The 56,452-nt window shown below is 70.7% G+C and carries 51 protein-coding genes (1 of these 51 cut by a window edge); 25 read left to right on the top strand and 26 right to left on the bottom strand.

What is annotated here, in order from left to right; all coding sequences use genetic code 11:
* From BUB97_RS19835 to BUB97_RS19790, 10 genes are all read left to right on the top strand, one after another.
* On the top strand, positions 1-346 hold the final stretch of the coding sequence (locus tag BUB97_RS19835) for a rhamnan synthesis F family protein (protein ID WP_073137982.1). 4,034 nt of this gene lie to the left of the window's left edge; only the last 346 of its 4,380 coding nucleotides appear in the window; the start codon falls outside the window, past its left edge; it ends in the stop codon at positions 344-346.
* Positions 347-348: 2 nt separating this feature from the next.
* The gene (locus tag BUB97_RS19830) at positions 349-1,308 is read left to right on the top strand and encodes a glycosyltransferase family 2 protein (RefSeq protein WP_073137980.1); all 960 of its coding nucleotides are present in this window, start codon (positions 349-351) and stop codon (positions 1,306-1,308) included.
* Positions 1,308-2,576 (top strand): glycosyltransferase family 4 protein, encoded by a 1,269-nt coding sequence (locus tag BUB97_RS19825; RefSeq protein WP_073137978.1) that lies wholly within the window; start codon positions 1,308-1,310, stop codon positions 2,574-2,576. The genes BUB97_RS19830 and BUB97_RS19825 overlap by 1 nt, the downstream gene beginning before the upstream one ends.
* A gap of 2 nt (positions 2,577-2,578) precedes the next feature.
* Positions 2,579-3,583 carry an NAD-dependent epimerase/dehydratase family protein gene (locus BUB97_RS19820; RefSeq protein ID WP_073137976.1) on the top strand — a complete coding sequence of 335 codons (1,005 nt, stop codon included), beginning with the start codon at positions 2,579-2,581 and terminating at the stop codon, positions 3,581-3,583.
* Positions 3,580-5,625, top strand: coding sequence for a glycosyltransferase (locus BUB97_RS19815; protein ID WP_073137974.1), 2,046 nt, complete (start codon positions 3,580-3,582; stop codon positions 5,623-5,625). Before BUB97_RS19820 ends, BUB97_RS19815 begins: the two co-directional genes overlap by 4 nt.
* Positions 5,626-5,753: 128 nt before the next feature.
* A complete protein-coding gene (locus BUB97_RS19810; protein WP_086062377.1) occupies positions 5,754-6,806 on the top strand; it encodes a Bug family tripartite tricarboxylate transporter substrate binding protein in 1,053 nt (350 codons plus the stop codon).
* Between the two features lie 110 nt (positions 6,807-6,916).
* On the top strand, positions 6,917-7,834 hold the full coding sequence (locus BUB97_RS19805; protein ID WP_073137972.1) for an NAD(P)-dependent oxidoreductase: 918 nt from the start codon (positions 6,917-6,919) through the stop codon (positions 7,832-7,834).
* Positions 7,835-7,839: 5 nt separating this feature from the next.
* Positions 7,840-9,105 (top strand): NAD(P)/FAD-dependent oxidoreductase, encoded by a 1,266-nt coding sequence (locus BUB97_RS19800; protein WP_073137969.1) that lies wholly within the window; start codon positions 7,840-7,842, stop codon positions 9,103-9,105.
* Between the two features lie 7 nt (positions 9,106-9,112).
* A complete protein-coding gene (locus BUB97_RS19795; protein WP_073137967.1) occupies positions 9,113-9,868 on the top strand; it encodes an aspartate/glutamate racemase family protein in 756 nt (251 codons plus the stop codon).
* 122 nt (positions 9,869-9,990) lie between these two features.
* A complete protein-coding gene (locus BUB97_RS19790; protein ID WP_073137965.1) occupies positions 9,991-10,962 on the top strand; it encodes a tripartite tricarboxylate transporter substrate binding protein in 972 nt (323 codons plus the stop codon).
* A 5-nt stretch (positions 10,963-10,967) separates the two neighbouring features.
* Here the strand turns inward: BUB97_RS19790 and BUB97_RS19785 are convergent, their stop codons facing one another.
* The 3 genes from BUB97_RS19785 to BUB97_RS19775 form a co-directional block, all read right to left on the bottom strand.
* On the bottom strand, positions 10,968-11,768 hold the full coding sequence (locus BUB97_RS19785) for an alpha/beta fold hydrolase (RefSeq protein WP_073137963.1): 801 nt from the start codon (positions 11,766-11,768) through the stop codon (positions 10,968-10,970).
* Between the two features lie 11 nt (positions 11,769-11,779).
* A complete protein-coding gene (locus BUB97_RS19780) occupies positions 11,780-12,568 on the bottom strand; it encodes an SDR family oxidoreductase (RefSeq protein WP_073137961.1) in 789 nt (262 codons plus the stop codon).
* An 80-nt stretch (positions 12,569-12,648) separates the two neighbouring features.
* Positions 12,649-13,080 carry a PAS domain S-box protein gene (locus BUB97_RS19775; protein ID WP_073137959.1) on the bottom strand — a complete coding sequence of 144 codons (432 nt, stop codon included), beginning with the start codon at positions 13,078-13,080 and terminating at the stop codon, positions 12,649-12,651.
* A 161-nt stretch (positions 13,081-13,241) separates the two neighbouring features.
* Here BUB97_RS19775 and BUB97_RS19770 point away from each other — a divergent pair, with 161 nt between their 5' ends.
* Entirely contained in the window at positions 13,242-14,198 is a 957-nt protein-coding gene (locus BUB97_RS19770; RefSeq protein ID WP_073137957.1) for an SDR family oxidoreductase, read from the top strand.
* Between the two features lie 13 nt (positions 14,199-14,211).
* Positions 14,212-14,595: an oxalurate catabolism protein HpxZ gene (hpxZ, locus tag BUB97_RS19765; protein ID WP_073137955.1), complete on the top strand. Its 384-nt coding sequence runs from the start codon at positions 14,212-14,214 to the stop codon at positions 14,593-14,595.
* Positions 14,596-14,921: 326 nt separating this feature from the next.
* On the opposite strand, the gene BUB97_RS19760 is transcribed toward hpxZ, so the two are convergent.
* The 4 genes from BUB97_RS19760 to BUB97_RS19745 all read right to left on the bottom strand — a co-directional run bounded on the left by BUB97_RS19760 (position 14,922) and on the right by BUB97_RS19745 (position 20,241).
* The gene (locus tag BUB97_RS19760) at positions 14,922-15,764 is read right to left on the bottom strand and encodes a fumarylacetoacetate hydrolase family protein (RefSeq protein ID WP_073137953.1); all 843 of its coding nucleotides are present in this window, start codon (positions 15,762-15,764) and stop codon (positions 14,922-14,924) included.
* A gap of 42 nt (positions 15,765-15,806) precedes the next feature.
* Complete coding sequence (locus BUB97_RS19755) at positions 15,807-16,859, bottom strand: alpha/beta hydrolase (protein WP_245818380.1); 1,053 nt, start codon at positions 16,857-16,859, stop codon at positions 15,807-15,809.
* A 110-nt stretch (positions 16,860-16,969) separates the two neighbouring features.
* Positions 16,970-18,256 carry an MFS transporter gene (locus BUB97_RS19750; protein ID WP_245818379.1) on the bottom strand — a complete coding sequence of 429 codons (1,287 nt, stop codon included), beginning with the start codon at positions 18,254-18,256 and terminating at the stop codon, positions 16,970-16,972.
* Complete coding sequence (locus tag BUB97_RS19745) at positions 18,253-20,241, bottom strand: BCCT family transporter (RefSeq protein WP_073137951.1); 1,989 nt, start codon at positions 20,239-20,241, stop codon at positions 18,253-18,255. The genes BUB97_RS19750 and BUB97_RS19745 overlap by 4 nt, the downstream gene beginning before the upstream one ends.
* A gap of 287 nt (positions 20,242-20,528) precedes the next feature.
* Between BUB97_RS19745 and BUB97_RS19740 the strand changes: the two genes are divergently transcribed.
* The 5 genes from BUB97_RS19740 (at position 20,529) to BUB97_RS19720 (ending at position 24,745) form a co-directional block, all read left to right on the top strand.
* Entirely contained in the window at positions 20,529-21,887 is a 1,359-nt protein-coding gene (locus BUB97_RS19740) for an MATE family efflux transporter (RefSeq protein WP_086062376.1), read from the top strand.
* Positions 21,884-22,336 carry a PaaI family thioesterase gene (locus BUB97_RS19735; protein ID WP_073137947.1) on the top strand — a complete coding sequence of 151 codons (453 nt, stop codon included), beginning with the start codon at positions 21,884-21,886 and terminating at the stop codon, positions 22,334-22,336. Before BUB97_RS19740 ends, BUB97_RS19735 begins: the two co-directional genes overlap by 4 nt.
* A 95-nt stretch (positions 22,337-22,431) precedes the next feature.
* A complete protein-coding gene (locus BUB97_RS27290) occupies positions 22,432-22,902 on the top strand; it encodes a hypothetical protein (RefSeq protein ID WP_073137945.1) in 471 nt (156 codons plus the stop codon).
* A 172-nt stretch (positions 22,903-23,074) separates the two neighbouring features.
* Positions 23,075-24,286, top strand: coding sequence for a porin (locus tag BUB97_RS19725; RefSeq protein ID WP_086062375.1), 1,212 nt, complete (start codon positions 23,075-23,077; stop codon positions 24,284-24,286).
* A 252-nt stretch (positions 24,287-24,538) separates the two neighbouring features.
* On the top strand, positions 24,539-24,745 hold the full coding sequence (locus tag BUB97_RS19720; RefSeq protein ID WP_073137941.1) for a cold-shock protein: 207 nt from the start codon (positions 24,539-24,541) through the stop codon (positions 24,743-24,745).
* Positions 24,746-24,905: 160 nt separating this feature from the next.
* Here BUB97_RS19720 and BUB97_RS19715 read toward each other — a convergent pair whose 3' ends face one another.
* The 3 genes from BUB97_RS19715 to BUB97_RS19705 all read right to left on the bottom strand — a co-directional run bounded on the left by BUB97_RS19715 (position 24,906) and on the right by BUB97_RS19705 (position 28,389).
* Positions 24,906-25,781 (bottom strand): EipB family protein, encoded by an 876-nt coding sequence (locus BUB97_RS19715; RefSeq protein WP_073137939.1) that lies wholly within the window; start codon positions 25,779-25,781, stop codon positions 24,906-24,908.
* 29 nt (positions 25,782-25,810) lie between these two features.
* Positions 25,811-27,622, bottom strand: coding sequence for an aspartate--tRNA ligase (gene aspS / locus BUB97_RS19710; protein WP_073137937.1), 1,812 nt, complete (start codon positions 27,620-27,622; stop codon positions 25,811-25,813).
* A gap of 83 nt (positions 27,623-27,705) precedes the next feature.
* Positions 27,706-28,389: a YqgE/AlgH family protein gene (locus BUB97_RS19705; RefSeq protein WP_277614043.1), complete on the bottom strand. Its 684-nt coding sequence runs from the start codon at positions 28,387-28,389 to the stop codon at positions 27,706-27,708.
* Between the two features lie 121 nt (positions 28,390-28,510).
* Here BUB97_RS19705 and BUB97_RS19700 point away from each other — a divergent pair, with 121 nt between their 5' ends.
* The 3 genes from BUB97_RS19700 to BUB97_RS19690 all read left to right on the top strand — a co-directional run bounded on the left by BUB97_RS19700 (position 28,511) and on the right by BUB97_RS19690 (position 30,362).
* The gene (locus BUB97_RS19700; protein WP_073137935.1) at positions 28,511-28,993 is read left to right on the top strand and encodes a peroxiredoxin; all 483 of its coding nucleotides are present in this window, start codon (positions 28,511-28,513) and stop codon (positions 28,991-28,993) included.
* Positions 28,990-29,262: a hypothetical protein gene (locus tag BUB97_RS19695; protein WP_073137933.1), complete on the top strand. Its 273-nt coding sequence runs from the start codon at positions 28,990-28,992 to the stop codon at positions 29,260-29,262. Before BUB97_RS19700 ends, BUB97_RS19695 begins: the two co-directional genes overlap by 4 nt.
* A gap of 332 nt (positions 29,263-29,594) precedes the next feature.
* Complete coding sequence (locus tag BUB97_RS19690; protein WP_073137931.1) at positions 29,595-30,362, top strand: SDR family NAD(P)-dependent oxidoreductase; 768 nt, start codon at positions 29,595-29,597, stop codon at positions 30,360-30,362.
* Positions 30,363-30,388: 26 nt separating this feature from the next.
* Here the strand turns inward: BUB97_RS19690 and BUB97_RS19685 are convergent, their stop codons facing one another.
* From BUB97_RS19685 to BUB97_RS19650, 8 genes are all read right to left on the bottom strand, one after another.
* Complete coding sequence (locus BUB97_RS19685; protein WP_073137929.1) at positions 30,389-30,814, bottom strand: PaaI family thioesterase; 426 nt, start codon at positions 30,812-30,814, stop codon at positions 30,389-30,391.
* 20 nt (positions 30,815-30,834) lie between these two features.
* Entirely contained in the window at positions 30,835-31,701 is an 867-nt protein-coding gene (motA, locus tag BUB97_RS19680; RefSeq protein ID WP_073137925.1) for a flagellar motor stator protein MotA, read from the bottom strand.
* Entirely contained in the window at positions 31,698-32,723 is a 1,026-nt protein-coding gene (locus tag BUB97_RS19675; protein ID WP_073138012.1) for a flagellar motor protein MotB, read from the bottom strand. Before BUB97_RS19675 ends, motA begins: the two co-directional genes overlap by 4 nt.
* Before the next feature lie 76 nt (positions 32,724-32,799).
* The gene (gene rdgB / locus BUB97_RS19670; protein ID WP_073137922.1) at positions 32,800-33,414 is read right to left on the bottom strand and encodes an RdgB/HAM1 family non-canonical purine NTP pyrophosphatase; all 615 of its coding nucleotides are present in this window, start codon (positions 33,412-33,414) and stop codon (positions 32,800-32,802) included.
* The gene (gene rph, locus BUB97_RS19665; protein WP_175562688.1) at positions 33,411-34,148 is read right to left on the bottom strand and encodes a ribonuclease PH; all 738 of its coding nucleotides are present in this window, start codon (positions 34,146-34,148) and stop codon (positions 33,411-33,413) included. Before rph ends, rdgB begins: the two co-directional genes overlap by 4 nt.
* A gap of 317 nt (positions 34,149-34,465) precedes the next feature.
* Positions 34,466-35,761 (bottom strand): arsenic transporter, encoded by a 1,296-nt coding sequence (locus tag BUB97_RS19660; protein WP_073137919.1) that lies wholly within the window; start codon positions 35,759-35,761, stop codon positions 34,466-34,468.
* Positions 35,762-35,764: 3 nt separating this feature from the next.
* Positions 35,765-36,187: an arsenate reductase (glutaredoxin) gene (arsC, locus tag BUB97_RS19655; protein WP_073137917.1), complete on the bottom strand. Its 423-nt coding sequence runs from the start codon at positions 36,185-36,187 to the stop codon at positions 35,765-35,767.
* Between the two features lie 14 nt (positions 36,188-36,201).
* Positions 36,202-36,534 carry an ArsR/SmtB family transcription factor gene (locus tag BUB97_RS19650; protein ID WP_073137915.1) on the bottom strand — a complete coding sequence of 111 codons (333 nt, stop codon included), beginning with the start codon at positions 36,532-36,534 and terminating at the stop codon, positions 36,202-36,204.
* Between the two features lie 126 nt (positions 36,535-36,660).
* On the opposite strand from BUB97_RS19650, the gene hrcA reads away from it, so the two are divergent.
* Positions 36,661-37,755: a heat-inducible transcriptional repressor HrcA gene (hrcA, locus tag BUB97_RS19645; protein ID WP_086062373.1), complete on the top strand. Its 1,095-nt coding sequence runs from the start codon at positions 36,661-36,663 to the stop codon at positions 37,753-37,755.
* 311 nt (positions 37,756-38,066) lie between these two features.
* On the opposite strand, the gene BUB97_RS19640 is transcribed toward hrcA, so the two are convergent.
* The 3 genes from BUB97_RS19640 to mutS all read right to left on the bottom strand — a co-directional run bounded on the left by BUB97_RS19640 (position 38,067) and on the right by mutS (position 43,894).
* The gene (locus BUB97_RS19640) at positions 38,067-38,381 is read right to left on the bottom strand and encodes a hypothetical protein (RefSeq protein WP_073137913.1); all 315 of its coding nucleotides are present in this window, start codon (positions 38,379-38,381) and stop codon (positions 38,067-38,069) included.
* 69 nt (positions 38,382-38,450) lie between these two features.
* The gene (locus tag BUB97_RS19635) at positions 38,451-41,180 is read right to left on the bottom strand and encodes a [protein-PII] uridylyltransferase (protein WP_073137911.1); all 2,730 of its coding nucleotides are present in this window, start codon (positions 41,178-41,180) and stop codon (positions 38,451-38,453) included.
* Positions 41,177-43,894: a DNA mismatch repair protein MutS gene (gene mutS / locus BUB97_RS19630; protein WP_073137910.1), complete on the bottom strand. Its 2,718-nt coding sequence runs from the start codon at positions 43,892-43,894 to the stop codon at positions 41,177-41,179. Before mutS ends, BUB97_RS19635 begins: the two co-directional genes overlap by 4 nt.
* Positions 43,895-44,007: 113 nt before the next feature.
* Here mutS and BUB97_RS19625 point away from each other — a divergent pair, with 113 nt between their 5' ends.
* Positions 44,008-45,600 (top strand): ABC transporter substrate-binding protein, encoded by a 1,593-nt coding sequence (locus tag BUB97_RS19625; RefSeq protein WP_073137908.1) that lies wholly within the window; start codon positions 44,008-44,010, stop codon positions 45,598-45,600.
* Positions 45,601-45,751: 151 nt separating this feature from the next.
* On the top strand, positions 45,752-48,070 hold the full coding sequence (locus BUB97_RS19620; protein ID WP_073137906.1) for an NADP-dependent malic enzyme: 2,319 nt from the start codon (positions 45,752-45,754) through the stop codon (positions 48,068-48,070).
* An 83-nt stretch (positions 48,071-48,153) separates the two neighbouring features.
* On the opposite strand, the gene BUB97_RS19615 is transcribed toward BUB97_RS19620, so the two are convergent.
* From BUB97_RS19615 to BUB97_RS19600, 4 genes are all read right to left on the bottom strand, one after another.
* On the bottom strand, positions 48,154-49,194 hold the full coding sequence (locus BUB97_RS19615; protein ID WP_245818378.1) for a class I SAM-dependent methyltransferase: 1,041 nt from the start codon (positions 49,192-49,194) through the stop codon (positions 48,154-48,156).
* 154 nt (positions 49,195-49,348) lie between these two features.
* A complete protein-coding gene (locus BUB97_RS19610; RefSeq protein ID WP_073137904.1) occupies positions 49,349-50,344 on the bottom strand; it encodes a Bug family tripartite tricarboxylate transporter substrate binding protein in 996 nt (331 codons plus the stop codon).
* A 112-nt stretch (positions 50,345-50,456) separates the two neighbouring features.
* A complete protein-coding gene (locus BUB97_RS19605; RefSeq protein WP_073137902.1) occupies positions 50,457-51,386 on the bottom strand; it encodes an AEC family transporter in 930 nt (309 codons plus the stop codon).
* 5 nt (positions 51,387-51,391) lie between these two features.
* Entirely contained in the window at positions 51,392-52,090 is a 699-nt protein-coding gene (locus tag BUB97_RS19600) for a glutathione S-transferase family protein (RefSeq protein WP_073137900.1), read from the bottom strand.
* Here BUB97_RS19600 and glpK point away from each other — a divergent pair.
* The gene (glpK, locus tag BUB97_RS19595) at positions 52,089-53,618 is read left to right on the top strand and encodes a glycerol kinase GlpK (protein ID WP_245818377.1); all 1,530 of its coding nucleotides are present in this window, start codon (positions 52,089-52,091) and stop codon (positions 53,616-53,618) included. The genes BUB97_RS19600 and glpK overlap by 2 nt on opposite strands.
* A gap of 112 nt (positions 53,619-53,730) precedes the next feature.
* Here the strand turns inward: glpK and BUB97_RS19590 are convergent, their stop codons facing one another.
* Entirely contained in the window at positions 53,731-54,702 is a 972-nt protein-coding gene (locus BUB97_RS19590) for an SMP-30/gluconolactonase/LRE family protein (protein ID WP_073137898.1), read from the bottom strand.
* A gap of 325 nt (positions 54,703-55,027) precedes the next feature.
* Here BUB97_RS19590 and BUB97_RS19585 point away from each other — a divergent pair, with 325 nt between their 5' ends.
* Positions 55,028-56,449 (top strand): mannose-1-phosphate guanylyltransferase/mannose-6-phosphate isomerase, encoded by a 1,422-nt coding sequence (locus BUB97_RS19585; RefSeq protein ID WP_073135783.1) that lies wholly within the window; start codon positions 55,028-55,030, stop codon positions 56,447-56,449.
* Positions 56,450-56,452 lie beyond the last annotated feature (3 nt).

The following is a 56,452-nucleotide window of genomic DNA, read 5'->3' as shown; positions in this document are numbered from 1 at the left end:
GCCGGCGGCGCTGAAGCCGCTGCTGGACCTGAACCTCTCCTTCGAGGACTTTCCGGAGGAGGGCGCGCAACTCGACCATACGCCCGCCCATGCCATTGAGCGGCTCTATTTCCTCGCCTGCGAGCGCAGCGGCCATTCCTGGCTGAAGGTGGCGCAGCCCGCCCTCTACGCGGAGACCAGCACCATCGTCACGGCCCGCAGCCCCGCCGATCTCGGCCGCTTCCTCGGCGAGCACGGCGTGGCGCTGAGCGGCCCGGTGATGCTGCCGGTGCGGAAGGAGCCCGCGCCCCTGGTGACGCGCGTCCCGCCGGGCCTGGCGCAGCGCCTCAAGCAGCGTGGCTTCTGACCTTGCTGGGGCTGTTCCGCAGGGCGCGCGCTGAAGCCAACAGGAGTGCGGGGGAGGGGCGGGTCTCGGTCGTCATCCCGCTGTACAACCATGCCGCCTATATCGGCCCCGCCATCGAAAGCGTCCTGTCTCAGGGCGCCGTGCTGCGGGAGGTCATCGTCATCGACGACGGCTCTCGCGATGATTCCGCTGCGGTGATGATGCGTCTGGCGCAGCGTGATTCGCGCATCCGCTTCCGCTCGCAGGAGAACCAGGGCGCGCATGCAACGATCAACGCCGGCATGGCTGAGTGTTCCGGCGAGTTCGTCGCCATCCTGAATTCCGACGACATCTATCTGCCGGGCCGGCTGGATGCGCTGGCGCTGCGCCTGGATGCCGAACCGGAGGCCGCGCTGGCCGCATCCGGTATGGCGTTCATGGACGGCCAGGGGCGGGAGATCAGCAACGACTGGTATGCCGAGGTGCTGGCCTTCCACCGTGCCACGCCGGACATGGCCACGGCGCTGGTGAACGGCAACTTCCTCATGACCACCTCGAACTTCCTGTTCCGGCGCGACCTCGTCTCGCGGATCGGCGGCTTCGCGGCGCTGCGCTACACGCATGACCTCGACTTCGCCCTTCGCGCCCTCGCGCTAGGGCACCGCATCGCGCTGCTGGACGCGCCGCTGCTGCGCTACCGTATCCATGGCAGCAACACGATTTCTGAGGATCATCGCAAGGTGCGGGCCGAATGGGCGGCCTCCGCCGCTGCCTATCTCACCCTCCTTTGGGACCGTCCCGATGCGCCGGAGCCGGATTGGAGCCGAGTAGGTCCCATGAGCGAGGTGCTGGGGCGCCATGACCTCGCGCGCGCCGTGCTGCCTTGCATGGCCTATCTGCGCCGCCACGGAACTGGCCGCCTCGATCTCGCCCCACTCTTGTCGGACGAAGCCTTCAGGGCGCAGCTGCTGGGGTGGGTGTGATGCGGATCCTCGTCCTGAGCAATCTCTACCCGCCCAATGTCGTCGGCGGCTATGAACGCCTCTGCCACGAGGTGTCCAGCGAGCTGGTGGCGCGTGGCCATGAGGTGACGGTCCTCACCAGCACCTTTGGTGCGGAGCGGGCCGATTACCCCGGTCAGCGCGTCATCCGGGAGCTGGAGCTCCTCACGGGTTCGGACATCTACACCCCCTTCTCCGGCGGAGAGGAAGAGCGTGCGGCGATCAACGCGCGCAATCTGGCCGCGCTGCGCCGGGTGCTGGACGAGGTCCGGCCGGACATCGTCTTCGCCTGGAACCTCTTCTTCCTCGATTCCTCAATCCTGGCGGAGCTGGAGGCCAGCCCTTACCGGACCGTCGTGATGTTGACGGACAACTGGCTGCTCGTCATGCGCAATCCGGCCTTCGTCAGCGGCTTCTTCCGCGACATGGTCCATGGAGCGGGAAGCTTCGTGCCACCCGCTCAGCCCGCTTCCTGGCGTGTGGCGGCCGGGCGCGCGAAGCGTGCCTTGCAGCGGCTGGCCGGCATCACGCCACCGCGCAAGCTGGAGGCCATCTTCGGCTCCCGCTTCATGCGGGACTTCTACGCGGCCGGCGGGACGGTGTTCCGCACGCATCGCGTGATCCACAACGGGGTGAAGCAGGCGCCGCGCGGGGCGGCGCCCGTGCCGGACCGGACGCGGCTGGTCCAGCCCGGCTCGCTCCGCCTTCTCTTCGCGGGCCGCCTCGTGGACCTGAAGGGCGCGCATACGGCGGTCGAGGCCCTGTCCTTGCTCGATCCCTGGGCACTTGGCGTCGGTCGCATCACCCTGACCGTGATCGGCGACGAGCAGGACAAGGCGTACATGCGGCGCTTTGCGCAGGCTGTTGAGAGCAGTGGACGACCCGCGGATGTCGTGCTCCGCCCGGTGGTGGCGGAAGCCGAACTGCCCGCGCTGTTCGACTCGCATGATGTGTATCTCTTCCCTTCGCTCTATGAGCCCTTCTCTCTCACGCTGATCCACGCCCTGGCCTGCGGGATCCCGACCATCGCCTCCGATGTAGGCGGCAACCCGGAGATCGTGCGGGACGGAGAGTCGGGGCTGCTCTTCCGGCGTGGCGACGCACCGGACCTGGCCCGTGCCATCGCGCGCCTGGCGCAGCACCCCGCACTCCGCGCACGTCTGGCCCATGAGGGCGAGGCCACCGGCCGCCGCTTCACCTTCGAGCGGATGGTGGGCGAGATGGAACGCTTCCTGCAGGACGCCGGTTAGGAATGGAGCGGGATCTTGTCGGGCGCCTCGCCGGCGCCGAATGCCTGGTGCTCGGGGCGGGCGGCTTCATTGGCGCCAATCTTTGCCCGGCCCTCGCCCGGGCCGGTGCGGTGGTGCATGGCTTTGGCCGCGCGCCGGCCCATCCTGAAGCACTTCCCCCGATGCCTTGGACCGATGCCGAGTTCCAGGACCGTGCAGCGCTGGCCGAGGCTCTGGGGGGAAAGGACGTCGTTTTCCATCTGCTCGGCGGCAGCATCCCGGACCTGGCGGAGCGTGACCCGGCCGAGGATCTGCGCGGCAATGCCGCGGCCTCCGTCGAACTCCTGGAGCTGTGCCGGGCCGCCGGGGTGAAGCGCATGGTCTTCATTTCCTCCGGCGGCACTGTCTACGGCATGCCGCGGCGCCTCCCGATTCCGGAGGATCACCCGACCGACCCGATTTCGGCCTATGGCATCCATAAGCTGCTGGTCGAGAAGCATCTGGGGTTGCAGGCGCGTCGGAACGGCCTTCAGGCGGTGGTCCTGCGGGCCGCCAATCCCTACGGACCCTACCAGAATCCGCATCGCGGCCAGGGTGTGATCGCCGCCCTGATGGCACGGCGCCTTTCGGGGCAGCCCGTCGAGATCTGGGGTGACGGGCGTGTCGTGAGGGACTTCCTGCATGTCGACGACATGGTGGACGCGATGCTGCGCGCGGCCGTCTATGCCGGGCCGCACCGGGTGATGAATCTCGGCTCTGGCATCGGCCGATCCATCCTCGAGGTCGTGGCCGCGGTGGATCAGGTCCTGGGTCTGGAGGGCGCCGACCTCGTGTTCCGGCCGGGGCGGGCCGTGGACGTACCGGTGAATGTCCTGGATGTTTCGCTGATCCGCCGTGAACTGGGCTGGACGCCCCGCACCGGCTGGCTGGAAGGCCTGCGGGGCACCGCGGATTGGCTCCGTCAGAGCGGCGTGCTGGGCGCGGGGCGTCAGGATGAGCGGGCACGCGCCCTGCGGGGCTGCGCATGAGCCGCAGGCCAGTCCTCCTCTCCACTGAGCCTGTCCACGCGCAGGCCCGGAACGGCTGGGCGCAGATCACGCTGGATCTGACCGGCGAGGAGTCTTCAGCGATCCTCTTCGTCACGCTCCATGATGGGGCGGGACATTCCCTTTCGGGCAATCTCTACCTGCACGAAGCCGCGAAGAGTGGCGGCGCGGGAGGGATGCGGCAGAAGCTGGTCTGCTTCATCCCGGGCGCTGCGACGGAGCTGCGTCTCCACGCCGTCGGACACGCCGCATCAGCCCTGGGCAAGCCGCGGCTCACCATGCGGCGTCTCACCAGGGCACTCGCTTCCGCCAAGCTGCTGCTCAAGGCCCCTCGCGGCACCCTGTCAGGCCTCCTGCGCCACGCCTCGCTCCGGCCAGGGCTGCTTCGCCGGCAGATCCGGCAGATGCTGGCCACGACCGCCTATGAAGCTCGCATCCCCCGGCAGGATTATGCCACCTGGATCACCTTGTTCGACCAGTGGGACGGCGAGACCTTCCCGTCCAGCGCAGCACAGCCCTCGATCGCCTATCTCGTCCTGGCCAGGGATCCCTCCTCCGAAGCCCTCGCCGCCACGCTGCGCAGCCTGGCTACGCAGCGAGGCGGCGTGGCCCACAAGGTGATCGATCCGGCCTCCGATCGCGTCTTCGCGGAGGCGATGGAAGGTCTCGACACGGATTATGTCGGCATCCTCTCGGCCGGTGAGGTGCTGCCCTCCCACGCCACCCTGCTGGCGGCTGACCAACTGCACCGGCTCGGCGAGCCGGAGGTCGCCATCGCGGATGACGACGAGATCTCGCCAGGCGGAGAGCGGCACTCGCCGCACTTCAAGCCCATGCCGAACCATGCGCTGATGCTGTCCGGCACGCTCGCGCGCGGCCTCTGGCTGGTGCGCCGCTCCACCTTCCTCCGCCATGCCGTGGCCGGTGCGGAGTCGGCGGAGGAGCTGCGCACCCTCGTGTGGCTGGCGCGCTACGAGGACAAGCCGGACCCTTTCAGCCAGCGCATTCCCTTCGTCCTGTCGCACCGGCGGCCGGACACCGAGACGGCATCCCTGGAGGGGCTCTCCCGCGTGGTGGAACAGCACCTCGCCAAGGGCGGCCCCGCCATCGCGCCTGAGCCGAACTGGCCGGTCACCTTCAACCTGCGGGATCGCCGTGCGGAGGAGCGGATCACCGTTGTCATCCCCTCCACCCTTCGCCAGCCCCATTCCCTGAGCTGCGTCCGCGCCGTGCTGGAGGGAACTGACCATCCGGGCCTCGACCTGCATGTCGTGGTCATGCAGCCCTCCGAGCTGGATGCGAAGCAACGCGGCGCGGCGGAGGAACTGCGGCGATACCCGAACGCGCATGTCACCTGGCTCGAGGCGGCGCGGTTCAACTTCTCGGCGGCGAACAACCACGTCGCGGCCCGGACCAGCAGCGACCACATCCTGCTTCTGAACGACGATGTCTCGCCGATCCGGGCGGACTGGCTTCGCTGGATGGCCGCCTTCCTGCGCGACCCTCGGGTGGGCGTGGTGGGTGCGAGGCTTCTTTACCCGGATGGCCGGGTGCAGCATGGCGGGGTGATCATGGGGCTGGCTGGCCTGTGCGATCACGCCCATCGCTACCTCCCCGGCTCGGATCCGGGCTACATGCACCGCGCCGTCCTCGCCCAGCAGCTTTCGGCCGTGACAGCCGCCTGCATGCTGGTCCGCCGCAGCCTGTACGAGCAGGTGGGCGGATTGGACGAGAGCTATCCCAGCGCCTTCAACGATGTCGATTTCGCGCTCCGCATCGGCGAGACCGGGCACAGCATCGTCTATGTGCCGCAGGCGGAGCTCCACCATCACGAGCTTCAGACCTATGGCTCGCATTACGCGGGCGATCGCCAGCCCTTCCAGGAGGAGGAGATCCGGCGGATGCGCCAACGCTGGTCCAAGGTCTGCGCCGCGGACCCGTTCCACAACCCGAATCTCGGCCTCACCAACGGCTTCGAATGGCGCCTCGCCTTCCCGCCCCGTGTCGGCGCCGAATACGGGTAGCCCTCGGCTTCCGGGGGGAAGCTATACCCCGGGCCTATAGTTCGGGCCGAAAAAGCGATGTGCCGACCGGCCGGCCCGGCGCCTAGCATCCTCCCCGCCCGACGAAGAGCGGGCTGGAGGACGCCGGAATGCAGGGGCCCTTGCCGTTGCGGGAGTTAGGTCGCCCGGGCCTGGCTGGCTCGGTGGCGACCGGCGGGACGCGTCTACCGCGCCGGGCGGCGCTCGCGGGCCTGCTCCTCGCCCCCTGTGCCGCCCCTCGCCTCGCCCGCGCCCAGTCCCCCTGGCCTGACCGCCCGGTGCGGATCGTGGTGCCCTTCACCCCCGGCGGCTCCACCGACATCATCGCCCGCGCCCTCGCCGCCGAGCTGCAGGAAGCGCTGGGCCAAGCTTTCGTGGTGGAGAACCGCGGCGGCGCCGGCGGTACCATCGGCACCGAGCTCGTCGCCCATGCGCCGCCCGATGGCTACACCCTGCTGATGGGGCATATCGGCACGCTCGCCGTGAACCCGTCCCTCTACCGCAACCTCAGCTACGACACGGTCGGCTCCTTCGCCCCCATCACCCTCGCGGCCATCGTGCCCAATGTGATGGTGGTGAACCCCCGTAAGAACGATGTGCGTGGCATCGCGGATCTCGTCGCGCTCGCCCGCCGGCGTCCCGGGGGCCTCACCTATGGCTCGGGCGGAAACGGCTCCGCGGCCCATATCGCCATGGCCGCCTTCACCCTCGCCACCGGCACGCGGATGGAGCACGTCCCGTATCGCGGCACCGGGCCGATGATGAACGACCTGATCGGCGGCACCATCGACCTCACCTTCACCGGCGGCCCGCCGGTCCTGCCGCCGGTGCGCGCGGGCCTGCTCCGGGCCCTCGCGGTCTCCTCCGCCCGCCGCCTCGCCGGCGCGCCGGACATCCCGACCGTCGCCGAGCAGGGCTATCCCGGCTTCGAGGCCAACCAGTGGTACGGCCTCGTCGCCCCCGCCGCCACGCCGCGCCCGGTCATCGACCGCCTGAACGCCGAATGCACCCGCATCCTGCGCGGCGAGAAGCTACGCCCGCGGCTGGAAGGGGAGGGGGCCGAGGCCGCCCCGGGCACGCCCGAGGCCTTCCGCGACTTCATCCAGGCCGAGCGCAGCCGCTGGGCCGAGGTCGTGCGCCTGGCCGAGATGCGGCCGGACTAGGGAGGAACGGAAGCACGCGCAGCGGCTGGGGAGTTCACTCTCCGGCCTTCTTCACCTTGACCGGCGAGAGAACCCGACGCATCCCCGAGGGGCAGGATTTGGAGAGCCCCATGCGCGCCGTCTTCGTGGATGCCAACCCCACCCTCGCGGCCGTGGCCGAGCGCCTCCGCCGCGCCAGCGACATCCCCCTCCAGAACAACATCCAGCCCGACATCACCTCGGAGGCCCTCCCGGCCCTGCTCGGCGATGCCGAGATCGCCATCATCGACCACACTCACCTGCCCACCTCCATCGCCCGGCAGTGCAAGGGCCTCAAGCACGTCGTCTTCCTCGGCACCGGCGCCCGCAGCTACATGAACCCGGAGGAGCTGGAGGCCGAGTGCGGCATCCAGGTCCATATCATCAAGGGCTATGGCGACACGGCGGTGGCCGAGATGGCTTTCGCCCTGATGTGGGCCGCCGCCAAGGGCCTCGCCTACATGGATCGCGGCATCCGCGCCGGGAAGTGGCTCCGCACCGATGGCGTGGAGCTCACCCGCAAGACCGTTGGCCTCATTGGCTTCGGTGGCATCGGCGCGGAGATGGCGCGGCTCTGCAACGGCGCCGGCATGCGCGTGCTTGCCTGGAACCGCACCGCGCGCGAGGCGCCCGGCGTCACCTTCGTCGATCTCGACACGCTGCTGGCCGAGAGCCACGTGGTCTCCCTCCACCTGCTGCTGAACGACGAGACGCGCGGTTTCCTCTCCGCCGAGCGCATCGCGAAGATGCGCTCCGGCGCCATCTTCGTGAACACCGCCCGTGGCGCCATCACCGATGAGGCGGCACTGGCGAAGGCGGCGGAGAGCGGCGCGATCGGCCATATCGCCCTCGACGTCTATGCCGAGGAGCCGCTGCCGGCCGGGCACTTCCTCTCGAAGGTGGAGAACGCGACGCTGGCCGCCCATTCCGCCTTCCGCACGCCGGAAGCCAGCGACAACCTGATCGAAGCCGCTCTCGAGCACTGCCGCCGCATCGCCCGCGGGGGCTGAACGCCATGGGCAGGCACGTTGCCGTCATCGGCGCCGGAATCGAGGGCGCGGCCAGCGCGGTGGAGCTCCTCCGCGCCGGCCATCGCATGACGATCATCGAGCCGGCCGAGCCCGGCGGCCAGCAGGCGGCCAGCTTCGGCAATGCCGGCTGGCTCTCCTCCCATTCCGTGCTGCCGCCCAGCGCGCCCGGGCTGTGGAAGAAGGTGCCGGGCTTCCTGCGCGACCCGCTCGGCCCGCTCGCCGTGCGCTGGCAGTACTTCCCCAAGGTCCTGCCCTGGCTGCTGCGCTACCTCGCGGCCGGCAGCACGGAGGCGAAGCTCCTTCGCATCGCCCAATTCCTCCGCCCGCTGCTGAAGGACAGCCCCATCCTCCACGCCGCCCTGGCGAAGGAGGCGGGCGTGCCCGAGCTGATCGAACACAAGGGCCTGATGAACGCCTGGCATTCCCGCGCGGGCTTCGAGGCCGAGGCCATGGGCTGGCGCATCCGCCGCCAGGTCGGCATCACCTGGACCGAGCTGGAGGGCGAGGCGCTGCGGGCCGCCGAACCCGATCTCGACCCCGCCTACACCTTCGCCGTGCTGACGGAGGAGGCGGGGCGCTGTCTCTCCCCGGGCCGCTACGTCGCGGCCCTCGTCGCCCATGCCCAGCGGAACGGCGCGGAACTCCGCAAGGCGGCCGCGACCGGCTTCCGCCTGGAAGGCCGCGCGCTGAAGGGCGTCACCCTCTCCGACGGCACCATGCAGGAATGCGACGCGGCCGTGATCTGCTGCGGCGCCCGCTCCGCGCCCCTGGCCGCGCAGCTGGGCGACCGCGTGCCGCTGGAAACCGAGCGCGGCTATCATGTCATGCTCCACGGGGTGAATGTCGGCCCGCGCCACTCCATCGGCCTTGGCCCGGCGAAGATGGTGGTGAACCCGATGGCGGATGGGCTGCGCGCCGCCGGGCAGGTGGAGATCGCGGGGCTGGAGGGAGCGCCCAACTGGAAGCGCGCCGAGATCCTGCGCGACCACCTGCTGAAATCCTTCCCCGCCCTGCCCAACCCCTACCCGGCGGACCGCGTCACCACCTGGCTGGGCCACCGCCCCAGCACGCCGGACGGCATGCCCGTCCTCGCCCCCGCCTCGGGCTGCCCGGATGTGGTCCATGCCTTCGGCCACGGCCATGTCGGCCTCGTGGCCGGGCCGCGCACCGGCCGCATCGTCGCGCAGCTTCTCTCCGGCCGGCCGCCGGAGATCGACATCGCTCCCTTCTCCCCCCACCGCTTCCGCTGAGGCCGCGATGACCGCCATCCCCGCCCCCACCCACCGCCGCGGCATCGCCCGCGGCGGCAAGGCCCTGTACGGTGCACCGCTGGGCATCCTCATGCTGGAGGCCCGCTTCCCCCGCATCCATGGCGACATGGGCAATGGCGGCACCTGGCCTTTCCCGGTGCTGTACCGCGTCGTCCGCGGCGCCAGCCCGGAGAAGGTGGTGCTGAACAGCGCGAACGGCCTGCTCGACACCTTCCTCGAAGCCGCCGCCGACCTCGTCTCCCTCGGCGCCGAGGCCATCACCACCAATTGCGGCTTCCTCTCCCTTTTCCAGAAGGAACTGGCGGCGCATGTCGGCGTGCCCGTCGCCACCAGCTCCATGATGCAGGTGCCCTGGGTGCAGGCCATGCTGCCGCCGGGCCAGCGCGTCGGCCTCGTCACCGTCTCCGCCGCCACCATGACGCCGAAGCATCTGGAGGCCGTGGGCGTGCCGCTGGATATCCCCATCGAGGGAACGGAGAATGGCCGCGAGTTCTTTCGCGTGCTCATCCGGGCCGAGAAGGACGACATGGACATCGACCTGGCCGAGCAGGATGTCGTGGAGGCCGCCCAGCGCCTCGTCGCACGCCATCCGGAGGTAGGCGCCATCGTGCTCGAATGCACGAACATGCCGCCCTATGCCGCCGCCGTGCAGCGCGCCACCGGACGCCCCGTCTTCGACATCTACTCGATGATCACCTACTTCCACGCCGGCCTCCGCCCGCGCGACTTCGCCATCCGCTGATCGCCGGGGCGGGCGCCTCCCCGGCGCCGGCTTCCCGCACGCTTCCACCGCGCCGCTTGTCCCGGAACCGGGTGAGCGCCACTCTTGGCGCCAACCGAAAAGAATTCCGGAGGAAGCGTGCGATGATGAACAGGCGTGTCCTGCTCGGGGCGGCCCTGGCCGCCTCCGCGGCCCGGCCCCTCGCGGCCCAACCCGCCTGGCCGGACCGGCCAGTGCGCGTCGTCGTCCCCTATCCGCCGGGCGGCTCGAACGACATCGTCGCCCGCCTGCTCTGCGAGGCGCTGCGCGAGCGGACCGGCCAGCCCTGGATCGTGGAAAACCGCTCCGGCGCCGGCGGCAATATCGGCGCCGATGCCGTGGCCAAGGCCACCCCCGACGGCACCACGCTGCTGCTCACCGCACCAGGTCCGCTGACCATCAACAACGCGCTCTTCGCCACCATGCCCTATGTCGCGTCGCGGGATTTCGCGCCGCTCGCCCTCGTCGCCACCGTGCCCATCGTGCTGATGACGAGCCCGGGGCTCGAGCTGCGCGACGTGGCGGGGCTGATCGCGCTCGCCAAGGCGCAGCCGGGCCGGATCGCCTTCGGTTCCTCCGGCAATGGCAGCACTAACCACCTCGCGGGCGAGCTGTTCCGCAGCATGGCCGGCATCGACATCGTCCATGTGCCCTATCGCGGCGCCGCCCCGGCGATGACGGACCTCGTGGCCGGCCAGATCGGTATGCTGTTCGACAACCTCCCGGCCGTGCTGCCGCAGGTGCGGGAGGGCCGGGTGCGTGCCCTCGCCGTGGCCGGGGAGAAGCGCGCGTCGGCGCTGCCCGATCTGCCCACCCTCGCCGAGGCGGGGTTGCCGGGCTTCCAGGCGGAGGCCTGGTTCGGCCTGGCCGGGCCGTCTGGCATGGCGCCGCCCCTGCGGATGCGCGTGGCCTCGCTCGTCACCGAGGCGCTGGCGGAACCCGGCCTGCAGGCGAAGCTGGAGGCGACGGGCGCCGAGCCGGGCAAGCTCACGGGTGAGGCCTTCGGGGCCTTCCTGGCGCGCGAGCGCGACATGTGGTCGCGCGTGATCGAGGCCTCCGGCGCGCGCGCGGGGTAGGGCGCCTACGCCTCCAGGAAGAAGCGCCGCACCAGCAGGGCCGTCTCGTCCGGATCCGAGGCGGCCACGTGGTAGGAATCGTTCTCCAGCACCACGAGGCGGGAATCCGGGATGCGCTCCTGCCAGGCGCGCACCTCCTCGGCCGAGCCGAGGCCGCTGCCGGTCGTCGTGACCACCAGCGTCGGCGCCTGGATGCGCCCCACTTCCGCCGTCACGTCCACGGTGGGAACCATTTGCAGGAAGCCTTCCAGCGTCGAGGCCGCGGTGCGGGACATCAGGTCCTCCCACCACTGCAGCTGGGCCGGCGTCATGCGCGTGCCCATGCGGCCGGCATTGGAGCCGCGCACCCAGGCCCGCACGCCCTCAGAGGCGATCTGCGCGCGCCAGCCCGGCGTGCGGGCTGCCATGTTGGTCAGCGAGGCGGGACCGCCGAGAACCGCCAGCCGGTCCACCAGCTCCGGATGGCGTGCGGCGGTGGCGAGGGCGATGGTGCCGCCGATCTTGCCGCCGGCCAGATGCACGCGCGCGCCGCCGAGATGCCGGATCAGCGCCGCGACGTCGTTCACGAGGTTCTCGAAACGCCAGGGATGATCCGCCGGCAGGGCCGGGGAATGGCCGTAGCCACGCAGGTCCATCCTCACCACGCGCGCCTGGCGCGAAAGATAGGGCACGAAGGCGCGGAAGGCCTCCCCGCTTTCCGCCAGCCCATGCAGCATCAGCACGGTGGGTACGGGGAGCCAGGAGTCGGTAAAGTCATCCACGGTGTAGTGGACGCTGATGCCGGGCGCGGTTTCGAGCAGGGGCATGGGCTCGGTCCTCAAATGCAGCGCGTGCCGCCGCCATCGACGTCGATCATCGTGCCGGTGATGTATCCGGCGCGGTCGGAGCAGAGGAAGGCGACGAGCCCCGCCACCTCCTCCGGCGTGCCGAGGCGGCGCAGGGCGGTGCTCTCGATGGCGGCCTGGTTCTCCGCCTCCGCGCTGCGACCCGTATCCGCGGCGCCCTGGGCCGTGAGCGTGTCCCAGCGCGGCGTGCGGATGGGGCCGGGATTCACGCCCGTGACGAGCACGTTGTCCGGCGCGCATTCCTGGGCGAGGGCATGGGTGAAGGCCAGCAGCGAGGCGTTCACGGAGCTGCCGACGATGTAGTTCGCGCGGGGTTGATGGCCCGAGCGCCCGATGATGTTGATCACCCGGCCCCAGCGCCGCTCCCGCATCGCCGGCGTCAGGGCACGGGCGCAGCGGGCATAGCCCATCAGCTTCAGGTTGATCGATTTCGCCCAGATGGCATCAGGGGTGTCGCCGATGCGGCCCATCGGCGTGGCCCCGGCGTTGTTCACCAGGATGTCCACCCCGCCCAGCGCGGCAACGGCCTTCCGCATAGCATCATCCGCCGCCTCGGCGTGGGAGAGGTCGGCGGAAACGGGGATGACAGTGCTGCCGGTTTCGGCCTGCAGATCCCGTGCGGCTGCCTCCAGCCGGGCGGCGTCGCGCGCCAGGATGGCGACGGAGACGCCCTCGCCTGCCAGCTCGCGGGCGATGGCACGGCCGATACCGAGGGAACCGCCCGTAACCACAGCGCGCCGGCCCCGCAACGCGAGCTCCATCGTTTCCCCCTTCGTTTTCTCGCCGGCAACCTTCCCGCTGCATGGCGGGGTGTCAATCGGCGCCGGGGGAAACGGCGCCGCTAATGCAGCGCTTCGCCCGGCCGCAGTATCGGCCGTAACAGGGCCTCCAGCTCCGTCTGCGCCAGCGGCGCCGGCTTCTCCCCGCCCCAGCGCTGCGCTTCCCCCACCGCGGGCAGCACGGGGCGGATCAGCGCGGAAATCGTCGCCCGTCCGTTCCGGTCCCGCAGCATGGAAACGTAGTTCTGCACCCAGACCACGGCGCCGTCGGAGCGGACATGGCGCTTCACGATGGTGAAGGGCTCGTCCTCCGCGCGCAGCCTCTCCAGCTTGTGGCTGTTCCCGGGCCAGTCATCGGGATGGGTGATGTCATGAATCGTACGCTGCAGCAGGGCGCTCATTTCATAGCCCAGCAACTCGCAGAACACCCGGTTCACCTGCGTGAACTGACCATCCTCATCGGCCAGGGCCTGTCCGAATGGCTGGCTGAGCATGCTCTCGTTCCGAATCTCGCAACGGCCTGTCCGCGGCGCCTCTGGGGAACGGTGTGAACGCTCCAGAGGGCGTCAAGTCACCGGAGGGGAACCCATGACCCGCTGCCCGGTTATTCCCCTTCGCCATGGCGTCCCGGTCACATCAGCAGGAGATTAGCCCCATGCCCCGCATCCAAGGCGCGGTCGTCGTCATCGCAGGTGCCTCCAGCGGGATCGGCCGGGCCACCGCCCAACGCCTGGCGCGGGAGGGGGCCCATCTCGTCCTCGCCTCCCGCCGGGCCGATACGCTCGAGACCGTTCGCCAGGAATGCGAGCGCCTGGGCGCGGAGGCCGTCGCCGTCCCCACCGACGTCACCGACGCCCAAGCCGTGAAGGCCCTCGCCGAGGCGGCCCGCGCGCGCTTCGGCCGCATCGACGTCTGGATCAACAATGCCGGCGTCGGCGCGGTGGGCGTCTTCGACGAAGTCCCGATCGAATCCCACACCCAGACGGTCCGCATCAACCTGCTGGGCCAGGTGAACGGCGCGTATGCCGTGCTGCCCATCTTCAAGCGCCAGAGGCACGGGGTGCTGATCAACACCCTCTCCATCGGCTCCTGGGTGCCCACGCCTTTCGCCGCCTCCTATGCCGCCTCCAAGGCCGGGCTGCGCGGCTTCACGGAATCCCTGCGCGCAGAGCTGCAGGACTGGCCCGGCATCCATGTCTGCGACGTGTACCCGGCCATCGTGGACACGCCCGGCCTGCGCCATGCCGCGAACCACAGCGGCCACCGTATCGGCGCCGGTGGCCCTATCTCCTCGCCCTTCGAGGTGGCGGAGACGATGGCATCCCTCATCCGTCATCCCCGGGCTGCGGCGCCCGTGGGCTGGTCCGCCCAGGCCATGCGGCTGGTCGCCACCCTCGCGCCGGCGCCGACACGCTGGGTGGCCGGCAAGATGATGCGGAAAGGCCTGGCCAGCGCGCCCAAGGCCGCGCCGACCGACGGCAACCTCTTCACGGCGCCCGCGGATCATGGCGTCTATGGCGGCTTCCGGAACGAGGCGGCCATCCGGATTCCCGCCAAGGCCTGGCTGGCCGCCGCGGGAATCATCGGCTTCTGGCTCGCCCGCAGACGCTGAGAGGAAAGCCCGCTTGGAGATCGACATCCCCGAGATCCGCGCCGAGGTCGAGGCCGCCTTCGCCCGCTACGAGCAGGCGCTGGTGACCAACGACGTCCCGGTGCTGGAGGAGCTGTTCCGGGACGCGCCGGAAACCATCCGCTACGGCGCCACCGAGAACCTCTACGGCATGGACGACATCCGCGCCTTCCGCCGCGCCCGCCCCTCGGTGGGGCTGATGCGCAGCACCGAGCGCACGGTCATCACCACCTTCGGCCGGGACTTCGCCGTGGCGAACACGCTGTTCCGGCGAGAGAACGCGCCGGGGAAGGTAGGACGCCAGAGCCAGAGCTGGGTGCGCTTCCCCGAGGGATGGCGCGTCGTCGCGGCGCATGTGAGCGTAGTGGCCGAGGAGTAAGCAGAGGCGGCGGGGCGTCCTGTCGAGGGCTCCGCCCTCACCCGCCAAGGGCCTGAGGCCCTTGGAACCCCGTCTGACTGCCGTGGATACCCCGGATCGGTGGGGTCTCTGTTGAGAGGGCTTTTCCTACCCTTGCAGTCGCCTGAGGTCCCAGAGCTCAGGCGCACCATCAGCCCAGTGCTTCCTAACTTCTAGAAAAAGATGATGGGTCGAAGGCACTGCCTTCGACGGGTCCTGGGAGAGGAAGAATTCCTTCTTCCTCTCCCCGGGACGAACCAACAGATCAGAACAAAGCCCGCACCGCGCCCAGAGGGATGGGGTAGGCTTCACCCCGCCACGGTCTTCTGCCGCTGCACGCCCAGCCCCTCGATGCCCAGCCGCATCACCTGGCCCGGCTTGAGGTAGACCGGCGGCTTCATTCCCATGCCCACGCCGGGCGGCGTGCCGGTGGTGATGATGTCGCCGGGGTGCAGGGTGATGAAGTTGCTGACGTAGGAGACGATCGTGCGCACGTCGAAGATCATCGTGCGCGTCGACCCGTCCTGCATCCTCCGGCCATCCACCTCAAGCCACATGGCCAGATCCTGCGGATCGGGAACCTCGTCCGAGGTGACGAGCCAGGGGCCGACCGGGCCGAAGCCATCGGCGCTCTTGCCCTTATCCCAGAGCCCGCCGCGCTCCATCTGCCACTCGCGCTCAGACACGTCGTTGCAGATGGCATAGCCCGCCACATGCTCCAGCGCCGCCTCCGGCGAGACGCGCTTGGCCTGCGTGCCGATGATGATCGCGAGCTCCACCTCCCAGTCCGTCTTCCGGCTATCCGGCGGAATGGCGACATCGTCATCCGGCCCGGCCAGGGCGTTCAGCGACTTCAGGAAGACGATCGGCTCTTTCGGCACCGCGGCGCCGCTCTCCGCCGCGTGGTCGGCATAGTTCAGCCCGATGGCGACGAAGTTCCGCGTGCCCGCCACCGGCGGCCCCAGCCGCGTGGCGGCCGAGACCATCGGCAGCCCGTCCGGGTCCAGCGCGGCCAGCTTCGCGAGCCCGTCCGGCGACAGCGCCTCGCCCGCCAGATCGGGGATTACGCCGGAGAGGTCGCGGATCACGCCATCGGCATCGAGCAACCCAGGCTTCTCGGCGCCGGGCGCGCCGTGTCGCAGCAGCTTCATCCTGTATCCAATCGTTCTCGTGGGTGCCCGATGGCTCCGCCCTCAGGCGAAGCTCTCCTCCAGGAAGACCTGCACGGCCTGGAACAGCGCGCCCCGGTTCCGCTCCAGCATGATGGAATGCGTGCCCTCGGCCAGCATCACAAGGCGCTTGCCGGGCGATTGGGCCAGGAGCGGGAACAGGGTGGTGGCCATGGCGGGCGGCGTGTCCCTGTCCCATTCGCCCAGCACCAGCAGGGCCGGCGCCGTGATCTTGGATGGATCGTAGAAGGGCTTCCCGGCGTCCCAGTAATCCCGCAGGTCCTGCAGCACGCCATTGGGCGCCCGGAGCACCGAAGGCACCTGGCGCGACCCCTCGGGATCGGTCGCGAAGGTCGCGTCCGCCCAGTACTCGTACCAGCCGGGCGGGATAAGGCCCGCGCGCTTGCCGTCGGGCACCCCCGCCATCCAGCGCTCCCGCGCCTGGGCGCGGGTGACGGTGCGGTAGGCGGGCAGGGGGCCTTCCGGCACGGGCACCGCGCCACGGCTGTTGGCATCCCGCAGCCAGAGCGGCGCGTAGAGCACCAGCCGGTCCACCAGCGCCGGATTGTCGGCCGCGAAGCGGGAAACAAGGGTGGTGCCCCAGGACCAGCCGATCAGCCCGGTCTTCGCCACGCCCCGGGCCTCGCGGATATGCTTCAGCGCGGCCGCGATATCGGCCACGGCCTGCTCCCCCCGTGTCGGCGGCGGGGAACGGTCCGCGGGTGGGCGGGTGGAGCGGCCATAGCCCGTCAGGTCCAGGCTCCAGACGTCGAAGCCCCGCCCGGCCATGTAATCCATCCAGGAGACGCCCGAGAGCGGCAGGTCGAAGCCCGTGCTCGCGGGATAGGTCGCCCCATGGACGCAGAGGATGGTCCTGTCCGGCCGTGCCGGGCCCTGAGCCTCCGGGCGCTTGTTCCGCAGGTAGATCTGCATCCCGGGCTCGGCGCCGGGGATCAGCATCTCATCCATCACCACGCCGGCCGGCTGGGCAGCGGCGGGGCGGATCCCGGCTGCCAGCGGCAGGAGAAGGGGGGATGCGAGCATAGCTCGGCGGGCGATGGGGCCTGGACCGGCCATGTGAGCTCTCCCCTGTCGACGCCAGAGCCGGTTCGCTGTGCCAACTCTGATCGGGCCGAGGTTAGCACCCCGGGGGGAGGCGCCACCAGAAGCAGCCCGGCCCCCGCCGGTCACGCTTTCCCGGCCGCCTGTGCCTCCCGCGGGGATGCCCGAGGGTTGAGCGGCGCGGCCACGGGGGTGGTGCCCGGGACGGGCTGGAACGGCCCCTGGCGGCTTGCCGGGAGCGGTGCGCGGGCGCGCATGCGCCAGAGGGCGAAGGTCAGAACCAGCCCCGCCACGCAGGCCACATGGACGAACAGCCCCTCCGCCCCCAGGGCGGACATGGCCGCGGAGCCCAGCAACGGCCCTGCCGTCGCGCCGGCCGAATAGGCCAGGACCAGCCCGCCGCTCGCGGCCACGCGCTCGTGCCGACCGAGATGGTCGTTCATATGCGCCACGCAGAGCGGATAGAGCGCGAAGGCGAAACCGCCGAACAGCGCGGCGGCGGCGAAGAGCGCCGCCGGCCCGCCCTTCGTGAAGAGAGGAAGGCAGACCGCCGCCCCGGTCAGGGCGGCCAGCGTGCCGACGATGACGCGGCGCCGGTCGAACGCGTCCGACAGCCGGCCCAGCGGCCATTGTAGCAGCACGCCGCCGAAGATCACCGCGCTCATGAACATGGCCGCGCCCTGCGCCTCCAGCCCCGCCGCGGCACGCGCAAAAACCGGCCCGAGCGAATAGACGGAGCCGAGGATGAGGCCGCTGCCCACGGTCCCGGCGAGGCCCAGCGGCGAAGTGGCGTAGAGGCGGCGCGCCGGGAAGGAGGCGACATCCGGCAGGGGCGGCGGCGCCTGCCGCGTCAGCGCCACCGGCAGCACGGCGAGCGAGACGAGGACGGAGACGAGCATGAAGACGCGGGGCTGCCCCGGGCCTTCGTCCAGCCCCAGCAGGAACTGCCCGACCGCCTGGCCGGAATAGAGGCAGATCATGTAGAGGGCGAGGATCTTGCCCCGGGTAGCGGGGGTGGCGTGGTCGTTCAGCCAGCTCTCCACGCAGATGAAGATTCCCGCCATGCAGAAGCCCTCGGCCAGGCGCAGCGCCGCCCAGGGCAGCGGATCCCCGATGAGGGGATAGGCGAGGGCCAAGGCCGAGGTGACGGAGGCGAAGGCGCCAAAGGCGCGGATATGCCCGGCCCGCACGACCACCCGGTAGGCGAAGAGCGAGCCCAGGGTGAGGCCGGCGAAATAGGCGGCCATGACCAGGCCGGTGGCGATCCGCCCCGCGCCCAGGGAATCCAGCCGGAGGCTGACGAGGGTGGCCAGCGGGCCATTGCCCATCATCACCAGCGCCGCCCCGGCCAGCAGGGCGGCCACGGGGCGCAGGCTGCCCTGCCCCGGCGCCGCGGCCTGCCCGCCGCTCACACCCCCACGCGCCCGGCCGCTTGGCGATAGGCGATGTGCCGCTCATACTGGGCCAGCACGTCGGCGATCAGCGCCTCGCGCGGCTGGCCCATCATGTCGTAATCCTGGCCACCCTCGCTCAGGAACACCTCCGCCCTGAAGTAGCGGTCCCGGGCCGTCGCATGGGTGCCACGCTCAAAATAGGCGAAGCTCGGCAGAGCATAGCCGCGGGCCCGGAGCCCGTAGCGGAACTCGTCGGCCGTACCGGCCATGGCGGCGAGGCCGACCCGCTCCTCCTCCCGCCGCATCGCGGTGTCCACTCCGCGTCGCCGCAGCTCCTCGCACACCGCTTCCAGCGCGGGGGTGGCCACCTCGGCCAGGTAGCGCAGCACCTCCGCATGCGAGGGGTGGTGCAGGATGCCGTGCAGCTGGCGCTGCCAGCCCTGCTCCGGCGCGATCCGCGCGGGGGAGGCGTACTGGATGCTCCGCCGCAGCGCCTCGGTCCGCAACGCCTTCAGCAGCCCGTAGCAGATCACCAGCATCACGAAGGTGAAGGGCAGGGCGCTCGCGATCGTGGCCGTCTGCAGGCTCTGCAACCCGCCCGCCGAGAGCAGCACCGCCGCGATCAGGCCGGAGATCAGCGCCCAGAACACGCGCCGCCAGACCGGCGCATCCTCCGCGCCGCCGGCGGTGATCGTGTCGATGACCAGGGCCGCGGAATCGGCGGAGGTGATGAAGAAGGTCACCACCAGCAGCGTCGCCAGCGCCGAGGACAGGGTGGCGAAGGGGAACTGCTCCAGGAAGGCGAAGAGGGCCAGCGGCACGCTGGTCGCCACCGCCTCCGAAACCGCCGTGGTGGCGCCGGAAAGCTGGAGGGAGATGGCGGTGTTCCCGAACACCGTCATCCAGATGAAGGTGAAGCCCGTGGGGACGAACAGCACGCCGAGGACGAATTCGCGGATCGTGCGCCCGCGCGAGATGCGCGCGATGAACATGCCGACGAAGGGCGACCAGGAGATCCACCAGGCCCAGTAGAAGAGCGTCCAGCCGGCGATCCAGTCATTCGGCTCGTAGGCGTAGAGCATGAAGCTGCGTTCGAAGAAGTGGTCGATATAGCCGCCGATGTTCTGCACCAGGGCCTGCAGCAGGAACACGGTCGGGCCCACCACCGCCACGAAGATCAGCAGGACCACCGCCACCACCATGTTGAACTCGCTGATCCGCCGGATGCCCGCATCCAGCCCCATCACCACCGAAATAGTGGCCATGCCGGTGATCGCGGCGATGAGGGCGATCTGCACGAGGGTGCTGCTGGGCAGGCCGGTGAGATGGCTGAGGCCCGCATTGATCTGCAGCACGCCCAGGCCCAGCGAGGTGGCGACGCCGAATACCGTGCCCAGCACCGCGAAGATGTCGATGGCCTGTCCGATCGGGCCATGGATCCTCTCCCCGATCAGCGGGTAGAGCGCCGAGCGAATCGTCAGTGGAAGGCCGTGCCGGAAGCCGAAATAGGCCAGTGAAAGGCCGACCACGGCATAGATGGCCCAGGCATGGATGCCCCAGTGGAAGAAGGTGATGCGCATCGCCTCGCGCGCCGCTTCCACCGTGGCCGCGTCGCCAACGGGCGGCTTGGTGAAATGCGTCACCGGTTCGGCGACGCCGAAGAAGACAAGGCCGATCCCCATGCCGGCGCTGAACAGCATGGCGAACCATGAGCCATAGCTGAAATCGGGTTCCGAATGATTGGGGCCGAGCCGCACCGTGCCGTGGCTGCTCAGGGCCAGATACAGCACGAAGAACACGAAGCCCGCGACGGAGAGGAGATAGAACCACCCCAGCCGGCTGAGGATCCAGCCCTGGGCCGTGTTGAAGACCCGCCCGACCGCTTCGGGCGCGATGACGCCGCAGAGTGCGATGGCGGCGATCAGCGTGGCCGAGATGATGAAGACCGGGCCCAGGGGCCTGTTGGACTGCGGGCTGGGTGCGGCGGGCGTCGTGTCGGGCATGGGTTCCACTTCCAATGGCATCACCCGGCGAGGCTGGTCAGGAACCAGGGCCGGGCGGTGGAGCGGGCGGACCTAACGGCCGCGTCATCCCTGGGCAACGCCACGGCGGCACATTTGTTGGTCATCCCTGCCGTTGTTTCCGCCGCGCAATGCGCGGCGAGCCCCGCGCGGAGTGGAACCGTGACCCGCGCCAGCCCGCATGACTGCCCGGGCCCCGCAGCTGTTACGGTCCGTCCATGAAAGCTGGAACGCAGGGGAGGAGCGCCTGGTGGGCGGAGGCGCGGGCGATGCTCGTCCTCGCCTGGCCGATGGCGCTGACCAACCTCTCCCAGATGGCGCTGCTGGCGACCGATTCGGCCTATCTCGGCCACCTCTCCACCGAGGCCCTGGCTGCCGTCACCCTCTCCGGCACGCTGTTCTGGACCATGCTGGCGCCGGGATTCGGGCTGTCCTTCGCCGCCGCCGCCATGCTGGCGCAGGAGCGGGGGCGCCGCATCGGCCATGTGCGGGCCATGCGCCGCACCCTGCGGGCCGGGTTCTGGGCGGCTCTCCTCGGCGCCGTGCCGGGCATGCTGCTGCTGTGGAACGGTGGCGCGGTGCTGCGGGCGCTGGGCCAGGAACCCGCCCTGGCGGAGGCGGCGGAGCAGTTCCTCCGCTGCATGCTGTGGGGGATCCTGCCCTTCGGGCTCTTCCTGAACCTGCGCGGGCTGATGGCGGCGATGGAGCGGCCCTGGCCGCCCCTCCTCATCGGCCTGATGGCCGTGCCGCTGAACGCGATGATCGGCTGGGTGCTGATCTTCGGGAATCTCGGCGCCCCCGCGCTGGGCGTGCGCGGCGCCGGCATCGCCGGCGCGGTGGCGGACACCGCCATGTTCCTCGCGCTCGCCCTTTTCGTCGTGCGGGACCGCCGGCTGCGGCGCTACCGCTTCTTCGGCCGCCTCTGGCGGCTCGACCTCGCCCGCCTGGCCCGCGTGCTCCGCCTGGGCATGCCCATCGCGGCCCAGATGCTGCTGGAAATCGGGCTGTTCAGCGCGGTGGGTCTCGCCATGGGCGCCTTCGGCGCGCAGGCGGTGGCGGCCCATGCCATCGCGCTGCAGATCGCCAGCATCACCTTCGCCGTGCCGCTCGGTCTCGCCCAGGCCGCCACGGCGCGGGTGGGCCTGGCCATCGGGGCCGCCCGTGCCCGCGCCGCTTGGCGCGCGGGCTGGACCGCCATCCTCCTCTCCACCGTCTTCATGGGTCCGATGGCGGCGCTGATGCTCCTCCTCCCCGGCACCCTGGCGGGTCTCTTCCTCGACCCCGCCGCCCCCGGCGCGCCGGAGACCGCGGCCCTCGCCACCACCCTTCTTCTCTTTGCTGGGCTGTTCCAGCTCAGCGACGGACTGCAGGTGGTGGGTGCCGGCGCGTTGCGCGGGCTGCATGACACGCGGGCGCCCATGCTCATCGCCGCGCTCGGCTACTGGGGGCTCGGCTACACGGTGGCATTGGCGCTGGGCTTCCCCCTGGGCTTCGGCCCGGCCGGCATCTGGGCCGGTCTGGCCATTGGCCTGGCGGGGGTCGCGCTGGCCATGATCTGGCGCTGGGCCCGCCTCTCCAGACGGGGCGGGTTGACGGAGGGGCGCCGCCTTGCGCCCATCGCCGGATGAGCACCCCCTCCCTCTGGAAGAAATCCGCCACCCCCGAGAGCCTGGAGGCCCGGGCGGGGAACACCGCCATCTCCCTTCTCGGCATCCGCATCACCGAGATCGGGCCGGACTACCTCCGCGCCACCATGCCGGTGGACCACCGCCATGTGCAGCCCTGGCGGGTGCTGCATGGCGGCGTCTCCGTCGCGGTTTCGGAGACGCTGGGGAGCATCGCCGCCTATCTGGCCGTGCCGGAGGGCTTCCATGTCGTCGGCATCGAGATCAACGCCAACCACATCGCCCCAGTGCCCGAGGGGCAGGAGGTGACGGCGGAGTGCCGGCCCTTCCACACCGGCCGCTCCACCCAGGTCTGGCAGACCGAGATCCGCCGCGCCGATGGCCGCCTCGCCTGCGTCTCGCGCATCACCTGCGCCGTCCTGCCGGACCCGGGCGCCGAGCCGCGCCGGTAACCCTTGGTATCTCGCGGCGGCGGACAGGAAACTTGGTCGCGTGCAGAGTGCTTCCTGCCGGTCACGGCAATGCCGATGGCAATGGAGGTCACACGATGCACAAGCCAACGCTTCTGGCTGCCACCCTGGTCCTGACCGGCGCCGCCGGCCTGGCCCTGGCGCAGACTGCTCCCAGCCCCGCCACCCCCCCCGCGGCGCCGAGCGCCCCGCCGGCCCAGGCGCGGGCGCCCATGCCTCAGACCCCGCCCGGTCCTCCTGGCCAGCGTGCCGAAGGACCCGGCCCGCGCGGCCCCGGCCCCGGCCCCGAGGGGCGCGGCCCCGGCATGGACGGCCCGCCTGGCCGTGGCCCCTGGATGATGGGTGGCTATGGGCACCCCGGAATGGGGGAGGGCTACCCCATGCACATGTGGCACCACGCCCCGCGCTCCCGCGCCGCCAGCTTCCATGTCGAGCGCGGCGACGCCGAGATCCACATCCAGTGCGCCGAGGGCGAGCCGACGCGGGCCTGCGTCGATGCGGCCTCTGTCCTGCTGGACAAGATCGCCGCCTTGCCCGGCGGGCGCTGAGGTCCCGCGGGGGGCGGGCTCCGGCCCGGCCCCCCCCGGCTCCACCTCTCTGGTCCCACCCCTCTGGCCCCGCAGCTTCGTGATCCCCGCCCCGCGGCATGCCGATGCGGGCGGATGCTAGGGGAGGGGGAGGGCAGGGGATGAACCCCGCCGGAACCCGGAGGATGGGCCGATCCGCCTGATCCCGCTCGCCACCGCCCTGCTGGTCGCCCCTTTGGCTGCCCCTTTGAGCGCCCTCGCGCAGGAGGCCGTGCCACCGAACGAGCCCGACGGCGTGGAATGGCGCGGCGCCATGCCGAGCCTTCGCCTCGCCGATGGCGCCTTTACCCTCACCCCCACATTGCGCCTCGACGCCGATGCGGGCTCCTTCTTCGGGCAGGATCGGGCCGGAGGGTACCGGAGCGGCGTGAACCTGCGTCGCGGCCGGCTGGGCATGGAAGGCCAGCTGGCCCCCGGATGGACCTATAGCGTCGTCTGGGAGTTCGGCGGTCCCAGCCCCAATGACTATGGCGAGCTGTATGAGGCGCAGGTCGCCTATACCGGCCTTGGCTGGGGCACCATCCGCCTGGGCGCCTTCCAGCCGCAGCACCTCCCGGAATATGCCGGCTCCTCCTTCGACCTGCCCTTCCTCGAGCGCGCGGCGATCAGCAACATCGCCGCCAGCCTCGCCTCCGGCAGCGCGCGGATGGCGGCCGGGCTGGAGGCGCGGGGGGAGCGCTGGAACGCCAGCGCCTATGTGACGGGCGGCGACGCCACCACCCCGCATGACCACCGGCAGCGGGGCGTCGCCGGCCGCGCGGTGGCGCTGCTGCCCGGGCTGGACGTGCAGCTAGGGCTGAATGCCGCGGCTCAGTTCCACCCCGGCACCAGCCCGGGGCCCGAGAGCATCCGCTTGCGCGACTACCCCGAGCTGCGCGTGGATTCCCGCCGCTTTCTGGATAGCGGGACCATCGGTGCCGACAGCGCCTGGGCCGCCGGGCCCGAGCTGGCAGGGCGCCTCGGGCCCCTATATGTCGAGGCGCTCTGGCAGCGCGTGGAGGTGGATGCCACCGCCGGCGGCACCCGCCGCTTCGAGGGCTGGTACGCGGAAGCCGCCCTTCCGCTCGTCGGCAACCCGAGGGAGCGGTCCGCCGAGACGGGCAGCTGGAAGCGCCCCAAGGGGGAGGATGGACCGGGCGCGCTGGAGCTTGCCGCCCGCTACAGCACCGCGGACCTGCGTGCCGACAGCCGCGGCGCGCGGCAGGATGTATGGACCCTCGGGCTCACCTGGTTCCCAACCGAATCCGTCCGCCTCGGAATTCAGTATGAGAACGGGCGCATCCGGCGCGGGGGCGATGATCGCGACTTCCAGGCCATCGGCTTGCGCGTGGCCCTGAATCTCTAGGGGCGGCCGGGGCGTGACAGGGCGCCGGCGGCGGTTCGCAATAACGTCGGTCGGGAGCCCCGGAGCAGCCGGTCACGAATAACCTTGAGAAAATTGGCAACACCCCCTATATAGGGTTTGTCAGGTTCGTTGTTTCGGTGTGCCTCTCAGGCCCATTCATTTGGGATCCTGGTTTGTTTCCGTCTCAAATTGAAGATGATCTGCTAGGCAATACTGCCTAGTGGTTTTCCGTTTTTTGATCGGAATTAAACCATGGCTATCGGCACCGTTAAGTGGTTCAACGCGACCAAGGGTTTCGGCTTCATCCAGCCCGAGGACGGCTCCAAGGACGTCTTCCTGCACATCTCTGACGTTCAGCGCGCTGGCATGCAGGAGCCCCGCGAGGGCGACAAGATCGAATACGATGTTGTCAGCGGCCAGCAGGGCAAAGTTTCGGCCGGCAATCTGCGCCAGGCCTGAAAAGGGTCGAGCGGCCTTCGGGCCGCTCCCCCGACTGCCGTCGCATCGCTGCGATGGGCCTTGAGCCCCGGCTGGAGATTTCCAGCCGGGGCTTTTTTTATGGTCTGCGCTGGGAAGCGAACCTTGGGGAGGGCCAAGCCCTCCCCAAGGTCTGGCCGCCTCAGCAGCCGCCTGGAACCGCCTCCAGCGTCTCCAGCCGGCCATTCACCGCGAACTCGCCGAAATCCATGTTCAGCTCGTCCGCGACGCCATTGGCATAGTAGCGAAGCCCCACCTCGTAATCCGGGGAGGAGGCGCCACCGCCATTACTGTCCTTCCCGAAGAAGGCGATCCGCATCCGGCCGCTCTCCTGGTTCCCCAGCAGCGGGAAGCGCGGCTTGGCCTCGGTCTCCCGGTTCCACTGGGAAAGAATGGTGGTGCTGTCCTGCGCCCCATCCTCGCTCGTGCCATCCATCAGGGGCACGTTGAGCATGCGCTGGCTGGCGCGTGCGGCGGCGATGGCACGGATGGTATGGGCCATGGGCAGAAGCGTGCCCGGCGGCAGGGACTCCTGCGACGCGCGCGGCTGCTCGTAATTCGCGACGCCCGAGCCATCGGGCTGCAGCGTCGCTTCGCCGGAGATGCGGTTGCTCACCGCGCCGGCCGTCATCTGGGTGAGGGAGAAGCGGAGGCGGCGGCCGTCCTTGCTCTCCCAGGTGGCGTAGTCGGACGCCGTTTCGAGCGTCTGCCCGTCCCGGTCCTGCAGGCGCATCGTCAGGCGCTGCCGGCTGGCCCAGCCGTCACAGGCGTCGAGCACCTCGAAGAGCATCACCCCCTCGGCCCGTGCCACGTCGGAATTGTCGCGCGCCTTGTCGAAGGTGAGGCGGTAGGCGGCGCGATGCGCCACCATGTCCTGCGCCCCCGGCATGGCCGCCGGCGCCGGGGTGGCGGCCTGGTTGGCGGCCGGGGCGGCGGCGGGCTGGGCGGGCGCCGGGCCGGTGAGAGCCAGGGCCGCGCTCAGGGTGACGGTGGCGGCAAGGAGGGAGCGCAGGCGCATCGAGGAGCCTTTCCAGTTCGCCCCCTGACTTAGGCGCTCTTCGGCGCCGTTGCACCCTTCGCGGCATCCTTCGCGGGCGGAAGGTCGGGCTTAATGTGCAGTTCCTTCCAGCGGCCGGGCTCCACCGTGCTCGGCGCGCCCATCATCAGGTCTTCGCCCTGCTGGTTCATGGGGTACATGTTCACTTCGCGCAGGTTCGGCTCGTCGGCCAGCAGCATCACGATCCGGTCAATGCCGGCCGCCATGCCGCCGTGCGGCGGGGCGCCGTAGCGGAACGCGTTCAGCATGCCGCCGAACCGCTCCTCGACCGCGCTCTCGGGGTAGCCGGCCATCCCGAAGGCCTTCACCATGATCTCGGCCTTGTGGTTGCGGATCGCGCCCGAGGCCATTTCGTAGCCGTTGCACACGATGTCGTACTGATAGGCCGGGATGGTCAGCGGGTCCCGCTTCTCCAGCGCCTCCATCTCGCCCTGGGGCATGGAGAAGGGGTTGTGGCTGAAATCCACCTGGCCCGTCTCCTCGTTCAGCTCGAACATGGGGAAGTCCACGATCCAGCAGAAGCGGAAGACATCCTTCTCGATCAGGTCCAGTTCCTGGCCGATGCGGGTGCGGACGGTGCCGGCGAACTTCGCCGCATCGGCCTCCTTGCCCGCGGCGAAGAACACGGCATCCCCCGGGCCGATGCCGCAGGCGGCGCGGATGGCCTCCACGCGCTCGGGCTCCAGGTTCTTGGCGATCGGGCCCTTCGCGCCATCGGCATCGAAGGCGATATAGCCCAGCCCGCCGGCACCCTGGCTGCGGGCCCATTCGTTCAGCTTGTCGAAGAAGCCGCGGGGCTTGCCGCCCGCGCCCGGCGCCGGGATGGCGCGCACCACGCCGCCGCCCGCCGCGATCTTGGCGAAGAGGCCGAAGCCGGAGCCCGCGAACTGCTCCGTCACATCCCGGATGATCAGCGGGTTCCGCAGGTCCGGCTTGTCCGAGCCGTAGTCCAGCATCGCCTGGGCATAGGGGATGTGGCGCCAGGGGCCGCCATCCACCGGGCGGCTGCCCGCGAAGCGCTCGAAGGTGCCGCGGATCACCGGCTCCATCGTGTCGAAGACATCCTGCTGGGTGACGAAGCTCATCTCGACATCGAGCTGGTAGAACATCAGCGTGCGGTCGGCGCGGCCGGCCTCGTCGCGGAAGCAGGGGGCGATCTGGAAGTAGCGGTCGAAGCCCGCCACCATCGTCAGCTGCTTGAACTGCTGCGGGGCCTGGGGCAGCGCATAGAACTTGCCCGGATGCAGACGGGCGGGGACGAGGAAGTCCCGCGCGCCCTCCGGCGAGCTGCTGGTCAGGATCGGGGTCTGGAACTCGTTGAACCCGGCGGTGATCATCCGCTCCCGGATGTCGTGGATGATCTGGGCGCGCAGGATCATGTTCCGCTGCAGCCGCTCCCGCCGCAGGTCCAGAAAACGGTAGCGCAGCCGCATCTCCTCCGGCGCGTCGTCATCGGCGGCCACCTGGAAGGGCAGAACGTCGGCGGCGGACTGCACCACTAGCTCCCGCACCCGCAGCTCGATCTCGCCGGTGGCCAGGCGCAGGTTCACGGTGGAGGGCTCGCGCGCCACCACCTCGCCCGTCACGGTGATCACGCTTTCCGGCCGCACGCCATCAGCGGCGGCGAAGACCTCGGATCCCAGCGGGATCACGCATTGGGTCAGGCCGTAATGGTCGCGCAGGTCCACGAAGAGCAGGCCGCCATGGTCGCGCTTGCGATGCACCCAGCCGGAGAGCCGGACGGTCTGGCCGGCATCGGCGGCGCGCAGGGCGCCGCAAGTATGGGTGCGGTAGGCATGCATGGTGCGGGGAACCTGGGTCTGGTCTCGTTCGGGGCGGCAAGAGGGGCAGCCGGCCCCCCCCTGTCAACCCTCGGCTCGCCCCTTTAGGCGCGCCCGGCCGTATCCACCAGAAGCAGCGGGTCCACCTTCAGCTTCGCCAGGGCCCGGCGCCACTTCGCGTCCTGGTCCTCCTCGGCGAAGAGGATGGCCTCGTCGGGTGAAACGCTGAGCCAGGCATTGTGCTGGATCTCGCTCTCCAGCTGGCCCGGGCCCCAGCCCGCATAGCCCAGGGCGAGCAGCCCCTGGCGCGGCCCTTCGCCCGAGGCGATGGCCTTGAGGATGTCCACGCTGGCGGTCAGGGCGAAGCCGCCCTCGATGGTCAGGCTGCCCTCGCTGGACCAGTCCTGCGTATGCAGCACGAAGCCGCGCCCACCCTCCACCGGCCCGCCGGCATGCAAGCGGATGCGCCGCTGCGGCGGGACGGGGGTGACGTCCAGCTGCTTCAGAAGCTCGTCGAAGGTGAGGTTCTCGATCGCGCGGTTCAGCACGATGCCCATCGCCCCCTCCGGGGAATGGGCACAGAGGCAGATCACGCTCCGGGCGAAGCGCGGGTCCTCCATGCTGGGCATGGCGATCAGAATCTGGCCGCCGAGCCAGCCTTCCTCGGCCGGGCCGGGCTTGGACACGCGCGAGAGCTGGATCGGGGGAGACTGCTCCTCCATCTCCTCGATCTCGTCCTCATCCTCGATCGGGGGCGGGGGAGCCTTGTCCTTTGGGCGCCGGGTCATGCTCCGAAGATGGCGGCAGGGGAGGGGGGCTGCAACCCGCTTGTGGCAAGCTTCGCGACACCGCGTGTTGACAGCGGGCCGGAAGGGGCGCCGAAACTGCGCCCGCAACCCGAGGACCCCCATGCCCATCCAGACCGGCGATGCCATCCCCTCCGTGAAGATCATGCAGGCGACCCCCGAGGGCCCGAAGGAGGTGGACACCGCCGCCCTTCTCGGCACCGGCACGGCCGTGCTGTTCGGCGTTCCGGGCGCCTTCACCCCCACCTGCTCCGCCCGCCACCTGCCCGGCTTCGTCCAGCAGGCCGCGGCGCTGAAGGCCAAGGGCGTGGACACCGTGGCCTGCGTGGCGGTGAACGACGCCTTCGTGATGGCCGCCTGGGGCAAGGACCAGGGCGTGACCGACGAGGTGGCGATGCTGGCCGACGGCTCGGCCAATTTCATCAAGGCGCTCGGCCTGGAGATGGACCTGACGGCCCGCGGGATGGGCGTCCGCTCCCAGCGCTTCGCCCTCGTCGCGAAGGACGGCAAGGTCACCTATGTTGGCGTCGAGCAGCCCGGCGCCTTCGAGGTCAGCAGCGCCGAGGCCGTGCTGGCGAAGCTGTGACCGACCCCGCGCGCTGGGGTCTCCTCGCCTGGCAGGCCGGCTGGGTCTTCACCCTCCGGAGCCTCGACCTGATGGCCCGCCCGGATGGCGCGGGGGCGGAGCTGGCCCGCATGGCGATGGAGAAGCAGAAGGCCTTCGCCGATGGCTGGATGGCGGCCGGGGCGGCCGCGATGCGGGGCGAAAACCCCGCCGCGGTGATGGCCGCCGCCGCCCGCCCCGCGCATCGCCGGGTTTCGGCCAATCTGCGGAGCCTGCGCCGCAGGAGCTGATACGGCGATCCCGGTCTGATCTGTCGGTTTGTCCCGGGAGAGGAAGAAGGAGTTCTTCCTCTCCCCGGACCCCTCACCATCATCTTCTTCTTCGAGTTTGGAATAACTGGGCTGACGGTGCGCCTCGGGTCGATCACCCGAGGCGACTGCAAAGGTAGAATCAGGCCCTTCACCAGAGACCCCTTCAATCCGGGGCATCCACGGCAGTCAGACGGGGTTCCAAGGGCCTCAGGCCCTTCGCGGGTGGAGGGCGGAGCCCTCCCCGGGACGGGATGAGAAACCTCTCCCCCCGCGCCGGCGCTTCACCCGCTCTGGGCAGGAGAGGCGGTCGGATGATCCTTCAGGGCAAGCGTGCCTTCGTCACGGGGGCGGATTCCGGCATCGGCCAGGCCATCGCGGTCGCCTTCGCGCGGGCCGGCGCCGATCTCGCCGTCACCTTCCATACGGACCAGGCGGGCGCGGCCGAGACGGCGCGGCGCATCGAAGCCGCTGGCCGCCGTGCCTTCGTCACCCAGCTGGACGTGATGGATTCCGGCGCGGTGGAAACCGCCTTCGAGACCGCGCGCGCCACGCTCGGCGGGCTGGACATCCTGGTGAACAATGCCGGCAAGGGCATGGGCGGCAAGAAGCCCGTGGCCGAGTTGGCCGATGAGGATGCGGAGGTGGTGATCCGCACCAACCTCCTCGGCCCCCTCTGGTGCTGCCGGGCCTTCCTGCGCGGCAACCCGCCGGCGGGCAGCAAGATCATCAACATCACCTCCGTCGCCCAGCACCTGCCGACGGATGAGAGCGCGCCCTATGGCATGTCCAAGGCCGGGCTGGGGTCCCTCGTCCGCAGCCTCTCGGTGGAGCTGGCGCCGAAGAAGATCAACGTGGTCGGCATCGCCCCGGGCCTGATCCAGACGCCCATGACCCAGGAGCGGCTGGACGACCCGGTGAAGCGCGAGGCCTCCTTCAAGGAAATCCCCTGGCACCGCGCCGGCCAGCCGGAGGAGATCGCCAGGCTCGCGCTCTTCCTCGCCAGCCCCGATGCCGAATACATCACCGGCCAGACCGTGGTGATGGATGGCGGGCTGACGATGAACTGGGGCGGCGCGTAAGGGGCGGCACCTCCGGAGGCGGCGGCTCAGCGCAGCGGCGAATCCGCCGGCACGCCCTCGGGCAGCTGGCTGCCGTTCCGCCAGCGATGGGTGCCGGAGCCATAGGCGACGATGCCGCCATCCGGCCCGCGCACCTCGGTGCTGGTGAAGAAGATGTTCCGCCCCGCCGTGACCACCCGGCCCTCGGCCAGGATGCGCCCCTCGGTCACCTGGCCGGTGAAGCGGGTGTTCAGGTCCAGCGTCACCGCCCGTCGCACATTCCCGGGAACGGTGCAGAACAGCCCGGCATAAGCCCCGGCCTGGTCGATGAGGGAGAGCAGCACGCCCCCATGCAGGATCCCGCTGCGGTTGAAGTGCTTGCGCTCCACCACCACGGCCAGCCGCGCGAAGCCGTCGCGCCATTCATCGACGGTGATGCCAAGCAGGTCGTGGAAGGGGGCGGTGTCGTCCATCCCCCGCCCGTAGCGCCAGATCAGGCGATCTGCAAATCCTGCAGCGCCGCCTCTAGCTCCTGGAAGGTGGGCATATAGGCGGAGGGGGCCATCTTGCGCCCGGTCTCGACCGAGACCTGGGGCGCGTTGCCGTGCAGATGCGCGACCAGCACGGCGCGGATCACCTCGAAATACTTGCACTCCTCCTCCACCACGCCCTTCAGCCGTGCGGCGATCGGGCCCATCAGCCCATAGGCGAGCAGCACGCCGAGGAAGGTGCCCACCAGCGCGCCGCCGATCATGCCGCCCAGCACGGTCGGCGGCTGGTCGATGGCGGCCATGGTCTTGATGACGCCCAGCACGGCGGCAACAATTCCGAGCGCCGGCAGCGCATCCGCGATGTTCTGGATGGCGTGGGAGGAATGCATCTCCTCCTCCCGGATCTTCTTCAGCTCCCGCGCCATCACATCCTCGATCTGGTGCGGGTCGTCGGCATTCATCCCGACCATCCGGAGATAGTCGCAGATGATTGCGACCGCGTGGTGGTTCGCCTTGATCTTGGGGAACTTGTTGAAGGCCGGGCTCTCCTCCGGCTTTTCAATATGCGCCTCCAGCGCCATGGCCCCCTTGGTCTGCACCAGCCGCACGAACCAGTAGAGCAGCGAGAGCATCTCGACGTAGTCGGACTTGTGGAAGCGCGCGCCCTTGAGAACCTTCCCGAAGCCGCCGAGCGTGTGTTTCACGTCATGCATCGAGTTGGACATGATGAAGGCGCCGATCGCCGCGCCGCCGATCATCAGTGCCTCATAGGGTAGCGAGTGCAGGATGATGCCGAATTTTCCACCCGCGATGGTGTAACCGCCGAAGACGGTGACGAGCAGGAAGACGAAGCCGATGATCGTCGTCACGGGGCGGCATTCCTCGCCGGGGGAGTTTCGCGCAGCAGCAGCACCGAGACGCGCCGGTTCGCCGCGTTCTGCGGGTCCTCTGGGATCAGCGGCTCGCGCTCGGCCAGGCCGGTGACGCTGCGGATGCGGGCTTCCGCCACGCCGCCTTCGGTCAGCAGCCGCCGCGTGGCGTTGGCGCGCTCGGCCGAGAGATCCCAGTTGGACCGCGCGCCGGGCCGGAAGGGCGTCGCATCCGTATGCCCGGTGATGGCCACCTCGTAGGAGACGCGGTTGATCACCGCCGCCACCTTGCCCAGCAGCGCCCGCACCTTTTCCGAGGGCGCGCTGCCGCCCAGGGCGAACATCGGGGTTCGTTCCCCGTCCAGCAGCTGGATCCGAAGCCCCTCCGGCACCTGCTCCACGCGGATCTGCCGTGCCAGCTCGGCGAGGGCGGGGTCGTCCTGCACCGCGCTGCGGATCTGCTCCGCCAGCCGGTCCATCACCTCGCGCTCCCGGCGCTCCAACTCCTCGCGCAGCGCCTCGGCGGAGGCCTGGGCGAGGTCCGCCTGGGTGCCGCCCTCGCCACGCCCGCTTCCGGCTTCCGCCTGCGCGGCCATGATCCGGGCCGGGGTGGCCGTCTCGTCATCGCCCTTCGGGCCCTCGCGCCGCTCCACGGGCGTGGCCGGGCTGTCGCTGTCATCCTCCTCCAGGTCGAAGACGACGGGGCGCGGTCCGGTCTCCACCCGCACGGAGGAAGCGTTGGAGGACATCTGGCCCGATTCGTTCGGCGTGCGCCCACCGAAGGGCTGGCCAGAGCCGCTGGGCCGCTGGCCCATCACATTGGTCGGGTTGAAATAGTCGGCCAGGCCCCGCCGCTGCTCCTCCGTCGTGGCGTTCAGCAGCCACATCAGGAGGAAGAAGGCCATCATTGCCGTGACGAAGTCGGCATAAGCGACCTTCCAGGCACCACCATGGTGGCCGCCCTCGCCGCCCTCCTCCTTCTTGATGACGATGGTGACGCCTTCGCCCTTGCGTTTTGCCACGGCCCAGCACCCGATGCCCGGGCGCAAGGTGACTCCATGACGTTAAGCCCGGGTTGATCGGCCCCGCGCCGCCCGTTCACCCGTGCGGGAGGCAGGCGGCCTTGAGCTGGCGGAAGGCGGCCGCGCGATGGCTGATCGCGTGCTTCCGCGCCGGATCCATCTCGGCGAAGGTCCGGCTCTCGCCAGCCGGCACGAAGATGGGGTCGTAGCCGAAGCCCTGCGCGCCCCGCGGCGGCCAGACCCATTCGCCCGGCGCCTCGCCGAGGAAGGCCTCCACATGGCCGTCGGGCCAGGCGAGGACGAGGGCGCAGGAGAACCAGGCCTTGCGGTCCGGCGAATGGCGGGCCAGCCGCTCCACCTTCGCCATGGCCGCGGCATAGTCCCGGCTTCCATCAGGCTGTTCCGCCCAATCGGCGGTGTAGACACCCGGGGCGCCGTCGAGCGCCGCGACGGAGAAGCCGGAATCATCGGCTAGCGACACCATTCCGCTGGCCCCCGCGGCCGCCTTCGCCTTCAGCGTGGCATTGCCGATGAAGCTCGTCTCGGTCTCCTCCGGCACGGGAAGCCCCAGCTCCCCGGCCGTCACCACCTCGATCCCGTGCTCCGCCAGCAGCGCCGCCACCTCCCGCGCCTTGCCCGCATTATGGGTGGCGAGGCAGAGGCGCTCCTCCGTGAGCGGACGATGCGTCACGCGCCCACCGCTGCGCGCTGGGCCGCGAACAGCTCCGCCGTGCCCTTGCGGGCGAGGCCGAGCAGGCCCGTCAACTCGGCCTCGGAGAAGGGCGCGCCCTCCGCGGTCGCCTGGATCTCCACGATCCCGCCGGAGCCGGTCATGACGAAGTTGCCGTCCGTATGCGCGCTGCTGTCCTCGGCATAGTCGAGGTCGAGCACCGGGGTGCCCTGATGGATGCCGCAGGAGATGGCCGCCACCTGGTCCCGCAGCGGGTTGGCGGACATGATGTTGGAGCGGATGCAGTGCTGGAAGGCCAGGTGCAGTGCCACCCAGGCGCCGGTGATGGCGGCGCAGCGCGTGCCGCCATCGGCCGTCAGCACGTCGCAGTCCAGCACCACCGACAGTTCGCCCATCGCCTTCAGGTCGGTCACGGCCCGCAGGCTGCGGCCGATCAGGCGCTGGATTTCCTGGGTGCGGCCGGACTGCTTGCCGCGCGCCGCCTCACGGTCCCCGCGCGTATGGGTCGCGCGTGGCAGCATGCCGTATTCCGCCGTCACCCAGCCCTGGCCCTTGCCCCTGAGGAAGGGCGGCACCCGGCCCTCGACGCTTGCCGTGCAGAGCACCTCGGTCACGCCCATGCGGATGAGGCAGGACCCCTCCGCATGGCGGGCGAAGCCCGGCTCGAGCTTCAGCTCGCGGAGCTGGTCGGCGGGGCGGCCGGACGGGCGAGCCCAGGCGGGGATGTCGGACATTCGGCGGGCCTCTCCTGGCAGGGAGGCGGGAGGAACACGCCCGGGGCCCCCCCTGTCAACGCCGCCTCGGCCGCGCCGAGGTCGCCCGGCGGCAGCCAGAGGGTGAGCATGGTCGCCCAGGCCCCGACGGAGGGCAGCCCACGGCCGCCTCCGGATCGCTCGTTGCCGCTCCTGTCCCTCGCGTCGCCCATGGCGCCCTCCGGCATCCAGGCCCCTATTGGGCACCTCTGCCTGAGACCGAAGAATGTCCCGGCTGTGACGGATTGTGGCAGCACAAACTTGCGATCTGTTGAACGGAATGGGCGCCAAGCCCTTGTTTAAGGGGTGCCGAGGCGCGGGAGCCACAGCACCAGCGCGGCCAGCGCCGCCAGCAGCACCGGCGGGGTGATGGCTAGCCCCACCCGCATGTACTGGCCCCAGGTGATGGTGATCCCCTTGCGCGACAGCACATGCAGCCAGAGCAGCGTCGCCAGGCTGCCGATCGGGGTGAATTTGGGCCCGAGGTCGCAGCCGATCACATTGGCATAGACCATCAGCTCCCGCGTCGCCGCCGGAATGCCCTGGGCTTGCTCAATCGAGAGGGCCCCCACCAGCACCCCCGGCATGTTGTTCATCACCGAGGAGAGCAGCGCGGCCCCGACGCCCGTGCCGATGGTCGCGGCCCAGGGGCCGTGCCCCGCGAGCCAAGCGAGCCCCCCGGCCAGGAAGGCCGTCAGCCCCGCATTCCGCAGCCCGTAGACAACGAGATACATGCCCAGGCTGAACACCACGATCTGCCAGGGTGCCTCCCGCAGGATGCGCCCCACGGGCACCACCCCGCCCCGCCGGGCGAGGGCGAGCAGCACGAGCGCGCCGCCCCCGGTGACCGCCGCCACCGGAACGCCCAGAGGCGCGAGCACGAAATAGGCGGCCAGCAGCAGCCCCAGTGCGGGAAAGGCCGCGCGGAACACCAGCGGGTCGCGGATCGCTCCCGCCGGGTCCTCCAGCCGGGCCAGCGGATAACGCGCCGGCAGTGCACGGCCGTAGAAGGCCCAGAGCACCAGCAGGGTTGCGGCCAGCGAGACGAGGTTCACCGGCACCATCACCGCCGCATAGCGGTTGAAGGTGATGCCGAAGAGGTTGGCGGAGACGATGTTCACGAGGTTGGAGATCACCAGCGGGAGGCTGGTCGTGTCCGCCACGAAGCCGGTCGCCACCACGAAGGCCAGGGTGGCCGCCGGCGGGAAATCCAGCCGGAGCAGGATGGCGACGACGATCGGCGTCAGCAGCAGCGCGGCGCCGTCATTGGCGAAGAAGGCGGCGATGACCGCGCCCAGCAGCACCACCAGCGGAAACAGGCGCCGCCCGTTGCCGCCGCCCCAGCGCGCGACATGCAGCGCCGCCCATTGGAAGAAGCCGGCTTCGTCCAGCAGCAGCGAGATGACGATCAGCGCGACGAAGGTGAAGGTCGCATCCCAGACGATGCCCCAGACCACCGGCACGTCCGCCCAGCCGATGACGCCCGTCACCAGCGCGAGTGCGGCGCCGGCCATGGCGCTCCAGCCGATTCCCAGCCCGCGGGGCTGCCAGATGACGAGCACCAGGGTGGCGGCGAAGATGGCGAGGGCAAGCATCCTTCAGCGCACCCGCTGGCCCTGGGCGTCCAGCACCGGCTCGCCATCCTCCTTGGCGAAGGCGCCACGTGGCGCTTCCGGCAGGATGTCCAGCACGGCCTCGGACGGCCTGCAGAGCCGGACCCCGAGGGGCGAGACCACCAGCGGACGGTTGATCAGGATGGGATGCGCCATCATCGCATCGATCAGCTGATCATCCGTCAGGGAGGGATCGCCCAGCCCCAGCTCGGCATAGGGCGTGCCCTTCTCCCGCAGCAGGGCGCGGGGCGTGAGCCCGGCCCGCGCCAAGAGCTGCACCAGCAGCGCACGGGAGGGCGGCGTCTTCCGGTATTCGACGACATGCGGCTCGATCCCGGCATGGCGGATCAGCGCGAGGGTGTTGCGCGAGGTCCCGCAATCCGGGTTGTGGTAGATGACGATGTCCATGGCCGTCTCCTCGGTCAGCAGCAGGGCTTCAGGGCTTCGATCACGGGCGCGCAGAGCTCCGCCCGGCTGCCGCAGCAATCCTTCAAAAGGAACAGGGTGAGGTCGCGCAGCCCATCCAGCCCGGCGCGGTAGATGACCGACCGGCCCTGCCGTTCGGCCTGCACCAGCCCGGCGCGGGAGAGCACGGCCAGATGGGCGGACATGGTGTTCTGCGGCACCCCCAGGCGCTCGGCGATCTCTCCCGCCGGAAGCCCGCCGGGCTCCGCCGCCACCAGCAGGCGGAAGGCTTCGAGCCGTGTGGACTGCGCCAGCGCCCCGAGCGCGGCGACCGCCTCTGTTGTATCCATACATCCAGAATTATCGATTGATTTGGTGCTGTCCAGCCCTATCTCAGTCGGCCGCCATGCGTTGACGCTGGGGGTGCCGCTCCCTAGCTTCTAAGGTCCACCTGACCCACGGAGAGCAGGCACCGAATGGGCGCCCAGCCCAACCAGCGACCCGGCATCGTTCCCCCCAAGGCCAGCCAGGCGAGAAGCCCGCTGCCAGGCCTCGACAGCCGCAGCGCGTCCATCCTGCGGCAGGTGGTGGAACTCTATGTCGAGACCGGGGAGCCCGTCGGCAGCCGCACCCTGTCCCGCCGCCTGCCCACCGCCCTTTCCCCCGCCACCATCCGCAACGCCATGGCGGATCTGGAGGAAGCGGGGCTGCTCTATGCGCCCCACACCTCCGCCGGCCGCCTGCCGACCGAGCGCGGCCTCCGGCTCTTCGTCGACGGGCTGCTCGAATTTGGCGACCTCACGGAGGATGAGCGCGAAGCCATCGCCATCCGCTGCGCCGCCTCGGGCCGTTCCATGCAGGACACGCTGGCCGAGGCCGGGCAGATGCTGTCCGGGCTGGCGGGCGCCGCGGGCCTGGTCGTCGCGCCCAATGCCGAATCCAATCTCCGGCATATCGAGTTCGTGGCCCTGGGCCCGGGCCGTGCGCTCGTGGTGCTGGTCGGGGATCGCGGGCAGGTCGAGAACCGCATCATCGAGGTTCCGGCAGGGCTTCCCGCCGGCGCCCTCGCCCAGGCTGGCAATTACCTGAACGCCCGCCTCAACGGCCGCACGCTGGAGGATACGCGCCACCTGGTGGAGGCCGAGATCTCCGCTAACCGGACGGCGCTGGACGCGCTGACCAACCAGGTCGTTCAATCCGGCCTGGCGACCTGGGCGGGCGGGGGCGGCGGCTCGCTGATCCTGCGCGGCCAGTCCCGCCTGCTGCAGAACCTGGACCAGGCGGCCCGCGTGGCCGAAATCCAGTCGCTCTTCGACCGGCTGGAGGCGCAGGAGACGATGCTGCGCCTGCTGGAACTCGCACAGCGCGGGCAGGGCGTGCAAATCTTCATCGGCGCCGAAAGCGGCGTGTTCGACACCGCCGGACTCTCGATGGTGGTGGCGCCCTTCCGCAACGGGCAGGAAAAGATCGTCGGCGCCATCGGCGTGATCGGGCCGACGCGCATCAACTACGGGCGGGTGATCCCGGTGGTGGATTACACGGCCCAGGTAATCGGGCGCATGCTGGGGTAGCACCCGCGCTTCTTTCTGGGCTGACGGTCTGTCCCGGGGAGAGGAAGAAGGAATTCTTCCTCTCCCCGGACCCGTCGAAGGCAGTGCCTTCGACCCATCATCTTTTTCTATGAGTTTTGAATTGCGGGGCTGACGGTGCGCCTCGGGTCCATGACCCGAGGCGACTGCAAAGGCAGGATCGGCACCGGAAACCAGAGACCCCACTGATCCGGGGTATCCACGGCAGTCAGACGGGGTTCCAAGGGCCTCAGGCCCTTGGCGGGTGGAGGGCGCCCTCCTCCAAGCCCGTCAGACCCACCGGGAGGACGGAATCACTCCTCCGCCGTGCTCCGGAGCGGCGGCGCGTCGCGCTTCGCGCCCGGCTTGATGGACGTGGCCTCCTTCACCGGCACGGTGGCGTGGTGGCCGGCGGGGCCGTGGGAGGCTTCGTCGGCGTGGTCGGGGTTCTTGTACTGCTCGGGGTCCAGACCGGGGCCGGAATCATCCCCGCCCGGGTCCCGCAGCGGGTCGTGCTGGCCGACGCTGGAGGGGCGCGCGTTCTTCGTTTGCGTGCCCCAGTTCTCCAGGTCCCCGGGAACCTTGCTCTCGCCCGTCTTGGGCGTCGCGTTCTTGCCGTCATCAGCCATGTTCCGGCCCTCCGTGTCTTGCGGGGGGAACGCAGGTGGCGGGGAGGGGTTGTTCCCCCCCCGCGACTCTCAGGCGGCCGGCTTGGCCTCGGTGGTGAGCGCGGCGAGGACGGCGTTGCGGAGCCCGTCCAGTTTGCGCTCGTTCTCCACCTTCAGGCCGAACAGGTCCTTCACATAGAAGACGTCCACGGCCCGCACGCCATAGGTGGTGACATGGGCCGAGGCGATCTGGACGCCCTGGGCGGAGATGGCGGCCGTCACGTCATGCAGGAGGCCGGGGCGGTCGCGCGCATTCACCTCGATCACGGTGTGGGTGTTGCTCGCATGGTTGTCGATCACGACGCGGGGCGGCACCGTCACGGCGCGCAGCCGCGCGGGCTCGCGCTTCACCTTGCTGATCTCGTCGGTGATCCGCATCCGGCCGGAAAGCGCCTGCTCCACCATCACGGAGAGGCGGGCGAGCCGGTGCGGCGCGTCGAGCGCGCCTCCGGCCGCATCCTGCACCCAGAAGGTGTCCAGCGCCATGCCGTTGGTCATGGTGTGGATGCGGGCATCGACGATGCTGGCGCCGGCCACGGCCAGGGCGCCGGCAATCTGGCTGAACAGGCCGGGATGGTCGGCGGTGTAGACCGTCACCTCCGTTACCGCCCGGTCCTCCAACACCTCGGTGCGGACGGTGAGCGGCGCGCCGGTCGCCTCGGCCTCACGGATCATCGAGGCGTGGCGCGCATGGGTCTCGGGATCGAAGGAGAGCCAGTAGCCGGGATAGCCGAGGCCGAGGAAGTGCTCGACCTCCGCCTGGGGCCGCCCTTCCAGCGCCGCCGAGGCCGCTTCCCGCGCGCGGGCCACGCGCACGTCGCGCTCGGGCACGGAGAGGCCGCCGGCCAGGACTTCCGCCACGCGCCAGTAGATCTCGCGCAGCAGGGTGGCCTTCCAGCCGTTCCACACCTTCGGCCCTACCGCGCGCATGTCGCACACCGTCAGCACCAGCAGCAGGCGCAGCCGTTCGGGCGACTGCACCACCTCGGCGAGGTCGAGGATGGTCTTGGGGTCGTCGATGTCGCGCTTGAAGGCGGTCTGGCTGACCAGGAGGTGGTTCAGCACGAGCCAGGAGACCGTCTCGGTCTCCTCGGGGGAAAGGCCGAGGCGGGGGCAGAGGTCCTGGGCGATTCCGGCGCCAAGCTCGGAATGGTCGCCGCCCCGGCCCTTGGCGATGTCGTGCAGCAGCACGGCGGCGTAGAGGGCGCGGCGGGACTGCAGCTGGCCCACGAGTTCGGAGGCCACGGGGGCGATGGAATCCAGCTCCCCGCGCTCCAGCGCGTTGAGCACGCCTACCGCCTCGATGGTGTGCTCCTCCACCGTGAAGACATGGTAGGTGTCGAACTGCATCAGCCCGACGATCCGCGCCCATTCCGGGATGAGGCTGGACAGCACGCCCGCCTCGTTCAGCGCGCGCAGCCAGTGGGCGCTCTGCTTGCCGGCGAGGATATCCAGGAACAGCACGTTCGCCGCGGCCTGGCCGCGCAGGCGGGTGGCGTAGCGGGCATTGCGGATCAGGGCGCGCAGGCCGAGCGGATGGAGTTCCAGCCCCCGGTCCCGCGCCACGCGCATGATCCGCAGCATGACCGCCGGATCGGCCGCGATGTCGTGGTCCGGCGCGAAGAGCAGCTTGCCGTCGGCGAGCGTCAGCCCGGCCTTGCGCATCATCTCGTCCGGCGCGGGTTGCAGGGCGGGCATGCCCAGCGCCGCGCGCTCGATCGCCGGTTCCAGCAGGCGCTTGAGGCGCACCACCTCACGCGCGGTGAGGAAGAGGTGCTTCATGAAGCGTTCCACCCCGTCCTGCTTGCCGTGGCGCGTGTAGCCCATGCGGGCGCCCACCACGGGCTGCAGGTCGAAGGTCAGGCGCTCCTCGGCCCGGCCGGTGACGTAGTGGAGGTGGAAGCGGACGGTCCAGAGAAAGGACCAAGCCCGGCGGAAGGCGCGGGCCTCCTGGGCGGTGAGCAGGCCGCCGCCGGGGCTGTCGGGCCCCACCAGCTGCCACATCTTCTCCACCCCGAAGGCGTAGCGGGTCAGCCAGTACATGGTCTGGAGGTCCCGCAGCCCGCCGCGTCCCTCCTTGATATGCGGTTCCACCAGATAGGGGCTGTCGCCGTAGCGGGCGTGGCGCAGGCCGCGCTCGATCTGCTTGGCGTGAAGGAACTGGCCCAGGCCCCATTCCTGCCGGGCGGCCGTATAGGCCTCCTCGAAGCGCGCATAGGCGGTCGCGTCACCCTCGAGGAAGCGCGCATCCAGCAGCGCGGTCTGGACGGTGGTGTCGGACTTCGCGTCCTCGATGCACTCGGCGATCGAGCGGGTGGCGTGCCCGACCTTCACCCCGAGGTCCCAGAGCAGGTAGAGCATGAACTCCACCGTCCGGCGCCCCACCGCATCCAGCGGCGTATCGGAGACGAAGAGCAGGTCGATATCGGAATACGGGGCGAGGGTGCCGCGCCCATAGCCCCCGGTGGCCGCCAGGGCGAAGCCGGCCGGGCGGCCGGGGCCGGCGGTGGCCGCCAGGCTATAGCGCAGGATGGCGGCGATCAGCCCGTCCATCTCCGCGGCCAGGGCACGGGCGGCGACCAGCCCGGGCAGGCTCTCCCGCTCGAACCTCTCCTGCATGCCGCCCTGGATGCGGCTGAGATGGCGGCGCAGCAGTCCCAGCGCCGCGTCGCGGGAGGGCGGAGGGGTCGAATTTAGCCCCTCCAGCCCCGGCTGCGGCTCGACGGGGGCTTCGGCGGCGCCGAGGCCAGCGGTGTTCATCCGACGGAAGATAAGGAGTCACGCTGCGGCGCAACAGCCGTCTCGCCGCCTGAGAGCATGGATTTCAGCCGGTAGAGAGCTTCAAGCGCCTCGCGTGGCGCCATCGCATCAGGGTCCAGCGCCTCCAGGGCGGTTCGGAGCGGGTCCGGCTCCCCCTGCGGTTGCCCCTGGGCGGGCTTGTGCGCGCCCGGCGCGGCGAAGAGGGGCAGTTCGCCCGAAAGCGGGTCCAGCCCCCGTGCCCGCTCCTCCAGCGAGGCCAGCACCACCTCCGCCCGCGCCACCACCTCCCGCGGGACGCCCGCGAGGCGCGCGACATGCAGGCCCCAGGAGCGTTCCGAGGCGCCGGGGCCGACCAGGTGCTGGAACACCACCTGCCCCCGGTGCTCCCGCACCTTCATGGCGGCGGGGGCGAGTTCCGGCAGCTTGCCGGCCAGCGCCGTCAGCTCGTGGAAATGGGTCGCGAAAAGGGTGCGGGAGCGGAGGCGGTCATGCAGCGCCTCCAGCACCGCCCAGGCGATGGCGAGCCCGTCCCAGGTGGCGGTGCCGCGCCCCACCTCGTCCAGCACCACGAAGCTGCGGGGCCCGGCCTGGTTCAGCACCGCCGCCGTCTCGCTCATCTCCACCATGAAGGTGGAGCGGCCGCCGGCGATGTCGTCTGCCGTGCCGACGCGGGAGAAGAGCCGGTCCACCAGCCCGATCCGGGCGGCTTCGGCGGGGATGTAGAGCCCGGCCTGGGCCAGGACGACCATCAGGGCATTCTGGCGGAGATAGGTGGACTTGCCCGCCATGTTCGGCCCGGTGAGGAGGCAGAGGCGGCGGCCGGGGGAGAGATCCGCGTCGTTGGGCACGAAGGCGGGGCCCCGGTTCCGGCGCAGCGCGGCCTCCACCACGGGGTGCCGGCCTTGCGTGACGCAGAAATCCGGGCGGTCCGGCATCTCCGGCCGGCACCAGCCCCCGCCTGCCGCCAGCTCCGCCGAGGCGGCATGGACGTCGATCTCCGCCACGGCCCGGGCGGCGGCGGCGATGCCGGGGGCGGCGTCCAGGCAGAGCTTGCGGAGATGCCGCACCACCAGCGCCTCCCGCCGCGCCGCCTCGTCCCGCGCTTGGGAGAGCTTGCGGTCCAGATCGGTGAGCGCCCCGCAGGTGAAGCGGTGGGCATTGGCCATGGACTGGCGGTGCACCGGCGCCATGGGGCCGGGTGCGGGCTTCTGGCGCAGCAGGGCCTCGCCCGCCGCCGCCGGCACCTCGGCCAGGAAGCCGAGCTGCTGGTGGTGGCGGATCTTGAGGCTGGCGACGCCCCAGGCCTGGGCCAGGTCCAGCTGCAGGGCGAGGATGGCGCCGCGCGCATCGTCCCGCAGGCGCCGCAGCGCATCCAGCTCCCCATCGTACCCCGGGCCGATCACCCCGCCATCCTCCAGCCGGGCGGGCAGGTCCTCGGCCAGGGCGCGGGCCAGCTCGCCGCGGGGGGAGTTCGCCGGCACCAGCGCCTCGCCGGCCTGCACCAGCAGGGGCGGGATGGGAGGCACGCCGGCGGCATCGCCGAAGGCGGCCTGCATCGCCTCGGCCCGGGCGAGTCCGTCGCGCAGCGAGGCGAGGTCGCGCGGGAAGAAGCGTTCCACCGAGAGGCGGCCGAGGGCACGCGCCATGTCGGGGGCGCCCTTCAGCGCGTCGCGCAGGGCGGCGCGCACCGAATCGGCGGCCAGGAGGAAGGATACGGCATCATGCCGCGCGGCGATGGGGGCGCCCTCGGCCAGCGGGGCGGCGAGGCGCGCGGCCAGCTCGCGGGCGCCGGCCGCGGTCAGGGTCCGGTCCACCGCACCAAGAAGGCAGTCCTTGCCACCCCGCTCGGCCTTCAGGATCTCGAGGCTCCGGCGCGTGGCGGCATCCATGCGCAGCGTGCCCTCGCCGCCCCGCGCCTCGGGCGGGGCCAGGCGGGGGAGGGTGCCGCCGGAGGCGCCGCGTACATAATCCAGCGCCATGGCCAGGGCGTTGGTCTCGCCATCGGTGAAGGCGCCGAAGGCGGCCAGGCTCGCCACGCCCCAGGCCTCGGCGGCCAGCCGCGCGCCATCCCGGGGCGGCGTGGCCTCGCGCACCATCCCGCCGAGCGGCGTGAGGGCATCGCCGGCCGCCAGGGCCTCGGGCGCCACCACCTCGGCCGGGTCCAGCCGGGCAAGCAGGGCGCCGAGCTCCTCCGTGGGCAGGCTTTCCGTGCAGACATGGCCGGTGGAGACGTCGAGCCAGGCGGCACCCACCCGTGCCGCCCCCTCGGGCGCCAGGGCCAGGAGCCAGGAGGGACGCGCGCCCTCCAGCAGCGACTCCTCCGTCACGGTGGCGGGGGTGACGATTCGCACCACCTCCCGCCGCACGGCGGGGGCCTTGCGCGCCTTCGCCGCCTCGGGCGTTTCCATCTGCTCGCAGATGGCCACCCGGAAGCCGCGGCGGATCAGCCGGGCGAGATAGGCCTCCATCGCATGCACGGGCACGCCGGCCATCGGCACGGGCTGGCCCCCATGTTCGCCACGATGGGATACGGCCAGGCCGAGCGCCTCGCCCGCCGTGATGGCATCGGCGAAGAACATCTCGAAGAAATCGCCCATGCGGAAGAAGACGAGCGCATCGGGATGGGCCTGCTTGGCGGCGAACCACTGGGCCATGGCGGGGGTCGCGCCGGACGCGTTCGGGATGGCGCTGGGGGTCGGCGGGGCGGCGTCCATGGCGGGACTCCTAGGTTGCGCGGCGGGTTCGGTCCAGCGGGCTTGCGGCGGGGGGCCGCGCCGGCGCAGGCTTTCGCCGAGGAGCCCGGGACAGGGCCGGGAGGAGGTTCGGAATGGAACGGCGAAGCCTGATTCGCGCCGGCGCGGGCGCGGCGATCATCGGCGGCATGGGGCGCCTCTCCGCCCCGGCGCTCGGCCAGGACATGCGCGCCCGGACCCTGCGCTTCGTGCCGCAGGCGAACCTGACCAGCCTGGACCCGATCTGGACCACGGCGACCGTGACCAGCAACCACGGCTACTACGTGTTCGACACGCTCTATGCCGTGGACGCGCAGAACCGGCCCCGGCCCCAGATGGCGGAAGGGCATGAGGTGCTGGAGGATGGCCGGCGCTGGCGCTTCCGCCTGCGCGAGGGCCTGCGCTTCCATGACGGGGAGCCGGTGCGGGCGGCGGATTGCGTCGCCAGCATCAAGCGCTGGACCGTGCGCGACCCCTTCGGCCAGCTCCTCGCCCGCGCGGTGGCGGAGTGGCGCGTGCTGGACGACCGCGGCTTCGAGGCCCGGCTGCACCGGCCCTTCCCGCTGATGCTGGATGCGCTGGCCAAGCCCGATGCCAGCGTCTGCTTCATCATGCCCGAACGGCTGGCCTCGGCCGAGGCCACGCGCGCCATCACCGAGATGATCGGCTCCGGCCCCTATCGCTTCCTACCCGGCGAGTACAATTCCGGGTCCCGCGTCGCCTATGAGAAGTTCGACGCCTATGTGCCGCGCCAGGAGAAGCCGGAGCGTGCCTCGGGCGGCAAGGTCGCGCATTTGCAGCGCATCGAGTGGCACGTGATCCCCGATGCCTCCACCGCCGCCGCGGCGCTGACCAATGGCGAGGTGGACTGGTGGGAGCGCCCGCTTTCCGACCTGCGGCCGATGCTCTCCCGCAGCCGCGAGATCCGGCAGGAGATCCTGGACGTGGAGGGCCGCATGGCGCTGATGCGGCTGAACTGCCTCCAGCCGCCCTTCGACGACGTGCGCCTGCGCCGGGCCGTGCGGCTTTCGGTGATCCAGGAGAACTACATGCGGGCGGCCCAGGGGGACGATACCTCCGTCTGGACCGACACGCGCAGCCTCTTCCCCAAGCGCACGCCCTACTACAAGGACCATGCGGACCTGATGCCGGGCAGCCTGGACGCCGCGCGGGCGGCGCTGCGAGAGGCCGGCTACACCGATGCCAGGGTGGTCATCATCAACCCCACCGACTTCCCGGATATCGGGCCGCTGGGCCAGGTGACCGGCGATGCGCTGCGCCGGATCGGCATGAATGTGGAAATGGCCGAGAGCGACTGGGGCACGGTGATCCAGCGCCGCAACTCGCGCGAGCCGGTCGAGAAGGGCGGCTGGAGCATCTTCCACACCACCGGTACCTCCAACACCTATGGCAGCCCGGCGATGTCGCCGCTGATCCGCGGCCAGGGCGAGGCCGGCTGGTTCGGCTGGTGGAAGAGCGACCGGGCGGAGGCGCTGACGGCCGAATGGCTGGAGGCGCCGGACGAGGCCGGCCGTGCCCGCGCCGCCGAAGCCCTGGGACGTCTGGCGCTGGAGGAGGTGTCCACCGTGCCGCTGGGGCAGTTCACCATCCGCACGGCCTTCCGGCGGAACCTGACCGGGATGCTGGAGGGCAGCTCGCCCTATCCCTGGAACATCCGCCGGACGTGACGGGTGCCGCGCCGCGGCATTTTGCCGCAGTGCAGCTTCCGCAGTGCAGCATGCAAGAATCTCGCCGTTGGCATTCCCGTGCGGCCACCGACACGCTAAATCCGGCGGTCCTGGCGCCCAGGACTGGCGTGGATAGCGGGAGAACGAAGGCATGGACGACGCGCGCCGCACCGGATCGGGAGATTCCCGCACCGCCCGCATCACCCGGGAAGAGGCGCTCGCGCTTCATGCCGAGGGCAAGCCCGGCAAGCTGGAGATCCGCCTCACCAAGCCGCTTGCCACCGCGCGCGACCTCTCGCTCGCCTATTCGCCCGGCGTGGCGGAGCCCTGCCTGGAGATCCACCGGGACCCTTCGCTCGCCTATGACTACACGGCCAAGGGCAACATGGTGGCCGTCATCTCCAACGGCACGGCCGTGCTCGGCCTGGGCGACCTGGGCGCGGTCGCCGGCAAGCCGGTGATGGAGGGCAAGGCGGCGCTGTTCAAGCGCTTCGCCGACGTGGATTCCATCGACCTCTGCGTCGATGCCTATGACGTGGACGAGTTCGTCAACTGCGTCCGTTTCCTTGGGCCTTCCTTCGGCGGCATCAATCTCGAGGACATCAAGGCCCCCGAATGCTTCGTCATCGAGCAGCGCCTGCGCGAGATCATGGATATTCCCGTCTTCCATGACGACCAGCACGGCACCGCCATCGTCGCCGCCGCCGGGCTGATCAATGCGTGCCACCTCACGGGGCGTGAGCTGCGGGACACGAAGCTCGTCATCAACGGCGCCGGTTCGGCCGCCATCGCCTGCGCCGAGCTGCTGCGCGCCATGGGCATGCGCCCGCAGAACATCGTCATGTGCGACACCAAGGGCGTGCTCTATCGCGGCCGGGTGGAGGGCATGAACCAGTGGAAGTCCGCCCACGCCAACGACACCGAGGCGCGCACGCTGACGGAGGCGCTGCGCGGCGCCGATGCCTTCTTCGGCCTGTCCAAGAAGGGCGCGGTCACGCCCGACATGGTGCGCGGCATGGCGGAGAAGCCGATCATCTTCGCCATGGCCAACCCCGACCCGGAGATCACGCCGGACGAGGCCAAGGCCGCGCGCCCGGACTGCATCATCGCGACAGGCCGTTCGGACTACCCGAACCAGGTGAACAACGTTCTCGGCTTCCCCTTCATCTTTCGCGGCGCGCTGGACGTGCGCGCCAGCACGATCAACGACCACATGAAGATCGCCGCCGCCGAGGCGCTGGCGATGCTGGCGCGCGAGGACGTCCCGGAGGAGGTGGCGGGCGCCGGCGGCGGCGCGGGGCTGCGCTTCGGCCCCGAATACATCATCCCCCATGCCTTCGACCCGCGCCTGATCTCGCGCGTCTCCCCGGCCGTCGCGAAGGCCGCGATGGACAGTGGCGTGGCCCGCAAGCCCATCATCCACATGCAGCACTATGCCCGCATGCTGGCGCAGAAGCTGGACGCGGCCGGTGGCGCGCTGGAGGCGATCACCGAGCGCGTGCGGCAGAACCCGCGCCGCGTGGTCTTCGCCGAGGGCGAGGAGGAGAAGACGATCCGCGCTGCGATCGCCTTCCGCAACGCGGGCTACGGCACGCCTATCCTGGTCGGACGCGAGGACCGGGTGCATGCCACGGTCGCCGCCCTGGGCGTGCCGCTGCCGGATGGCATCGAGATCCACAATGCGGCGCTGTCCGACAGCAACCGGCGCTACGCGGAATATCTCTATGCCCGCAAGCAGCGGGAGGGCTTCCTGTTCCGCGATGCCCAGCGCGCGGTGAACCTGGACCGCAACATCTTCGCCGCCTGCATGGTGGCGATGGGCGATGCGGATGCGCTGATCACCGGCACCACCCGCTCCTACGCGGCCAGCCTGAAGCAGATCTCGCTCGCGATCGACCCCGCCCCGGCCTCGGATGGCGGGGAGGGCGTACTCTTCGGCCTCACTCTCCTCCTCACCCGCCGCGCGGGCACCGTGCTGCTGGCCGATACGGCCATCCATGAGCGGCCGGACGCGGAGACGCTGGCCGAGATCGCCGTGCAGTCGGCGGCCCAGGCCCGGCGCCTCGGGCTGGAGCCCCGCGTCGCCTTCCTCTCCTTCTCCAACTTCGGGGACCCGCGCGGCAGCATCATCCCGCAGACCGTGCGCGATGCGGTGGCGCTGCTGGATGCGCGGGGCGATGTGGGCTTCGAATACGAGGGCGAGATGGCGGCCGATGTCGCGCTCGACCCCAGCCTGCACGCCCTCTACCCGTTCTGCCGCCTCTCAGGCGCGGCGAATGTGCTGGTCATGCCGGGCCTGCACGCGGCCCATATCCTCTCCAAGGCCGTGCCGCGGCTGACGAGCGCGACGGCCATCGGGCCGCTGCTGATGGGCCTGTCCAAGCCCGCGCAGATCCTGTCCATCGCGGCGGGGGTGAACAACATCCTGGATATGGCCTGCCTCGCCGCGCATGATTCCCTGGCAAAGTAGGCGCTGCCCGCCGGGAAGGCCCTGCCTTCCCGGGGGTGACGAGCCGATGTGGGGGAGGCCGGGTCACCCGGAGGGCGTGGCTGCTACGCCCCCTTCTCCACGATGAAGCCGATCGAGGTCGCGACCAGCCCCTGGATGGAGAGCCGCAGATGCGGCGGCTCGGGAATGGCGAGTGGCGCCTCGCTGCCGGGATAGGGCGGCAGGTCCACGAACTGGTCCAGGATGCCGTTGCCCGTGCCGAAATCCACCGGAAGCATCCGGTGCCCGGCCAGGGCGAGGCGGGCCTCCAGCTCCTCGATATGGTGGCGCTGGAAGAGGACCGTGGTGCCCTCCTCGATCGTCTTGCCCTCGGGGTTCATGTTGAACTCGGTGGTGTGCACCGCGACGCCACCGGGGCGCAGGCACTTCATCGCCTCCACCACGAAGTCGAGGCCCTGGCGGATCGAGCCGCAATGCTCCAGCGAGCAGATGGACCAGAGGAAGTCGAACCCCCCGTGCAGGTCCGCCGGGATGGCGTTCATGTCCACCGCGCGCATGGCGACCCGCGAGTTGAAGGTGTCCATGTCGATCAGGCCGGGCTTGAAGATGGTCTCCACCCGGCCGCCATGCTGGTCCGTCTCGATCCAGTTGCGGGCGCGCAGGTCGCTGGCGTCGATATCGGTCGCGAGGATCTCGGTGCCGCGGGCGGCCATGAAGCTCGGCAGCCATTCCGCGCCCACCGCGAAGCCCAGGCCCCGGCGGCCCGGGGCCATCATGTTGCGCTCATGCAGGGCCTGCAGCGCGTAGCAATCCTCCCACACCTTGCGGTGGTACATGGGCACGAAGCCGATCTGGCCGCACCAGTGGCGCAACCAGTGGCTCTCGATATCCTCCTGCCGGCACAGGCGGCCGCCGAAGCCCATGGTCACGGGGTCGGGCGGCAGCGGGGCGAGGCGCCCGGCCAGCCCGGCCTCATAGAGCTGGCTGGCCATGGCGGAGCCCATGACCTTCGTGTTCCAGGCGGCCAGCTCCGCATTGCGGGCGGCGGCGCCGGAGGCGACTTCGAGGGTCTGGAGCTTGCCCAGGATCTGCTTCGGCGAGGAACGTTTCAGGCCGCGGGCCAGGGAGCGGAGGCGACGGAGCAAGGGCGTCTGGTTCCCGAGGTGGTTGAGGCGCCGGCCCCGGAAAGGGCTGGGCGGGCCAGTAGGCTACCTACCGGGGCATCCGTCGCGTGACCACCCCGGCATGGGCCAGGGGGAGATCACGCTCCGTGTACCCGGGCGGTGCGGCCAGCCGGGCTCAGCTGTCCAGCCGGATGCCGAGTTCCCGGATCAGCGGGCGCCATTCGGCGTTCTCCCGCTGCACGAAGGCCGCGAACTCGGCCGGGGAATAGTTCGCCTGCTCAATGCCGAGGGTGGTGAAGCGGGCCTTCATTTCGTCCGACGCAATGGCGCGCGCCAGCTCGGCCGAGAGCCGCGCGATGACCGGGGCGGGCGTGCCGGTGGGCACCGAAATCCCCTGCCAGCCATAGGCGATGACATTGGGGAAGCCGAGCTCGCGCGCCGTCGGCACCTCCGGGCTGGTGGGGGAGCGCGCCTCGCTCAGCACGCAGAGGGCGCGGACCTTGCCGTCCCGGATGAAGGCCGTGCCGGTGGCGCAGTCGATCATCACGCTGTCCACCGTGCCGGAGAGCAGGTCCTGCATGGCCGCCGGGCCACCGCGATAGGGGACATGGGTGGCCTCGAAGCCCGCGCGGCGCTTGAACATCTCCATCGCCAGGTGGTGCGGCGAGGCGACGGCCGGGGAGCCATAGGTGGGCGCGGTGAGCTTGGAGGCGGCGATATAGCCGGCCAGGTCCCTGATCGGGCTGTCCGCGCGCACGGTGAGGAAGAGCGGGAAGCGCCCGATGAAGCCGACGCCAGAGAGATCCCGGTCCGGGTCATAGGGCAGGCGGGCATAGAGGGCGGGGTTATAGACGAGGATGCCGTTATCCACGTGGAGCAGGGTGTAGCCATCGGCCGGGGCCCGGGCCACGGCCTCGCTGGCCACCACGGCGCCGCCGCCGGGGCGGTTCTCCACCACCACGTTCTGGCCGAGGCGCGGCCCCATCATGCCCGCGATCATCCGCCCGAAGAGGTCCGAGGCGCCGCCCGGGGGATAGCCGATGATCAGGCGCACGGGCCGGTCGGGCCAGCCACCCTGCGCGCGGGAGGGGGAGGGGATGAGGGAGGCGGCGCCGAGGCCCAGGGCCCCGCCTACGAGGCCCCTCCGCGTCGCCATGGGTCGCGTCAGCATCAAAAGTCTTCCCATCGGATCGGGCCGGCATCATGCGGCAGGGCCCGCGCCGCGCCAATCGGAGGCCGGGGGGCGAATCGGGCGGTCCAGCCAGGTTCCGCCCAGGCGGGGGTCAGGGCAGCGGCAGGACTGCCCAGAGAATCATCAGCCAGAGCGGCAGGGTCGCGACGGCGACGACATGCTGCATCGTGGTCATCGCCGCCATGATCGGGGCGTCGCCGCCCATCATCCGCGCCATGACATAGGCGGTGGAGGCGGTGGGCAGCGCCATGAAGAGGGTGGCGATGGTCGCCGGCAGGGCCTCGAGCCCGAAGAGCCGGCAGAGCAGCAGGGTGAGCGCCGGCATGGCCAGCAGCTTCCAGGCGGCGGTGGCCCCCTGGAGCGGCAGGCGGTCGCGCATCGCCTCCGCCCCCAGCGCCGCGCCCACGGCCAGCAGGCCCAGCGCCACGGAAGCCTGGCCGAGGGTGCGGGCCAGCGGCGCCAGCCCCGCCGGGAGCCCCCCGAGGGCCGCCAGCAGGAAGCCCGAGGCGCAGCCGATGATCAGCGGGTTGAGCGCCACCTGGCGGAGCATGGCGAGCGGACGGGGCCGGGAGCGGCCGCCCCCCATGGCAAAGGCGAGGGTCACGATCACCTGCACGCAGGGCACGATCAGCCCCGTGGCCACCGCCGCCAGCCCCGTGCCCGCCGCGCCGAACACCGCGCCCGAAATGGCGAAGCCGAGCAGGTTGTTGAAGCGGATGCCGCCCTGGAGGACCGAGGTGGCGGCCGGATGCGCCTGGCCGAAGGCGCGCGCCAGCAGCAGCGAGGCGCCGGTGCCGAGGAGCAGCGTCAGCCAGAGGGCCGCCGCCATCCCGCCCACCGGCAGGGAGCCGAGATTCACCGCCGCGATGGAGGAGGCGAGAAGGCAGGGGAGCAGGACATAGAAGACCAGCTTCTCGATCCCGGCCCGGACCGCATCCTCCCGCAGCAGGCGCCGCTTGAGGAAGGCGCCGAGCGCGATCATCCCGAAGGCGGGCACGAAGGCGTCGAGCCAGGGTCCCATATTGGCTAGGCCAGGTCCTCGGCGGGTGCCTGGCGGGCGAGGCCGCCGAAGGCATCCAGCAGCCTGCCGCGCCACGCATGCAGCGGGTCGTCGGGCGTGAGCAGCGGGAAGGCGGAGACGCAGCGGGCCCATTGCAGCGGGCCGAAGGCGATGTAGTCCGCCGCCCCGGCCGTGGGGCCGGAGAGCCAGGGCCTCTCGCGCAGCACCATCCGCAGCGGGTGAAGGTCGCGCCGGAAGGCCTCCACCGTCCCCTCCCGGTCGGCGGTCATTGCCGCCAGGGGCTTGCCGAAGCGGGCCTCCCGCGTGCGGGTGAAGTATTCGGCGTCCTCGGGCGCCAGATGGGCGGGGATGTCGGAGACGACCAGGCGGACGATCGCCGGCATCATCACCGCATCCGACCACGTGTTCACGAAACGGGACAGCGCCCGCCCGCCCTCTCCGCCAAAGAGGCTCGGGGCGCCCGGCCAGGTGTCCTCGAGATATTCGAGGATCCTCCAGCTCTCATGCACCGTGCGGTCGCCATGGCGCAGCACCGGCACCTTATCCGTGCCCGCATCGGCGATGGCGGCTTTCTCGGTGAAGCGCCAGGGCCGCGTGACATGGCCGATGCCCTTATGGGCCAGCGCCATGCGCACCCGCCAGCAATAGGGCGAGAAGCGCCGGGCCGGGTCGGCGCCGCAGAGGTCATGGAGGATCACGTCCATGGGGCCTATGCTGCGCCCGGAATCAGATGGGGGGAAGCGCATGGGTGCGGATGCGTTGCTGGCGCTCGACCAGGGCACGACCTCGACACGGGCGATCCTGTTCGACTCGGCGCTGCATCCGCGCGCGACGCATCAGGTGGAGCTGCCGCAGCACTTTCCCGCGCCGGGCCGGGTGGAGCATGCGGCGGAGGACATCCTGGCCCATTCCATCGCCTGCCTGCGCGGGGCCATGGAGCGGGGCGGGGTGGCCGCGGGTTCGGTCGCCGGCATCGGCATCACCAACCAGCGCGAGACAACGGTGGTCTGGGACCGGGCGACGGGCCGGGCGGTGCACCGGGCGATCGTCTGGCAGGACCGGCGCAGCGCGCCGATCTGCGAAAGGCTGCGCGCGGAGGGGCTGGAGCCCCTGCTGACCGAGCGCACCGGGCTGCTGGCCGACCCCTATTTCTCCGCCACCAAGCTGATGTGGATGCTGGAGGAGATCCCGGGCCTGCGGGCCCGCGCCGCGCGGGGGGAGCTGGCCTTCGGCACGGTGGACAGCTTCCTGCTCTGGCACCTGACCGGCGGCCGGGTGCATGCGACGGATGCCACCAACGCGGCCCGGACCATGCTGTACGACATCCGCCGGGGCGAATGGGACGAGGAGATCCTCCGCGCGCTGGACATCCCCCGCGCCCTGCTGCCCGAGGTGCGGGACTGCGCCGCCGAGTTCGGCACCACGGACCCCGCCCTGTTCGGCGCCCCCATCCCGCTGCGCGGCATGGCGGGGGACCAGCAGGCGGCCACGCTGGGCCAGGCCTGCTTCCGTCCGGGCATGGCGAAATCCACCTACGGCACCGGCTGCTTCATGCTGCTGAACACGGGCGAGACCCCCGTGCGCTCCACGCACCGGCTGCTCACCACTGTGGCCTGGCAGATCGGCGGGGCGCGGACCTATGCGCTGGAAGGTGCCATCTTCGTCGCCGGCGCGGCGGTGCAGTGGCTGCGGGATGGGCTGGGCATCATCCACAGCGCGGCGGAGGCCGGGGAACTGGCCGCGCGGGCCGACCCGGATTCCGGCGTGGTGATGGTGCCCGCCTTCACCGGCCTGGGCGCGCCGCATTGGGATGCGGGCGCTCGCGGCGCCATCCTGGGCCTCACGCGCGGGGCGGGCGCGGCTGAGATCGCCCGTGCGGCGCTGGAAAGCGTGGCCTGGCAGACGCGGGACCTGCTGGATGCGATGCGCGCGGATTGGCCCGGCATGGGGGAAACCGTGCTGCGCGTAGACGGCGGCATGACGGCGAGCGACTGGACGATGCGCTTCCTGGCGGATGCGCTGCAATGCCCGGTGGACGTGCCCGCCGTGGCCGAAACCACCGCGCTGGGCGCGGCGTATCTGGCGGGCGTGCAGGCCGGGCTCTGCCCGCCGCCGGGCGACAACGCCACCCATTGGCGCCGCCGCGTGCGCTTCGAGCCGGACATGCCGGCGGAGGAGGCGGACCGGCGGCACGCGGCCTGGTGCGCCGCCGTGGGCCGGGTCCTCGGCTGAAGCGCGTCCCAGAGGGAATGCGCTTCAACTCCCGCGGCAGCCGCCAACAGATGGGTGGTCCAGGAACCTCAGGTTCCTGGCGGGGTGCAGGGGCAGAGCCCCTGCGGCACCGTCAGATTCCCCGCGTGTTCAGATACACCGCATAGAGCGACCGCGCCCCGGTGATGAAGAGCCGGTTCTTCTTCACCCCGCCGAAGCAGAGATTGGCCGCGCGTTCCGGCAGGTCGATATGGCCGATCGGGGCGCCGGCCTTGTTGAACACGCGCACGCCGTCCTGCTCCGCATTGCCCATGCCCCAGCCGCACCAGAGATTGCCGTCCTCATCCACGCGGAAGCCATCGGGCGTGCCGCCGGGTTCCGCCGTGATGAAGCTGCGGCGGTTGCCGAGGCGGCCCTTCGCATCAGCCTCATAGGCGAGGATGCTGCGCGGCGTGGTGCGGCTCTCGACGATGTAGAGGATGGATTCGTCCGGGCTGAAGGCGAGGCCGTTCGGGCCTTCGATGCCCTCCGCGGCCAGTTCGATCGTGCCGCGCGCGGGATCGACGCGGTAGACGTTCTGCGGCAGCTCCTGCTCGGCGCGCTCTCCCTCATTGTCGCTGAGGATGCCGAAGGCGGGATCGGTGAACCAGATCGTGCCGTCAGACTTCACCACGACGTCGTTCGGGGAGTTCAGGCGCTTGCCCTCGAAGCGGTCGGCGATGGTGGTGATGCGTCCGTCATGCTCGGTGCGCGTGACGCGCCGCGTCAGGTGCTCGCAGGTGATCAGCCGGCCTTCGCGGTCGCGATAATTGCCGTTGGCGTTGTTCGAGGGGGAGCGGAACACCGTCGTCGCGCCGCTCACTTCGTCAAAGCGCAGCATGCGGTCGCCCGGCACGTCGGACCAGATGAGGCAGCGATGATCGCCGAACCAGACGGGGCCCTCGCCCCAGCGCGTGCCGCCGGCCAGCTTCTGCACGGGCCCGTTCATCAACCTGTAGCGCGCGAAGGACGGGTCGAGGTCCCGCAGCCTCGGGTCGGGGTAGCGCGCGCTGGGGGTCCAGGGGGCCTCGTTGTCGAAGGGGGCTGTGGGGGGAAACGCTTCCATGCGGCAAGGCTGCTTGGTCGCGCAACCTCCCGCAAGCCCCTCACGTTGCAGAACCGCAAACCATCATGGAGGCATCGCAAGTGCGCGGAATTCTGCTGTGGCTGATCGGCATTCCCATCCCGATCATCATCCTGCTCTGGCTCTTCGGCGTGCTCGGCTGACGCCCGAAAGGGGAGGCGAGAGGCCCGGTCCGGAGCAGGCCACGGCGCCCTCCGGCGGTATTTCGATCCCCGAACGAGAGGGCCGCTCCGGTGTTCCGGGGCGGCTTTTCTTTTGGGGGACGCTCCGTTAGTTCCGGAGGTCTCTCGACCATATCGGAAGCCCCATGCCCCAGGATCGTGTTGTGCCCGTGGTGTTGTCTGGCGGGGTTGGCACGCGTTTGTGGCCGTTGTCGCGGGAGGGGTATCCGAAGCAGTTCTGGCCGCTGACCTCGGGGCAGAGCATGCTGCAGGAGACGGTGGGGCGGGCGACGGGGCCGGGTTTCGCGGCGCCGATGGTGATCTGCGCCGAGGCGCACCGCTTTCTCGTGGCCGAGCAGCTGCGCGAGGCCGGGGTGGCCGGTGGGCGGATCGTGCTGGAGCCGGCCGCGCGCAACTCGGCGCCCGCCATCGCGGCGGCGGCCTTGCTGGCGGCGGAGGAGGATCCGCACGCCCTTCTCTGGGTCATGGCGGCCGATGCCGCCATCCAGGACCTGCCGGCACTGCATGCGGCGCTGGAGCGGGCGGCGGCGGCGGCGCGGGCCGGGCATATCGTCGCCTTCGGGATGCGCCCCACCCGTGCCGAGACGGGCTTTGGCTATATCGAGGCCGGCGCGGCGCTGGCCGATGCGCCGGGGGTCTCGGCCATCGCCTCCTTCATCGAAAAACCCGACCTCGCCCGGGCGCAGGCCCTGCTCGAAGGGGGTAGGCACCTGTGGAATGCCGGCATGTTCGTTGCCCGCGCCGCCAGCCTGCTGGCCGAGCTGGAGCGGCTGCAGCCGGAGCTGGTGGCCAGCGTCCGCGCCGCGGTGGACGGGGCCAGCCGCGACCTCGACTTCGTCCGCCTCGGCCCCGCCTTCGCCGGCGCCCCCTCCATCTCGATCGACTATGCGGTGATGGAGCACACCGCCCATGCCGCGGTGGTGCCGGCCGATCTCGGCTGGTCCGATGTCGGCTCCTGGGACGCGCTCTGGCAGGTCTCGCCCAAGGACGGACGGGGCAACGCCACCCAAGGCCCGGTGGAGCTGCTGGACGCCGACCACTGCTATGTCCGCTCCGAGGGCATCCTGACCACGGTGGTGGGGCTGAAGGATGTGGTGGTGGTCGCCACCGAGGATGCGGTGCTGGCGCTGCACCGCGACCGCGCCCAGGACGTGAAAAAGCTGGTGGACCAGCTCAAGGCCAGGAAGCGCCCCGAGGCGGCCGCCCACCGGCGCATGTACCGCCCCTGGGGCCACTATGAGGGGCTGATCCAGGGCGACCGCTTCCAGGTGAAGAAGATCCTTGTCCGCCCGGGCGAGAAGCTCTCCCTCCAGAAGCACTACCACCGCGCCGAACACTGGGTGGTGGTCAACGGCACCGCCATCGTCGAGCGCGACGCCGAGCGCATCCTCCTGCGCGAGAACGAGTCCGTCTACCTGCCGCTGGGCTGCGTCCACCGCCTGGAAAACCCCGGCATGATCCCGCTGACCCTCATCGAGGTCCAGTCCGGCGCCTATCTCGGCGAAGACGACATCGTCCGCTTCGAGGATACATACGGGCGCGCGTGAGGG

Source organism: Muricoccus roseus (assembly GCF_900141905.1).
GTDB lineage: Bacteria > Pseudomonadota > Alphaproteobacteria > Acetobacterales > Acetobacteraceae > Roseomonas > Roseomonas rosea.
This window is presented reverse-complemented; position numbering and strand designations above follow the sequence as displayed.

Coding starts and splice junctions, on each gene's coding strand:
- BUB97_RS19715 (WP_073137939.1), bottom strand. CDS start 25,781: ATGCGCCTGCGCTCCCTCCTTGCCGCCACCGTCACCCTGAGCGCGGCC.
- BUB97_RS19790 (WP_073137965.1), top strand. CDS start 9,991: ATGATGAACAGGCGTGTCCTGCTCGGGGCGGCCCTGGCCGCCTCCGCG.
- rph (WP_175562688.1), bottom strand. CDS start 34,148: ATGTCCGACATCCCCGCCTGGGCTCGCCCGTCCGGCCGCCCCGCCGAC.
- aspS (WP_073137937.1), bottom strand. CDS start 27,622: ATGCATGCCTACCGCACCCATACTTGCGGCGCCCTGCGCGCCGCCGAT.
- BUB97_RS19705 (WP_277614043.1), bottom strand. CDS start 28,389: ATGACCCGGCGCCCAAAGGACAAGGCTCCCCCGCCCCCGATCGAGGAT.
- BUB97_RS19800 (WP_073137969.1), top strand. CDS start 7,840: ATGGGCAGGCACGTTGCCGTCATCGGCGCCGGAATCGAGGGCGCGGCC.
- BUB97_RS19720 (WP_073137941.1), top strand. CDS start 24,539: ATGGCTATCGGCACCGTTAAGTGGTTCAACGCGACCAAGGGTTTCGGC.
- BUB97_RS19820 (WP_073137976.1), top strand. CDS start 2,579: ATGGAGCGGGATCTTGTCGGGCGCCTCGCCGGCGCCGAATGCCTGGTG.
- BUB97_RS19605 (WP_073137902.1), bottom strand. CDS start 51,386: ATGGGACCCTGGCTCGACGCCTTCGTGCCCGCCTTCGGGATGATCGCG.
- BUB97_RS19805 (WP_073137972.1), top strand. CDS start 6,917: ATGCGCGCCGTCTTCGTGGATGCCAACCCCACCCTCGCGGCCGTGGCC.
- BUB97_RS19785 (WP_073137963.1), bottom strand. CDS start 11,768: ATGCCCCTGCTCGAAACCGCGCCCGGCATCAGCGTCCACTACACCGTG.
- BUB97_RS19760 (WP_073137953.1), bottom strand. CDS start 15,764: ATGAAGCTGCTGCGACACGGCGCGCCCGGCGCCGAGAAGCCTGGGTTG.
- mutS (WP_073137910.1), bottom strand. CDS start 43,894: ATGGACGCCGCCCCGCCGACCCCCAGCGCCATCCCGAACGCGTCCGGC.
- BUB97_RS19685 (WP_073137929.1), bottom strand. CDS start 30,814: ATGGACGACACCGCCCCCTTCCACGACCTGCTTGGCATCACCGTCGAT.
- glpK (WP_245818377.1), top strand. CDS start 52,089: ATGGGGCCTATGCTGCGCCCGGAATCAGATGGGGGGAAGCGCATGGGT.
- BUB97_RS19635 (WP_073137911.1), bottom strand. CDS start 41,180: ATGAACACCGCTGGCCTCGGCGCCGCCGAAGCCCCCGTCGAGCCGCAG.
- BUB97_RS19810 (WP_086062377.1), top strand. CDS start 5,754: ATGCAGGGGCCCTTGCCGTTGCGGGAGTTAGGTCGCCCGGGCCTGGCT.
- BUB97_RS19770 (WP_073137957.1), top strand. CDS start 13,242: ATGCCCCGCATCCAAGGCGCGGTCGTCGTCATCGCAGGTGCCTCCAGC.
- BUB97_RS19735 (WP_073137947.1), top strand. CDS start 21,884: ATGAGCACCCCCTCCCTCTGGAAGAAATCCGCCACCCCCGAGAGCCTG.
- BUB97_RS19640 (WP_073137913.1), bottom strand. CDS start 38,381: ATGGCTGATGACGGCAAGAACGCGACGCCCAAGACGGGCGAGAGCAAG.
- BUB97_RS19740 (WP_086062376.1), top strand. CDS start 20,529: ATGCTCGTCCTCGCCTGGCCGATGGCGCTGACCAACCTCTCCCAGATG.
- BUB97_RS19585 (WP_073135783.1), top strand. CDS start 55,028: ATGCCCCAGGATCGTGTTGTGCCCGTGGTGTTGTCTGGCGGGGTTGGC.
- BUB97_RS19825 (WP_073137978.1), top strand. CDS start 1,308: ATGCGGATCCTCGTCCTGAGCAATCTCTACCCGCCCAATGTCGTCGGC.
- BUB97_RS19650 (WP_073137915.1), bottom strand. CDS start 36,534: ATGGATACAACAGAGGCGGTCGCCGCGCTCGGGGCGCTGGCGCAGTCC.
- BUB97_RS19780 (WP_073137961.1), bottom strand. CDS start 12,568: ATGGAGCTCGCGTTGCGGGGCCGGCGCGCTGTGGTTACGGGCGGTTCC.
- BUB97_RS19775 (WP_073137959.1), bottom strand. CDS start 13,080: ATGCTCAGCCAGCCATTCGGACAGGCCCTGGCCGATGAGGATGGTCAG.
- BUB97_RS27290 (WP_073137945.1), top strand. CDS start 22,432: ATGCACAAGCCAACGCTTCTGGCTGCCACCCTGGTCCTGACCGGCGCC.
- hrcA (WP_086062373.1), top strand. CDS start 36,661: ATGGGCGCCCAGCCCAACCAGCGACCCGGCATCGTTCCCCCCAAGGCC.
- arsC (WP_073137917.1), bottom strand. CDS start 36,187: ATGGACATCGTCATCTACCACAACCCGGATTGCGGGACCTCGCGCAAC.
- BUB97_RS19815 (WP_073137974.1), top strand. CDS start 3,580: ATGAGCCGCAGGCCAGTCCTCCTCTCCACTGAGCCTGTCCACGCGCAG.
- BUB97_RS19620 (WP_073137906.1), top strand. CDS start 45,752: ATGGACGACGCGCGCCGCACCGGATCGGGAGATTCCCGCACCGCCCGC.
- BUB97_RS19690 (WP_073137931.1), top strand. CDS start 29,595: ATGATCCTTCAGGGCAAGCGTGCCTTCGTCACGGGGGCGGATTCCGGC.
- BUB97_RS19660 (WP_073137919.1), bottom strand. CDS start 35,761: ATGCTTGCCCTCGCCATCTTCGCCGCCACCCTGGTGCTCGTCATCTGG.
- BUB97_RS19795 (WP_073137967.1), top strand. CDS start 9,113: ATGACCGCCATCCCCGCCCCCACCCACCGCCGCGGCATCGCCCGCGGC.
- BUB97_RS19600 (WP_073137900.1), bottom strand. CDS start 52,090: ATGGACGTGATCCTCCATGACCTCTGCGGCGCCGACCCGGCCCGGCGC.
- BUB97_RS19700 (WP_073137935.1), top strand. CDS start 28,511: ATGCCCATCCAGACCGGCGATGCCATCCCCTCCGTGAAGATCATGCAG.
- BUB97_RS19610 (WP_073137904.1), bottom strand. CDS start 50,344: ATGCTGACGCGACCCATGGCGACGCGGAGGGGCCTCGTAGGCGGGGCC.
- BUB97_RS19755 (WP_245818380.1), bottom strand. CDS start 16,859: ATGGCCGGTCCAGGCCCCATCGCCCGCCGAGCTATGCTCGCATCCCCC.
- BUB97_RS19625 (WP_073137908.1), top strand. CDS start 44,008: ATGGAACGGCGAAGCCTGATTCGCGCCGGCGCGGGCGCGGCGATCATC.
- BUB97_RS19745 (WP_073137951.1), bottom strand. CDS start 20,241: ATGCCCGACACGACGCCCGCCGCACCCAGCCCGCAGTCCAACAGGCCC.
- BUB97_RS19590 (WP_073137898.1), bottom strand. CDS start 54,702: ATGGAAGCGTTTCCCCCCACAGCCCCCTTCGACAACGAGGCCCCCTGG.